At 32.8% G+C, this 57,671-nt stretch carries 55 protein-coding genes and 1 tRNA gene (1 of these 56 only partly in view); 15 read left to right on the forward strand and 41 right to left on the reverse strand.

Annotated elements, in window-relative coordinates:
* The first annotated feature begins 405 nt into the window (after window positions 1–405).
* A complete protein-coding gene (pepE, locus tag JOOMADRAFT_RS06910; RefSeq protein WP_008612198.1) occupies window positions 406–1,107 on the forward strand; it encodes a dipeptidase PepE in 702 nt (233 codons plus the stop codon).
* 21 nt (window positions 1,108–1,128) lie between these two features.
* Here the strand turns inward: pepE and rluF are convergent, their stop codons facing one another.
* Together rluF and JOOMADRAFT_RS06920 are read right to left on the reverse strand one after the other, a co-directional pair.
* Window positions 1,129–1,860: a 23S rRNA pseudouridine(2604) synthase RluF gene (gene rluF / locus JOOMADRAFT_RS06915; protein ID WP_008612199.1), complete on the reverse strand. Its 732-nt coding sequence runs from the start codon at window positions 1,858–1,860 to the stop codon at window positions 1,129–1,131.
* 58 nt (window positions 1,861–1,918) lie between these two features.
* Window positions 1,919–1,991: transfer RNA gene (locus JOOMADRAFT_RS06920), tRNA-Gly, on the reverse strand.
* 199 nt (window positions 1,992–2,190) lie between these two features.
* Here JOOMADRAFT_RS06920 and JOOMADRAFT_RS06925 point away from each other — a divergent pair.
* From JOOMADRAFT_RS06925 to JOOMADRAFT_RS06935, 3 genes are all read left to right on the forward strand, one after another.
* A complete protein-coding gene (locus JOOMADRAFT_RS06925) occupies window positions 2,191–2,478 on the forward strand; it encodes a GNAT family N-acetyltransferase (RefSeq protein ID WP_008612200.1) in 288 nt (95 codons plus the stop codon).
* Between the two features lie 11 nt (window positions 2,479–2,489).
* Window positions 2,490–2,927 carry a GNAT family N-acetyltransferase gene (locus JOOMADRAFT_RS06930; protein ID WP_008612205.1) on the forward strand — a complete coding sequence of 146 codons (438 nt, stop codon included), beginning with the start codon at window positions 2,490–2,492 and terminating at the stop codon, window positions 2,925–2,927.
* A 1,212-nt stretch (window positions 2,928–4,139) separates the two neighbouring features.
* Window positions 4,140–4,781, forward strand: coding sequence for an O-methyltransferase (locus JOOMADRAFT_RS06935; RefSeq protein WP_008612206.1), 642 nt, complete (start codon window positions 4,140–4,142; stop codon window positions 4,779–4,781).
* A 106-nt stretch (window positions 4,782–4,887) separates the two neighbouring features.
* Here the strand turns inward: JOOMADRAFT_RS06935 and JOOMADRAFT_RS06940 are convergent, their stop codons facing one another.
* The 4 genes from JOOMADRAFT_RS06940 to gpmI form a co-directional block, all read right to left on the reverse strand.
* On the reverse strand, window positions 4,888–5,442 hold the full coding sequence (locus tag JOOMADRAFT_RS06940) for a phosphatase PAP2 family protein (protein WP_008612207.1): 555 nt from the start codon (window positions 5,440–5,442) through the stop codon (window positions 4,888–4,890).
* Window positions 5,442–5,714 (reverse strand): Sec-independent protein translocase subunit TatA/TatB, encoded by a 273-nt coding sequence (locus JOOMADRAFT_RS06945; protein WP_008612208.1) that lies wholly within the window; start codon window positions 5,712–5,714, stop codon window positions 5,442–5,444. The genes JOOMADRAFT_RS06940 and JOOMADRAFT_RS06945 overlap by 1 nt, the downstream gene beginning before the upstream one ends.
* A gap of 119 nt (window positions 5,715–5,833) precedes the next feature.
* Window positions 5,834–6,400, reverse strand: coding sequence for a thioredoxin family protein (locus tag JOOMADRAFT_RS06950; RefSeq protein WP_008612209.1), 567 nt, complete (start codon window positions 6,398–6,400; stop codon window positions 5,834–5,836).
* A gap of 108 nt (window positions 6,401–6,508) precedes the next feature.
* Window positions 6,509–8,026 carry a 2,3-bisphosphoglycerate-independent phosphoglycerate mutase gene (gene gpmI / locus JOOMADRAFT_RS06955; RefSeq protein WP_008612210.1) on the reverse strand — a complete coding sequence of 506 codons (1,518 nt, stop codon included), beginning with the start codon at window positions 8,024–8,026 and terminating at the stop codon, window positions 6,509–6,511.
* A gap of 225 nt (window positions 8,027–8,251) precedes the next feature.
* Here gpmI and JOOMADRAFT_RS06960 point away from each other — a divergent pair, with 225 nt between their 5' ends.
* Complete coding sequence (locus tag JOOMADRAFT_RS06960; RefSeq protein ID WP_008612211.1) at window positions 8,252–8,653, forward strand: ankyrin repeat domain-containing protein; 402 nt, start codon at window positions 8,252–8,254, stop codon at window positions 8,651–8,653.
* A gap of 128 nt (window positions 8,654–8,781) precedes the next feature.
* Here the strand turns inward: JOOMADRAFT_RS06960 and JOOMADRAFT_RS20655 are convergent, their stop codons facing one another.
* From JOOMADRAFT_RS20655 to JOOMADRAFT_RS06970, 3 genes are all read right to left on the reverse strand, one after another.
* Window positions 8,782–8,949, reverse strand: a complete 168-nt coding sequence (locus JOOMADRAFT_RS20655) for a DUF6747 family protein (protein WP_008612212.1) — start codon at window positions 8,947–8,949, stop codon at window positions 8,782–8,784.
* Between the two features lie 198 nt (window positions 8,950–9,147).
* Window positions 9,148–9,921: a M48 family metalloprotease gene (locus JOOMADRAFT_RS06965; protein ID WP_008612213.1), complete on the reverse strand. Its 774-nt coding sequence runs from the start codon at window positions 9,919–9,921 to the stop codon at window positions 9,148–9,150.
* Between the two features lie 87 nt (window positions 9,922–10,008).
* Window positions 10,009–10,725 (reverse strand): M15 family metallopeptidase, encoded by a 717-nt coding sequence (locus JOOMADRAFT_RS06970; protein WP_008612214.1) that lies wholly within the window; start codon window positions 10,723–10,725, stop codon window positions 10,009–10,011.
* A gap of 589 nt (window positions 10,726–11,314) precedes the next feature.
* Between JOOMADRAFT_RS06970 and kynU the strand changes: the two genes are divergently transcribed.
* Complete coding sequence (gene kynU / locus JOOMADRAFT_RS06975; RefSeq protein ID WP_040879602.1) at window positions 11,315–12,589, forward strand: kynureninase; 1,275 nt, start codon at window positions 11,315–11,317, stop codon at window positions 12,587–12,589.
* Between the two features lie 197 nt (window positions 12,590–12,786).
* On the opposite strand, the gene JOOMADRAFT_RS06980 is transcribed toward kynU, so the two are convergent.
* From JOOMADRAFT_RS06980 to JOOMADRAFT_RS07005, 6 genes are all read right to left on the reverse strand, one after another.
* Entirely contained in the window at window positions 12,787–13,497 is a 711-nt protein-coding gene (locus JOOMADRAFT_RS06980; protein WP_008612216.1) for a pirin family protein, read from the reverse strand.
* Between the two features lie 1,156 nt (window positions 13,498–14,653).
* Window positions 14,654–15,322 (reverse strand): hypothetical protein, encoded by a 669-nt coding sequence (locus tag JOOMADRAFT_RS06985; protein ID WP_008612217.1) that lies wholly within the window; start codon window positions 15,320–15,322, stop codon window positions 14,654–14,656.
* A gap of 93 nt (window positions 15,323–15,415) precedes the next feature.
* Entirely contained in the window at window positions 15,416–15,991 is a 576-nt protein-coding gene (locus tag JOOMADRAFT_RS06990; protein WP_008612218.1) for a Crp/Fnr family transcriptional regulator, read from the reverse strand.
* A gap of 202 nt (window positions 15,992–16,193) precedes the next feature.
* Entirely contained in the window at window positions 16,194–16,352 is a 159-nt protein-coding gene (locus JOOMADRAFT_RS20150) for a lmo0937 family membrane protein (protein ID WP_008612219.1), read from the reverse strand.
* Between the two features lie 548 nt (window positions 16,353–16,900).
* On the reverse strand, window positions 16,901–17,146 hold the full coding sequence (locus JOOMADRAFT_RS07000; RefSeq protein WP_008612220.1) for a hypothetical protein: 246 nt from the start codon (window positions 17,144–17,146) through the stop codon (window positions 16,901–16,903).
* Between the two features lie 186 nt (window positions 17,147–17,332).
* Complete coding sequence (locus tag JOOMADRAFT_RS07005) at window positions 17,333–18,427, reverse strand: alkene reductase (protein ID WP_008612221.1); 1,095 nt, start codon at window positions 18,425–18,427, stop codon at window positions 17,333–17,335.
* Window positions 18,428–18,701: 274 nt separating this feature from the next.
* Between JOOMADRAFT_RS07005 and JOOMADRAFT_RS07010 the strand changes: the two genes are divergently transcribed.
* The 3 genes from JOOMADRAFT_RS07010 to JOOMADRAFT_RS07020 all read left to right on the forward strand — a co-directional run bounded on the left by JOOMADRAFT_RS07010 (window position 18,702) and on the right by JOOMADRAFT_RS07020 (window position 21,171).
* A complete protein-coding gene (locus tag JOOMADRAFT_RS07010; protein WP_008612222.1) occupies window positions 18,702–20,045 on the forward strand; it encodes an FAD-dependent oxidoreductase in 1,344 nt (447 codons plus the stop codon).
* The gene (locus JOOMADRAFT_RS07015) at window positions 20,045–20,392 is read left to right on the forward strand and encodes a hypothetical protein (protein WP_008612223.1); all 348 of its coding nucleotides are present in this window, start codon (window positions 20,045–20,047) and stop codon (window positions 20,390–20,392) included. The genes JOOMADRAFT_RS07010 and JOOMADRAFT_RS07015 overlap by 1 nt, the downstream gene beginning before the upstream one ends.
* Window positions 20,393–20,523: 131 nt before the next feature.
* The gene (locus JOOMADRAFT_RS07020; RefSeq protein ID WP_008612225.1) at window positions 20,524–21,171 is read left to right on the forward strand and encodes an NAD(P)-dependent oxidoreductase; all 648 of its coding nucleotides are present in this window, start codon (window positions 20,524–20,526) and stop codon (window positions 21,169–21,171) included.
* A 2-nt stretch (window positions 21,172–21,173) separates the two neighbouring features.
* On the opposite strand, the gene JOOMADRAFT_RS07025 is transcribed toward JOOMADRAFT_RS07020, so the two are convergent.
* The 3 genes from JOOMADRAFT_RS07025 to JOOMADRAFT_RS07035 all read right to left on the reverse strand — a co-directional run bounded on the left by JOOMADRAFT_RS07025 (window position 21,174) and on the right by JOOMADRAFT_RS07035 (window position 25,012).
* Complete coding sequence (locus JOOMADRAFT_RS07025) at window positions 21,174–23,012, reverse strand: ABC transporter ATP-binding protein (RefSeq protein ID WP_008612226.1); 1,839 nt, start codon at window positions 23,010–23,012, stop codon at window positions 21,174–21,176.
* 120 nt (window positions 23,013–23,132) lie between these two features.
* A complete protein-coding gene (locus tag JOOMADRAFT_RS07030) occupies window positions 23,133–23,912 on the reverse strand; it encodes a zinc ribbon domain-containing protein (protein ID WP_008612227.1) in 780 nt (259 codons plus the stop codon).
* Window positions 23,913–23,917: 5 nt separating this feature from the next.
* The gene (locus JOOMADRAFT_RS07035; protein WP_008612230.1) at window positions 23,918–25,012 is read right to left on the reverse strand and encodes a Nif3-like dinuclear metal center hexameric protein; all 1,095 of its coding nucleotides are present in this window, start codon (window positions 25,010–25,012) and stop codon (window positions 23,918–23,920) included.
* A 43-nt stretch (window positions 25,013–25,055) separates the two neighbouring features.
* On the opposite strand from JOOMADRAFT_RS07035, the gene lpxK reads away from it, so the two are divergent.
* Window positions 25,056–26,060 carry a tetraacyldisaccharide 4'-kinase gene (lpxK, locus tag JOOMADRAFT_RS07040; RefSeq protein ID WP_008612231.1) on the forward strand — a complete coding sequence of 335 codons (1,005 nt, stop codon included), beginning with the start codon at window positions 25,056–25,058 and terminating at the stop codon, window positions 26,058–26,060.
* On the opposite strand, the gene JOOMADRAFT_RS07045 is transcribed toward lpxK, so the two are convergent.
* From JOOMADRAFT_RS07045 to JOOMADRAFT_RS07090, 10 genes are all read right to left on the reverse strand, one after another.
* The gene (locus JOOMADRAFT_RS07045; protein WP_008612233.1) at window positions 26,057–28,216 is read right to left on the reverse strand and encodes a tetratricopeptide repeat-containing hybrid sensor histidine kinase/response regulator; all 2,160 of its coding nucleotides are present in this window, start codon (window positions 28,214–28,216) and stop codon (window positions 26,057–26,059) included. The two genes, lpxK and JOOMADRAFT_RS07045, sit on opposite strands and share 4 nt — an antisense overlap.
* 70 nt (window positions 28,217–28,286) lie before the next feature.
* Entirely contained in the window at window positions 28,287–29,282 is a 996-nt protein-coding gene (gene gap / locus JOOMADRAFT_RS07050) for a type I glyceraldehyde-3-phosphate dehydrogenase (protein ID WP_008612236.1), read from the reverse strand.
* A gap of 90 nt (window positions 29,283–29,372) precedes the next feature.
* Entirely contained in the window at window positions 29,373–30,251 is an 879-nt protein-coding gene (gene lipA, locus JOOMADRAFT_RS07055; RefSeq protein ID WP_008612238.1) for a lipoyl synthase, read from the reverse strand.
* A gap of 90 nt (window positions 30,252–30,341) precedes the next feature.
* Complete coding sequence (locus JOOMADRAFT_RS07060; protein WP_008612239.1) at window positions 30,342–31,556, reverse strand: Nramp family divalent metal transporter; 1,215 nt, start codon at window positions 31,554–31,556, stop codon at window positions 30,342–30,344.
* A gap of 44 nt (window positions 31,557–31,600) precedes the next feature.
* Window positions 31,601–32,170, reverse strand: a complete 570-nt coding sequence (locus tag JOOMADRAFT_RS07065; protein ID WP_008612240.1) for an RNA polymerase sigma factor — start codon at window positions 32,168–32,170, stop codon at window positions 31,601–31,603.
* Window positions 32,171–32,430: 260 nt separating this feature from the next.
* Window positions 32,431–32,634 (reverse strand): hypothetical protein, encoded by a 204-nt coding sequence (locus JOOMADRAFT_RS07070; protein WP_040879965.1) that lies wholly within the window; start codon window positions 32,632–32,634, stop codon window positions 32,431–32,433.
* Between the two features lie 301 nt (window positions 32,635–32,935).
* Entirely contained in the window at window positions 32,936–33,727 is a 792-nt protein-coding gene (locus JOOMADRAFT_RS07075) for an anti-sigma factor (RefSeq protein WP_008612242.1), read from the reverse strand.
* A gap of 5 nt (window positions 33,728–33,732) precedes the next feature.
* The gene (locus tag JOOMADRAFT_RS07080) at window positions 33,733–34,299 is read right to left on the reverse strand and encodes an RNA polymerase sigma factor (RefSeq protein WP_008612243.1); all 567 of its coding nucleotides are present in this window, start codon (window positions 34,297–34,299) and stop codon (window positions 33,733–33,735) included.
* 125 nt (window positions 34,300–34,424) lie between these two features.
* Window positions 34,425–35,447 (reverse strand): UDP-N-acetylmuramate dehydrogenase, encoded by a 1,023-nt coding sequence (gene murB, locus JOOMADRAFT_RS07085; protein ID WP_008612244.1) that lies wholly within the window; start codon window positions 35,445–35,447, stop codon window positions 34,425–34,427.
* The gene (locus JOOMADRAFT_RS07090) at window positions 35,440–36,630 is read right to left on the reverse strand and encodes a pyridoxal phosphate-dependent aminotransferase (protein ID WP_008612245.1); all 1,191 of its coding nucleotides are present in this window, start codon (window positions 36,628–36,630) and stop codon (window positions 35,440–35,442) included. The genes murB and JOOMADRAFT_RS07090 overlap by 8 nt, the downstream gene beginning before the upstream one ends.
* A 153-nt stretch (window positions 36,631–36,783) precedes the next feature.
* Between JOOMADRAFT_RS07090 and JOOMADRAFT_RS07095 the strand changes: the two genes are divergently transcribed.
* Window positions 36,784–38,121, forward strand: a complete 1,338-nt coding sequence (locus JOOMADRAFT_RS07095) for an aspartyl protease family protein (protein ID WP_008612247.1) — start codon at window positions 36,784–36,786, stop codon at window positions 38,119–38,121.
* Window positions 38,122–38,190: 69 nt separating this feature from the next.
* Here the strand turns inward: JOOMADRAFT_RS07095 and JOOMADRAFT_RS07100 are convergent, their stop codons facing one another.
* Window positions 38,191–38,580 carry a DUF1573 domain-containing protein gene (locus tag JOOMADRAFT_RS07100; RefSeq protein ID WP_040879607.1) on the reverse strand — a complete coding sequence of 130 codons (390 nt, stop codon included), beginning with the start codon at window positions 38,578–38,580 and terminating at the stop codon, window positions 38,191–38,193.
* A gap of 128 nt (window positions 38,581–38,708) precedes the next feature.
* Here JOOMADRAFT_RS07100 and JOOMADRAFT_RS07105 point away from each other — a divergent pair, with 128 nt between their 5' ends.
* Window positions 38,709–41,366 carry a valine--tRNA ligase gene (locus tag JOOMADRAFT_RS07105; RefSeq protein WP_040879968.1) on the forward strand — a complete coding sequence of 886 codons (2,658 nt, stop codon included), beginning with the start codon at window positions 38,709–38,711 and terminating at the stop codon, window positions 41,364–41,366.
* 621 nt (window positions 41,367–41,987) lie between these two features.
* Here JOOMADRAFT_RS07105 and JOOMADRAFT_RS07110 read toward each other — a convergent pair.
* From JOOMADRAFT_RS07110 to rsfS, 6 genes are all read right to left on the reverse strand, one after another.
* Window positions 41,988–42,248, reverse strand: a complete 261-nt coding sequence (locus tag JOOMADRAFT_RS07110) for an acyl-CoA-binding protein (protein WP_008612252.1) — start codon at window positions 42,246–42,248, stop codon at window positions 41,988–41,990.
* A 3-nt stretch (window positions 42,249–42,251) separates the two neighbouring features.
* Window positions 42,252–42,899 carry a phosphatidylserine decarboxylase family protein gene (locus tag JOOMADRAFT_RS07115; protein WP_008612253.1) on the reverse strand — a complete coding sequence of 216 codons (648 nt, stop codon included), beginning with the start codon at window positions 42,897–42,899 and terminating at the stop codon, window positions 42,252–42,254.
* Window positions 42,889–43,704 (reverse strand): phosphatidate cytidylyltransferase, encoded by an 816-nt coding sequence (locus JOOMADRAFT_RS07120; protein ID WP_008612254.1) that lies wholly within the window; start codon window positions 43,702–43,704, stop codon window positions 42,889–42,891. The genes JOOMADRAFT_RS07115 and JOOMADRAFT_RS07120 overlap by 11 nt, the downstream gene beginning before the upstream one ends.
* A 45-nt stretch (window positions 43,705–43,749) precedes the next feature.
* Window positions 43,750–44,358 (reverse strand): LUD domain-containing protein, encoded by a 609-nt coding sequence (locus tag JOOMADRAFT_RS07125; protein WP_008612256.1) that lies wholly within the window; start codon window positions 44,356–44,358, stop codon window positions 43,750–43,752.
* 120 nt (window positions 44,359–44,478) lie between these two features.
* The gene (ftsH, locus tag JOOMADRAFT_RS07130) at window positions 44,479–46,443 is read right to left on the reverse strand and encodes an ATP-dependent zinc metalloprotease FtsH (RefSeq protein WP_008612257.1); all 1,965 of its coding nucleotides are present in this window, start codon (window positions 46,441–46,443) and stop codon (window positions 44,479–44,481) included.
* A 110-nt stretch (window positions 46,444–46,553) separates the two neighbouring features.
* Window positions 46,554–46,919, reverse strand: a complete 366-nt coding sequence (gene rsfS / locus JOOMADRAFT_RS07135) for a ribosome silencing factor (RefSeq protein WP_008612258.1) — start codon at window positions 46,917–46,919, stop codon at window positions 46,554–46,556.
* Between the two features lie 91 nt (window positions 46,920–47,010).
* Between rsfS and JOOMADRAFT_RS07140 the strand changes: the two genes are divergently transcribed.
* The gene (locus JOOMADRAFT_RS07140) at window positions 47,011–47,742 is read left to right on the forward strand and encodes a biotin--[acetyl-CoA-carboxylase] ligase (RefSeq protein ID WP_008612259.1); all 732 of its coding nucleotides are present in this window, start codon (window positions 47,011–47,013) and stop codon (window positions 47,740–47,742) included.
* A 9-nt stretch (window positions 47,743–47,751) separates the two neighbouring features.
* Here the strand turns inward: JOOMADRAFT_RS07140 and JOOMADRAFT_RS07145 are convergent, their stop codons facing one another.
* Window positions 47,752–48,516, reverse strand: a complete 765-nt coding sequence (locus JOOMADRAFT_RS07145) for an ABC transporter ATP-binding protein (RefSeq protein ID WP_008612260.1) — start codon at window positions 48,514–48,516, stop codon at window positions 47,752–47,754.
* Window positions 48,516–49,253, reverse strand: a complete 738-nt coding sequence (locus JOOMADRAFT_RS07150) for an MlaE family ABC transporter permease (RefSeq protein WP_008612261.1) — start codon at window positions 49,251–49,253, stop codon at window positions 48,516–48,518. Before JOOMADRAFT_RS07150 ends, JOOMADRAFT_RS07145 begins: the two co-directional genes overlap by 1 nt.
* Window positions 49,254–49,434: 181 nt before the next feature.
* On the opposite strand from JOOMADRAFT_RS07150, the gene pafA reads away from it, so the two are divergent.
* Window positions 49,435–51,081 (forward strand): alkaline phosphatase PafA, encoded by a 1,647-nt coding sequence (gene pafA / locus JOOMADRAFT_RS07155; protein ID WP_008612262.1) that lies wholly within the window; start codon window positions 49,435–49,437, stop codon window positions 51,079–51,081.
* Window positions 51,082–51,338: 257 nt separating this feature from the next.
* On the opposite strand, the gene JOOMADRAFT_RS07160 is transcribed toward pafA, so the two are convergent.
* The 4 genes from JOOMADRAFT_RS07160 to gcvP form a co-directional block, all read right to left on the reverse strand.
* Complete coding sequence (locus JOOMADRAFT_RS07160; RefSeq protein ID WP_008612263.1) at window positions 51,339–52,190, reverse strand: glycosyltransferase family 2 protein; 852 nt, start codon at window positions 52,188–52,190, stop codon at window positions 51,339–51,341.
* A gap of 13 nt (window positions 52,191–52,203) precedes the next feature.
* Window positions 52,204–52,728 (reverse strand): class I SAM-dependent methyltransferase, encoded by a 525-nt coding sequence (locus tag JOOMADRAFT_RS07165; protein WP_008612264.1) that lies wholly within the window; start codon window positions 52,726–52,728, stop codon window positions 52,204–52,206.
* A gap of 113 nt (window positions 52,729–52,841) precedes the next feature.
* On the reverse strand, window positions 52,842–53,897 hold the full coding sequence (locus JOOMADRAFT_RS07170; RefSeq protein ID WP_008612265.1) for a 3-oxoacyl-ACP synthase III family protein: 1,056 nt from the start codon (window positions 53,895–53,897) through the stop codon (window positions 52,842–52,844).
* A gap of 174 nt (window positions 53,898–54,071) precedes the next feature.
* Entirely contained in the window at window positions 54,072–56,921 is a 2,850-nt protein-coding gene (gcvP, locus tag JOOMADRAFT_RS07175; RefSeq protein WP_008612266.1) for an aminomethyl-transferring glycine dehydrogenase, read from the reverse strand.
* Window positions 56,922–57,059: 138 nt separating this feature from the next.
* On the opposite strand from gcvP, the gene JOOMADRAFT_RS07180 reads away from it, so the two are divergent.
* Window positions 57,060–57,671 carry the 5' portion of a hypothetical protein gene (locus tag JOOMADRAFT_RS07180; RefSeq protein ID WP_008612267.1) on the forward strand. The gene runs 201 nt beyond the window's last position, so 612 of the gene's 813 nt are visible here — the first part of the coding sequence; the start codon lies at window positions 57,060–57,062; the stop codon falls past the right edge of the window.

The raw sequence follows: 57,671 nt of genomic DNA on the forward strand, positions 1-57,671 counted from the left end.
TTACGAAAAATATTGAAGAAAAACATTATGAAACCCTCCTGAAGGGATTTATTATAGTCAAAATATTCACTTCCACAAAAAGGAATGAATAAATTAAAGGCTTTTAAGAAGTAGAGAATTTTCCTTAATTCTATATTAGCCTTAAAGTAACTTTTTAATCATTAATGTCCGAGTAAAAATGCAAGACCGCTTTGCTATAAGAAAAAAGAACAAAGACTAAATCTTAACTATTATAAAATATGCAGTTTAAAGAAACAACATTACTGAAAATCCTCTTTTTATTCATTTTTATTAATAGCAAGGGGTCTATTTTGAGGATCTCATTTAAACCTTGATATAAATGGAAGCCGATAAATTCCGTTAATTTTTATCGGGCAACAATACTTTTAACTTAAATTTATTCAGATGAAAAATCTTTTAATAGCAAGTACATCTACCGTGCACGGGAGTAGCTATTTAGAATATATATTAGATGATTTAGCGGAGTTTTTTAAAGCTTCGGAAGAAATTATCTTTATTCCGTATGCACGCCCTGGCGGGATTTCTCATGATGATTATACAGCAATAGCTCAAAAAGGATTTGATGCTATAGGAAAACAAGTAACTGGAATACATACTTTTTCTGATCCAATAGAAGCCCTGAAAAATGCAAAAGCAGTTTTTACGGGTGGCGGAAATACATTTTTATTAGTTTCTCAACTGTATAAGCTAGATGTAATGCCAACATTAAGAGCGCGTATTTTTGAAGGAATGCATTATTTTGGAACTAGCGCAGGAGCAAATATTACGGGGCTTACCATGCAAACCACCAATGATATGCCTATTATGTATCCACCTAGTTTTAAGACATTGGGTGCCATTCCTTTTAATATTAATCCGCATTATTTAGATCCCGACCCATCGAGTACTCATAAGGGTGAAACACGAGAAACCAGAATAAAAGAGTTTCATACCATAAATACGCAGCCAGTAATTGGTCTTAGAGAAGGGAGTTGGTTAGAAGTAAAAAACGACCGTATTATTTTAAAAGGAAATCTACAAGCTAGAGTTTTTGAACAAAATAAACCTCCTTATGAAATTGAAAGCGGGAGTGAAGTGAGGTTTTAGTAGGGATAAATTATAAATTCATTAATCACCATATGTTTTCTTAGATTCTTCCGTAAGGGTATTGATTTCTTTAAGTTCTTCTTTTGTAAGATAACGCCACTCTCCAACGGGAACGTCTAAGGAAACATTCATAATACGGATACGTTTTAGTGCCGTAACATTGTAGCCTAAGTACTCACACATTCTACGAATTTGGCGATTTAATCCCTGCGTTAATATGATTTTAAAGGTATGCGAATCAATTTTTTCAACTTTACATTTTCGGGTAATCGTATCTAAAATTGGGATTCCATTACTCATCCGCTTTACAAAATCGTCGGTTACAAATTTGTCAACGGTAACTATATATTCTTTTTCGTGTTTGTTACGCCCACGTAAAATTTTATTTACAATATCCCCGTCGTTGGTAAGAAAAATAAGTCCTTCACTAGGTTTATCCAATCTCCCAATTGGAAAAATACGTTTAGGATAATTTATAAAATCAATAATATTATCTTTTTCCACACGTGTGTCTGTAGTACAAACAACCCCGATAGGTTTGTTAAAAGCGAGGTAAACAAAATCTTCTTTGGGTTCTGCAATAAGCTTTCCATCAACTCTAATCTCATCTTCAGCACTTACTTTGGTACCCATTTCTGGAATGGAACCATTTACAGTAATTCGTCTTTGCTGAATGAGTTTATCGGCAGCACGGCGTGAGCAGTAACCTACTTCGCTTAAATATTTATTGATTCTTGTTAATTCCTTTTCCATTTCGCTTCAAAGGTACATATTTCCCATAAAAAAAGCCTAACGTTATGTTAGGCTTTAGAGCGGGAGACGAGGTTCGAACTCGCGACATTCAGCTTGGAAGGCTGACGCTCTACCAACTGAGCTACTCCCGCATTTATTTGTGGGGGCAAATATAAAGAAACTCTTAATTTGTTTCCAAAGAAAATCGTGATTATTTTTTTAATTATCCTTAAATACCTCAAATAAATTTAATCTCCTAAAGTTATTTTGAGGAGGTAAATGAGGTTGTAAATTATAGTTTTTCTATTTAAAGATTTATAGTACTTTTAATTGGTATAAAATTTTTTACAAATGGAATTAGAAATTAAGCATGAAGCGTCTGCAAGTAAAGGACGCTTTTATATGGAGAATAACAATAATACTTTAGCAGAAATGACCTATTCGGTAGCGGGGAGTGATAAAATAATTATCGACCATACCGAGGTGGACGATTCTTTGCGTGGTCAAGGAGCGGGACATAAATTGTTGGAAGCATTGGTAACTTATGTTCGAAGTAATAATGTAAAAGTTATTCCGTTATGCCCATTTGCAAAAGCACAAATTGATAAAAATGAATCCTATCACGATATTCTAGTTTAAATAATAATATTTTGTATACCGTAAAAGAAATTAGTTCGGCAGAGGCACAAGCCGTACGTCATCCTGTTTTAAGAGAAGGGAAGCCATTGGAATCGGCTATTTTTCCTGATGATGATTTAAAAGATACTTTCCATGTGGGCGTTATTTATAAAGGAAAGCCTGTTGGAACAGTTACTTTAATAAAGAAAAATAATGAAAATTTTTCTGCTGAAAATCAATACCAACTTCGGGGAATGGCAGTATTGCAAGCACAGCAAAAAAAAGGTCTTGGTGCACTAATGGTTAAAAAAGCTGAAGCTTTATTGCTTGAAAGAGGGGGCGCTTTTATCTGGTTGAATGCACGAGAAGTAGCGGTGTTGTTTTATGAAAAAATGAGATATGAAATTTATGGAGATTCTTTTGTTGTTCCAGGAATTGGACTACACTATTTAATGAAAAAATCTCTTTAATCCCTTATAGTGGATTTAATTCCCATGATGCCTGTCCTACTTTTATCGAAGGAGTTTGCATTGATATAAGTAATGTTGTTCCTTTTGAGTATGAATCATGATTTTTAGCCACAAATATCACGGATTTATGCATTTCATTCCTTGAAGAGATATTCAGTAGGGCGATACAATGAAAAAAATATTAGTGAATTCGTGGCAATTTTTTATACGTTATAAATTTTAGCCACAAATATCACAGATTTATGCCATTTCATTCTTTGAAGAGATATTCAGTAGGGCAATACAATGAAAAAAATATTAGTGAATCCGTGGCAATTTTTTATACGTTATAAATTTCAGCCACAAATATCACGGATTTATGCCATTTCATTCCTTGAAGAGATATTCAGTAGGGCGATACAATGAAAAAAATATTAGTGAATCTGTGGCAATTTTTTATACGTTATAAATTTTAGCCACAAATATCACGGATTTATGCATTTCATTCTTTGAAGAGATATTCAGTAGGGCGTATACAATGAAAAAATATTAGTGAATCCGTAGCATTTTTTTATACTTTATAAATTTCAGCCACAAATATCACAGATTTATGCCATTTCATTCCTTGAAGAGATATTCAGTAGGGCGATACAATGAAAAAAGTATTAGTGAATCCGTGGCAATTTTTTTTTACGTTATAAATTTTAGCCACTAATACCACAGATTTATGCCATTTCATTCCTTGAAGAGATATTCAGTAGGGCGATACAATGAAAAAAGTATTAGTGAATTCGTGGCAATTTTTTTAAACGTTATAAATTTCAGCCACAAATATCACGGATTTATGCCATTTCATTTCTTGAAGAGATATTCAGTAGGGCGTATACAATGAAAAAATATTAGTGAATTCGTGGCAATTTTTTTAAACGTTATAAATTTCAGCCACAAATATCACGGATTTATGCCATTTCATTCCTTGAAGAGATATTCAGTAGGGCGATACAATGAAAAAAGTATTAGTGAATTCGTGGCAATTTTTTTATGCGTTATAAATTTTAGCTACTAATATCACAGGTTTATGCCATTTCATTCCTTGAAGAGATATTCAGTAGGGCGATACAATGAAAAAAGTATTAGTGAATTCGTGGCTGAAATATTTTCAATACGCTATTGTTTTTAGTTCTATGAGTTGAAACTGAATTAAAAAACCGCTAATTTTGAAAAAAAGAAAGTATGCATTTTTTATCGGACGCTATTGAAGATTATGTAACTAATCATTCTGAAGACGAACCAGCAATTTTAAAAGAGCTGGATAGGGAAACAAATTTAAAAACGCTTCAACCAAGAATGCTAAGTGGTCATTTCCAAGGGCGTATTTTAAGTGTTTTATCAAAAATAATAAATCCTAATACAATTCTAGAGATAGGAACCTTTACAGGTTATTCTGCAATTTGTCTTGCTGAAGGATTGGCTAAAGATGGGATGCTACATACAATAGACATTAATGAGGAACTCTATGTTTTTCAGCAAAAATATTTTGAAAAAAGTGGGTTAAAAGATCAGATAAAGCAATATACTGGAGATGCGTTGGAGATAATTCCGAAGATAGACGCAAAGTTTGACCTTGTTTTTATAGATGCAGACAAACCAAATTATGTAAACTATTTTGATTTGATTATTGATAAAATGAATTCAGGAGGAGTGATTTTATCCGATAATGTTTTATGGAGTGGGAAGGTTGTGGAAAAATTAAAGAAGGGAGATAAAAGTACAGAAGCTTTATTGGAATACAATAAAAAACTTAAAGAAGATCCACGCATAGAAACTGTATTACTTCCTATTCGAGATGGTTTAACAGTAAGCAGGGTTATTTAATCCCTCATTGAGGGTTTAATTTATTCTCTCTGCGAGAGTTTGTTTCAAAGGACCATAATTATTAAGATCTTAAAGTTGTTTCTTCTGAATGCCTTTTGATATTACCTTAAAGTTGTAACACCCATCGCTTGTGGATTTTATTAAAAGTAAGCGCAATTAAAACCCCTACTAAAGCACCAATTAAAATATCTGAAGGGTAATGCACTCCAACATAGATTCTGCTGAAAGAAAATAGAATTGGCCAGATATAAAATGCATAAATCCATTTGAATCTATGCTTTAAGATAAGTACAAAAAATGTGCAAGCGGCAAAAGAATTTGCAGCATGACCAGAAAAGAAACTATACGACCCCGGTTCAATAAGAATTCTAATGAGTTCTGTAAACTCATCATTTCCACTAGGCCTTGTTCTGGCTATAATTATTTTTACTAAATGAGTAAGTGTACTTGTAGTTAAAATGAGTCCGATGCTCAATAATAATGTTTTGAATAACTGTCTTCTTTTGTAGGCAATTATAATCAAAACTAAAATTAGAAGGTAAAGTGGTAGCCAAGTTACGGGCTGGGTAACAGTTCTCCAAAAAGTATCGTAGTTTTCTACTCCAAGATTGTTTAAGAAAATTAACAAATCCCGGTCGTACTCCAGGAGTTTTTCAAACATTAAAGTTTACGTTTTACAGAACCTGAAAAATCTTCTATTTCGTCTCTTACTTGACCGATTTCCTTTTGAATATCTTTAGTAAAACTAGTATCGACTCCATTTTTGTCTGCACTTTTTTGGATCTCAGACTTTACTTCATTTGTAGCATCTTTAAGCTGACGCATACCTTTTCCTAGTCCTCTGGCAATTTCGGGAAGCTTATCGGCACCAAAAATCATCACTACTAAGAATAGGATGAATACAATCTCTGCTCCGCTAATAAATAAAAACATATTCCTTGCTTTTTTAATCCTTCATGGGCTTAGCCCAAGACGGTTGATTGACTTTTTGTCAACACAAATATAATGAAGTTTATTTCCAAATAAGAAAACATTTAACTAATCAAATTAAATTATTCAGCATAGGGATTTTTGTATTCTTTTCCTTCTAGAATATTTAACATATCTTTTTCTAATGTTTCGATAGTATATTCTACAATTCTGTTTATTTCTTTTCCATCTTTATAAAAGATAAAAGTTGGCACATTTGTAATGTTTAAGCCTTCTTCTAAATTTTCAGGAGTGGTTTTCTCTCGAGTCATGGTTATTAAGGTGAGGTTTTTATACGCATAGTCCGCTTCATCCATTATTTTAAAAAAGTGAGGAACCTCTCTTTGACTATCGCTACACCATGTTCCCATAAAAATTTTAATCTCTAGATTTTTTACTAGTGGTTTAAGGGAATTTATAATTTCTGGAGCTGCTTTATATTCATTATAAGTGCTTACAAACCATTCGTTGTGAGGCTCTTTTTCAAGGTCTTCTCTTGTGTGGTACCCTACAAGAATATCGTCTTTGGCTTTCTCAACTTCAGATTTTTTTGTAGTTGTTTCTGTAGGATTTTCTTCAGATTTTTTTGCTTTTGTACCACAGGAAAAAGTGAAAGCAATTACGGATAGCAATAAAATAATTTTTCTCATATATTTTTTGTGTTTATTCTTTTTTAAAGAAAAGGAGGATAAGTATAAAAAAAACAGTCTTTTCAAAGTATAGCTTTTAAGTTTGAAAAGACTGTTTGTGTTGTTGTTTTAAACTAAAGAGTGTCTTGTCATTGCTTCTGGTTGTTCAATTCCCATTAGCTTTAAAATTGTAGGAGCAATATCTCCTAAAACACCATCATTAATTTCTTTTAGTTCTTCATCTACCAAAATTAGTGGTACTGGATTTGTTGTGTGCGCTGTATTTGGACTCCCATCTGGATTGACCATAGTATCACAATTTCCATGATCGGCAATTACAATAGTTGTGTAGCCATTTTCTGTAGCTGTAGTAACAACATCTTTAGCACACTCATCTACAGTTTCACATGCTTTTATTGCTGCTTCCATAATACCAGTATGTCCAACCATATCTGGATTTGCAAAGTTTAAACATACAAAATCTACTTCTCCTTTTTTAAGTTCAGGAACAATGCTATCTCGAATTTCATATGCGCTCATTTCTGGTTTTAAATCGTAAGTAGCAACTTTTGGAGAAGGGCAAAGTAGTCTTTTTTCGTTAGTAAAAGGTTCTTCCCTACCTCCATTGAAAAAGAATGTTACGTGTGGATATTTTTCAGTTTCGGCAATTCTAATTTGGTTTTTACCTGCTTTAGAAATAGTTTCTCCAAGGGTGTCTATAATATTATCTTTATTGTAAACTACATGTACATTTTTAAATGTTTCATCATAATTTGTCATCGTAACAAAGTACACGTCTAACTTGTGCATATTCTGCTCATGAAAATCTTGCTGCGTTAATGCTTGAGATAATTGGCGACCTCTATCTGTTCGGAAATTAAAGAATATTACCACATCTCCTTCTTCTACTTTTGCAATGGCTTTATTATTTGCATCTTGGAGAGATATTGGTTTAATAAACTCATCTGTTACTCCATTGTCGTAACTTTCTTGCATGGCTTCAAGCGCATTTTTGTAAGGAGCACCTTCACCATTTACAATTAAATCGTAAGCTAGTTTAACACGTTCCCAACGTTTATCTCTGTCCATAGCGTAATAACGACCAATAACAGATGCTAACCTAGCGTTAGTTTTAGCGCAGTGCTTTTGGATTTCTTCAATAAACCCTTTTCCGCTTTGTGGGTCAACATCACGTCCGTCTGTAAAAGCATGTACAAAAACATCTTTTAATCCGTAAGCATTGGTAGCATCCAAAAGCCCTTCTAAATGTTTTATGTGCGAGTGTACACCACCATCACTTAAAAGTCCTAAGAAATGAACTTTTTTATTATTTTCTTTAGCATATTTAAACGCCTTTTGTAACTCTTCTTCTTGAGCCAATGTATTTTTTTCAATAGCCATATTGATTTTGGCTAAATCTTGATATACAATTCTACCAGCCCCTAAATTCATGTGGCCAACTTCACTATTTCCCATTTGTCCTTCTGGAAGGCCAACATTCATCCCGTCGGTTAGAAGGTTTGCATTTGGATATTTTTTATATAAAGAATCTATAAAAGGGGTGTTTGCATTTTCGATTGCTGAAATTTTTGGATCAGGAGATTTTCCCCAACCATCCAAAATCATTAGTATAACTTTCTTATTCATGTCTAATTATTGTTTTCATTCAAAGATACTACTATAAAGTTTTTCTTGAAAAAACATCTATTGCTTTCTTTTAAAAGAAATTAAACCGTCAGAAAATAACTTTAAAACAACATTTATGTAACACTTTGTACATAAATAAGTTAAACAAAAGTTAAAGCAGGGATTAGAGTGAAACATTCTTATTTTACACACGTCTCTTTTATATAACCAGTAAATTTTATAATTATGAAAAAGCTAGCATTTTTATCAGCTTTACTCTTAGCAGTAGGAGTAACATTTGCAAACACATCAAAAAACGAAAAAGATCTAGAAACAACTCATCAGGTTTCTGTAATTACAAAATCGCCTAAAGTTTCTCCATTTTGTATGTCTATTGTAAAAGGAGATTTTGACACTGTAAAAAAACTTATCGATTTAGGAGCAGATGTTAACGCCAAATCTAATGGATTAACACCTGCAATGTATGCCGCTAAATTTAATAGAGTGGATATTTTACAGTTGCTTATTACTAGAGAGGCAAATTTAAAGGCAAAATGTTCTGAAAAAGGGTTAACAGCAATGGATTATGCTGAGCTTTCTAATGCTCAGGATGCTAAAGCTGTACTTGAAAAAGCATTGAATTCTTAACATCTAAACTTGATTTGATTTAAGAAATTTAATTTGATTTAGCGATCAAAAAATCCCGCCAATGGCGGGATTTTTTTTAATACTTTCCATGCTAATCTAAATTAACATCCTAAGTTTTTTCCAACAAATTATATCGGAAATCCAGTAAACAATCGGTAAAAGAATGCGTAAATAACTACTAAAAGTATCGCAAAGCAAAACCATGAGAAAACTTTTAAAAATGTAGCAACGTATCCATTCTTTAATTCTGAAAAAGAACTAACATAAAGTTCTTTGAGGAGTAAAAGTGTTGTCATACAAAATATTTAAAACTAATTAATAAATAATTTTAGCTTTAAATAGATTATTGCAAAGTTAGAGTGTAGGGACTAAAGCTGATTTATAGAACTCTTTTTTACGAGTTCATACCCTAAATCTAGAAATAATTTTAACAAGAAAAAAAGTGTTAAAGTGAAGAAACGATAAGAAACCGTATTTTTAGTTAAAACGCAAGTTTATAGCGTTTTATACATGTCTATAGCTTCTTGTATTTTCTGAATTCTATTTTCTGGGTCTGGATGTGTGCTTTGAAATTCAGGAACATTATTTGGTCCGGCTGCGCTTTTTAGAATCTCCATAACTCCAATCATTTCTTCAGGTTTATAACCTGCTTGAATCATAAATTTCACGCCTAAGTTGTCGCTCTCCAATTCATCATCACGTCCGTATTTCATGTTTACTACATTGGCAATAACAGCCGCCATTTGTGTGGCCGACTGACTCTCACTTCCTACAGCAACACCGCTTAAGATTCCTTGTGTAAGCCCTTGTTTAGAAATTCTATCCGCAGAATGTCGTCCTACAACATGTCCAATTTCATGTCCTAAAACTCCTGCAAGCTGATCCTCATTTTCCAATTGAGAAAACAAAGCATAGGTAATAAATACCTGTCCGCCTGGAAGCGCAAAGGCATTAATAGTATTTGGATCGGCTAATAAATGAAAATCAAATTGATACGGACTTTCGGAAGCAACACTATTAGTTACTAATTTTTCCCCAACAGCATCTACCATTGCTTGGTATTTGTTGTCTGGATACAGCCCACCATGTTGTTGTGCCATTTGTGGGGCACTTTGCAAACCAATAGCAATTTCCTCTTCTGGAGTAAGAGAGATATGTTGATCTTTCCCCGTATATGGGTTTTTATCCGAAGAAGCACAATACTTTATTATTGCAAATAATGCAATTGCAAGCCCTATAAAAAGTTTAATTCTACTTTTTCCACGCATGATTTTAATGATAAGTATAGAAGATAGCGATTAAAATTACGAAAAAAAGTCACTTCTAAATAAGTTTTTAAGCGTATTATTAGGATATTATTTTAACGCAGGATTAATGTCCATTACGTTGTTTTTAAGATAGTTATTCATAAAACTTTCCGATAAATACTCACTGCCCAATAAGTTATCCGATTTTAAAATGGCAATAATATCTAAATTTTGATACGCCTCAAGCATCGGTTTAGAAATTGCTTTGTAACTATAATGCCAAGGCTCATATTTAAAACCTTTTCTATTTGGATTGTCTGTATAAACTATATAAAATCCGTAGGTATTTGCATTTTTATCGAGCCATTCTTTCAACTTACAAAAAGGACCAATACCATGGAATTTATCAGGATCCAAAACATCTCCATTTACTTTTTTATTACCGTCTATAATATCAATATCCGTTCCCCAATGATGTCTCGAAGTTCCAGGAATTGTAGAATATTCAATAATTTTACTAATCGCATTCTCAGGAGTTAATCCGCTGTTAATATTACTTTTATATTTGCGTTCATAGATTGCTTTTTGGCGTGCAAAATTTCGGTATCCCGACACAACTCTTAGGTTAATTCCGTCTTTTTGAGCAGCAGTTTTCATTTTTAAAAAAGCATCGTAGGCCTCTTTCTGTAAGCCAATTCCATCTCCAAATAATACTGGATTTCCTTTACCTATTAATAGTTCTTCGCTGTATTTTTCTTGAGCATTTCCTTTGGTAAATAGTAATAAACTAATTAATAGGATATTTAAAATGGAGTTGTTTTTCATTATAAAAATAGTTTTTTGGAGCACTTTTTAATGCCTTATTTATTATTGTTGTTTCCTGCTTTCGCCACTACACGGTAGTTGGCTCAATCAGGGCTAGGAAGTTTCGCTTGGGTTACTTTTGTAAAGATACTAAACCAATTGTGTCCTATTTATTGATGTTGTTCATTTTTTTTATCAATAAAAAATTATTGTTGTGCTATAAAAGTTTACGGAATTTATTGGGCTCCATTTATATCAAGGTTCAAATTGGGTTTTCAAAATAGTCTTCTTGCTATTAATGAGAATGAATAAAAAAGGATTTTAGTAATGTTTTTTCTTATAGAGAAACGGTCTTGTATTTTTACTCGGACATTAATCCCTCATAGAGGGTCTAATTCCCCAGAGCCTGCGCTGAGTTTACCGAAGGTCTCTGCGTTGAAATGAATTAAATTTGTTTCCTTTGAATACCTTGTGGGCTTGCCCCGAGGTAGTTGATTGATAAAAAAATGAACAACATTATTTAGGGTAGAATTAATACAAAACCTAGTTGTGTTCTTTTAAACTTCGTCCTTCCAAATTAAGTCGTTATTTTTGCGAAAACCTCAAGATTATGCAATTTAAAAATACAGCTGAGTTTGCAAAAAAATTGGATGCACAAGATAAATTGGCTTCTTATAAAGACGAATTTATTTTTCCAGTAATTAACGAAAAGGAAGTAATTTATTTTACAGGAAACTCTTTAGGACTTCAGCCAAAAAGAAGTCAGAAATACGTAAACGAAATTATGAACGATTGGGGCGGACTCGCTGTAGAAGGTCATTTTAAAGCAGAAAAACCTTGGTGGGATTATCATGAACGTTTGGCTGCTCCTCTAGCAAAAGTAGTAGGTGCAAAACCAGAAGAAGTAACCGTAATGAATACCCTAACGGTAAATCTTCATTTATTAATGGTTTCTTTTTACAGACCTTCAGCAAAGAGATTTAAAATAATATGTGAAGAAAAAGCCTTTCCATCAGATCAATATATGTTGGCTAGTCAAGTGCGTTTTCATGGTTTTAATCCAGAAGAGGCTATTGTAGAAGTAAAAAAGAGAGACGGAGAAAACCATTGGCATCTTGAAGATATTTTAAAAACAATAGAAGAAGTAGGAGATGAACTTGCGTTAGTGTTAATTGGTGGGGTTAATTATTACAACGGGCAAGTTTTTGACATTAGAACTATTACCGAAGCAGGACAAAAGCAAGGTGCATTTGTAGGTTGGGATTTGGCACATGCAGCAGGAAATATAAAGTTACAATTACATAATTGGGGAGTGGATTTTGCTGCTTGGTGCAGTTATAAATATATGAATAGTGGGCCAGGGAATGCATCTGGAATTTTTGTGAATGAAAAATATTTAGATAGAAAAGACATTCCTCGTTTTGAAGGTTGGTGGGGAACAAAAAAGGAAACACGTTTTTTAATGGAGCCAGAGTTTGAGCCTATGCCAAACGCAGAAGCATGGCAAATTAGTAATGCACCAGTATTAAGTATGGCGCCTTATTTGGCATCACTTTCTTTATTTGATGAGGTAAATATGGATTTGCTTATAGAGAAAAGTAAGTTGCTAACTGCATATTTAGAATTTGTTTTGCATGAAATTGATGTTGAACTTGGAGAAACTACCATTTTTGAAATTATAACTCCTAAAGATCGCGGGTGTCAATTATCGGTGTTTTTACATGGACAAGGGAAGGCGCTCTTTGATTATTTAATGAAAAATGGAGTGATAACCGATTGGAGAGAACCAAATGTAATTAGATTAGCACCAACTCCTTTTTATAATTCGTTTGAAGAAATGTATCGTTTCGGACAAATATTAAAACAAGGGATTTTAGAGAATTAAAAATAAATTTATCTATATAAAAAGAGGTCTAAAAAGCATCTAAACTCTAAATGTCATCCAGCTTGTCGAAGGATTTTTTTTGAGTGTTAGTTGTTTAAACTTCGACAAGCTCAGTTTTACAGCTTCAAGCTTAGTTTTACAACTAAGAATTGCTTTTTAGACCTCTTCTGTTTTGAAGTACTTTTTTTGATAATAGCTTAAGACATTGGAATCTCCATTAAAAGCAATTTTGCATCTGTATTAGCAACAATAGTTAATAATTCTACTTCTTGGATTCCTAAAGCATCTCGTCGGTTTAATTTTTCTTCATTTATAGAAACATCCCCTTCTAGAATAAAAGCATAAACCCCGTTTTTAGGATTGTGTAATTTGTACTCCAATTCTTTTTCAGCATCCATTTCTGTTATATTAAACCAAGCATCTTGGTTTATAGTTACCCCAGCATCATCACTATTAGGAGAAACTATTTGCTGAAATTTATTTTTTCTATCTTCTAGTTTTAAACTTATTTGATCGTAAAAAGGCGTTACATTTCTTTTTTTAGGCATTAACCAAATTTGTAGAAGCTTTACTTCTTTATCACGATTTTTATTATACTCACTATGCACAACTCCAGTTCCAGCCGACATAGATTGTACGTCTCCTTCTCGAATTACTTCTTTATTCCCCATACTATCTTCATGCTCTAAGTCGCCATAAAGAGGAATAGTTATAATCTCCATATTATCGTGAGGGTGTTTACCAAAGCCCATTCCCGGTGCAATAGTATCATCGTTTAAAACACGTAAAACTCCAAAATTCATACGTTGAGGATCAAAGTAATTAGCAAAACTAAAGCTATGGTAAGCATTTAACCAACCATGATTTGCGTGTCCTCTAGTGTTGGCTTTATAAAGTGTAGTTTTCATCTCTTTTTAATTATATTTATATGTTTGGTTAGACGTTAATAAGCGACTTTTCTTACAAGTAGAATATTGTTAGTAAAGTCGCTTATTAGTGTTTAAATTCAATATTAAATGAATTTATTACAATTAATTTCAAGTAATAAAAATGCCTCGCACCCGCTTGGGTGTTTGCTTCTCTAAATACTGAAAAAACATTAGTGAATCCGTGGCAACAATTTTCAGTTTCTGTAGTTTTGGACACCGATACATGGATGGTATTTGTAGCTTCTTAACTCTAAATACTAAGTACTATGTGCTGAAAAATATTAGTGAATTCGTGGCAACAATTTTCAGTTTCTATAGTTTTGAACACCGATACACGGATGGTATTTGTAGCTTCTTAATTCTAAATACTAAGTACTATGTACTGAAAGATATTAGTGAATCCGTGGCAACAATTTTCAGTTTCTATAGTTTTGGACACCGATACACGGATGGTATTTGTAGCTTCTTAACTCTAAATACTAAGTACTATGTGCTGAAAAATATTAGTGAATCCGTGACAACAATTTTCAGTTTCTATAGTTTTGGACACCGATACACGGATGGTATTTGTAGCTTCTTAACTCTAAATACTAAGTACTATGTGCTGAAAAATATTAGTGAATCCGTGGCAACAATTTTCAGTTTCTATAGTTTTGGACACTGATACACGGATGGTATTTGTAGCTTCTTAACCCTAAGTACTATGTACTGAAAAATATTAGTGAATTCGTGGCAACAATTTTCAGTTTCTATAGTTTTGGACACTGATACACGGATGGTATTTGTAGCTTCTTAACTCTAAGTACTATGTACTGAAAAATATTAGTGAATTCGTGGCAACAATTTTCAGTTTCTATAGTTTTGGACACTGATACACGGAATGGTATTTGTAGCTTCTTAACTCTAAGTACTATCTGTGTACTGAAAAACATTAGTGAATTCGTGGCAACAATTTTCAGTTTCTATAGTTTTGGACACTGATACACGGAATGGTATTTGTAGCTTCTTAACTCTAATTACTATCTGTGTACTGAAAAACATTAGTGAATTCGTGGCAAACAAAAAAACTCTTAATACTAAGTACTATATACTAATATTTATTAATTCGGGGCAAACTGAATTTTATTACTCGGGTTTAGTTTTTAGCAACTTTTACTTCAATATTTGTAAAATATAGTTTAAAAACACCATTTTCATTTTGATGCATGGTGGCAATTTTTATCCCATTAAAATCTTTATAATCTTCCCAAGTAGTCATCATACATTTTGAGGTGCTATTATCCTCACGATATACCCATTCTTTTACTTCGTTATTCTTATCTACATAAAAATCGTAGGCATCTCCGGGAGTATATCCTCCTTGATTGGTGTAAGTAATTGTAGTTTTTTGTAAGGAATCTTTACTAATAGGAGCTATTTCCATTATAGGTTCTTCATAATCAATCCCATCATCCCAAACTAGTTTGAAAGGAGCGAGTAACCAATAAACATCGTTAATAAAATTTTTATCGGCTGCTAGTTCAGCATCACTTAAAATCTGACTCCTTTTAAAAGTTAAAGCTTCCCCGTTTTTTATAAGAGTTATTTCATCCGTTTTCGGTTTCCATTCCCAGCTTCTTTCAAAATGGGCGGTATCTCTATCTACATTAAATGTAAATTTTATTTCTTCAACATTCTTCCAGTTTTCAAAGCCATTGGCATAAGCTATTTTTTCTAAAGGATTTAAAGTTTTTGGATTGACTTCTTTTTTCTTACAGCTTAATGCAAGAACTAAAATAGAGAAGAGTAGGAGTATTTGTTTCATAGGGGTTTCAATTTTTATATAAAAATAGGCATTTTTTTTAATCCATTATAGCGTATTTAACTCTTGGATGTTCTGCACTAAAATCATTTAAAGCTATTTTGCTAAATTTCTTCTTAACCTACTCAAACTTTCTGGTTTAATTCCTAAATAGTTTGCAATAAGGTAATTTGGAACTCTTTGTTCAATATTTGGGTAACTTTTTAAAAAATCAAGATACCGTTCTGCACTATTTTTATCTAAAGCTCCAAGGATTCGATCTTGCATTGATAAAAAGGCATTAGTGAGTTTAATTCTAAAAAAACGATTAAACTTTGGCACTTGTACAAATAGTTCTTCTAAATCCGACTTAGTTATTTTTAAAAGCTTGGTGTCTTCAATACATTCTATATAAAGACTAGATTTTTCTTGCCTGTAAAAAGCTTTGAAATCGCTTATCCACCAATCTTCTATAGCAAATTGTATAATGTGTTCTTGACCTTGTTCATCAAGTTCATAAGCTTTTAAACAACCTTCAACTACAAAGTATTGTGCATCTACTGCTTCATTTGCCTCAATTAGATTTTCTTTTTTATTGAGAGACAACGGTGTTAACAAACTGAAAAAAAATGATTTTTCTTCAGCAGTTAAGTTTATATATTCTGATACGTGTTTGTAAATAGATGCTTGCATAAACACAAAAATAGGAGATAACCGTGCAAAATATATTAAAAAGGGAAAAAAGATTAGTAAGAAAATATCTATAAATAAAAAGCCTCTCGATATAAAAACGAGAGGCTTTTTCCCTAAACTAATACCTACTACTATGTAATGATTACTTTATATACGGAGCAAATTTGAGTTTGGATCTTTTAAAAGTAATTTTTTTTATTTTTTATGGTCTTCTTCCAGTTGCAAGTCGGTAAAGTATACCTATAATAGCCAATACCAGCAAGATATGGATTAAACTTCCAACAGCTTCTCCAAAGCCAAAATAGCCAACTAACCATCCAATAATTAAAATAACAACGATTAACCAAATAATATCTCTCATAATTTTTATTTTTTTATTTCACTAATTTCTTACAAATTAGCAAAGGTTGATTTGTAGGTTTAAGTTAATCAAATGATTGCTTCTTGTAAGACGAATTAACATTGTTTAACGCGTAATTTACTGTTATTAAGTTTTTTATAGGGTTTTGTAAAAAGAAAAACCCCTGCTTTAGGCAAGGGTTCATTGAAATATATATAGACGCTTAAAGCGGTATTTTAAATCCTTTATTGAGGGTTTTATTCCCCAAAGCCTGTCCAGAGTTTACCGAAGGGCTCAACGTCGAAATGGGTTAAATTATTTTTTCTTTAAATACCTCGTAGGCTTGCCTCGAGATAGCTGATTTCAACTCATCATATATACGCCCATAAAAACAGTATAGATTTTTTGTTGCTGTTAAAAAAAAGCAAAAAAAAAGTAGAAGTTTTAACTCCTACTTTTTAATAAGTTGCAAATAAAATTACTCGATAATCGAGATTTAAACCTCGTAAACTATTTAAAATGTCTTATTTCTTTTCTTCTAATAACATTTCATAGTACTTCGAAGTAGTTTATTCATCGGGTGTAAGCTTGTTAACCCGTTCTTGGTACTCATTCATAGCTTCTCTAACCATGTCTACATTGTCGGAAGCTCTTTGATGTGCATCTTCCATTACTTTTTCAAGTTTTGGATCTGGATGCTGAAATAAATCTGTTATTACATGATTAATTTTATCAATGCTACTTTCTTGGGTGTTTTTAATATCTTCCAATTTTGAAAGTATTTTTCGCATTCTCTCCAATTTATTTTCACTCATAATTTAATGTTTTAAACTACTATAAGATACGGATTATTTTTAAAACATTAATTATCAGTTTATTTTAATTCCTCATTGAGGGTTTAATTCCCAGAGCCTGTCCAGAGTTTACCGAAGGGCTCTGCATCGAAATGGATTTAATTTGTTTCTTTTGAATACCTCGTAGGCTTGCCTCGAGGTAGTTGATTATTTATAAGTTGGATAATCTGTATAACCTTTTGCTCCTGGAGTGTAAAAAGTATCTTGATCCCAATCTGCAATTGGAGCGTTTAAAGCAAAACGTTCTGGTAAATCTGGATTTGATATAAATGGTTTTCCATAGGCAACTAAATCTGCATTTCCTTCTTCTAATACTTTATTCCCTCGCTCTTGATTAAAGTTAGTATTAATCATTAACGTTCCGTTGTATAATGGACGGTAATGTTTAGCAATTTCAGAAACTAAAAAAGGAATTTCAGAAACATCGGTAAAGGGTTCCGATAAATGTAAATAAGCCAAATTGTAATCATTCAACTTCTCTACAATATAGTCAAAAGTTGGAATGGTTTCTTCATCTGCAGTCATTCCAAAGACTCCATTTAAGGATGGATTTAATCGTATTCCTATTCTATTTTCTGGGAAAACCGTCTTTATTTCTTCTAAAACTTCAAAAAAGAATCTTGTTTTATTTACTATGTTTCCACCATAGTCATCAGTTCTTTTATTAGAACTGTTATTAAAAAACTGATGGAATAAATAGCCATTTGACGAATGAATCTCCACCCCATCAAAACCTGCTTCTTTAGCATTTATAGCTGCTTGTTTGAAATCGGCAATTGTTTTTTCAATATCTTCTTGCGTCATTTCTTTTGGAGCAACGGTATCTTTAAATCCTTCTGGAGTATACACTTTATCATTTGGATTTACAGCGCTTGGCGCTAAAGGAAGCGCTCCATTATGAAAATAAGGATGAGACATCCTACCTACATGCCATAGCTGGGCATATATTTTTCCGTCTTTATTATGAACTGCTTTTGTAACTTTTTTCCAACCTTCTACTTGTGCTTTTGAGTGGATGCCAGGCGTATTTATATAACCAACAGCTTCTTTAGATACTTGAGTTCCTTCAGAAATTATTAATCCTGCGCTTGCTCTTTGCTCATAATAGGTAGCCATTAAATCTGTTGGAGCATTTTCAGAGTTGTCTGCCCTGGAGCGCGTCATTGGCGCCATTATAATTTTATTTTTTAAAGTAAAAGCTCCTAAATTATAACTTTCTAATAAAGGCTGATTTGTTTTCATAGGTTTATATTTTTTTATTTTTATAATTGAAATTTGAATCCCTCATTGAGAGTTTTATTCCCTAGAGCCTGTCCTGAGTTTACCGAAGGGCTCTACGTCGAATTGTCTTTTATTTCTTCTAATTAATACTTCATAAGCTTATTATGAGGTAACTAATTTCAAATATAAGTACAGATAGCACTTGTTGTTATTGACATAGGTTAATAAAACGGTATAATTTGTTAACTTTGTGAAGAATCCCGCATAAGCGGGACTTTTTATATTTTATATCCACATGCAAACGCCAAAAAAGATTGCGATTACCGGAAGCGGACTCGTAGGAAGTTTATTAGCTATTTATTTACAAAAAAAAGGACATCAGGTTGACGTGTTTGATAGACGACCAGATATTAGAACGATGGAGTTTTCTGGGAGGTCTATTAACTTGGCTATGTCTACGCGTGGATGGAAAGCGTTAGAAACCATAGGAATTGATGCTCCCATCAAAGAAATAGCTATTCCAATGGATAAAAGAGCAATTCATACGCCTAATAAACCAGTGTATTTTCAATATTATGGAAAAGAAGGCGAAGCTATTTATTCTATTTCTAGAGGGATATTAAATAAAAAAATGATTGATTTAGCTGAAGAGGCTGGTGTAAATTTTGTTTTTAATTCTAAAGTGTGGGATGTTTCTCTTTCCGACGCTATTATTTATACCGGAGAAACAGAAAAAGGGGAGTGGGAAGCACATCCATATGATATAGTTTTTGGAGCTGATGGTGCTTTTTCTAGAATCCGACATAAAATGCAACGGCGTAGTATGTTTAATTACAGTCAGCATTTTTTAAAAACAGGGTATAAAGAGTTGAGTATTCCTGCAAATCCAGATGGAACTCATAAATTAAATGATAATTCTCTTCATATCTGGCCCAGAGGCGAGTTTATGCTTATAGCGCTCCCCAATTTGGATGGAAGTTTTACGTGTACATTATTTATGCCAATTGAGGGAGAAATTTCTTTTGAAGGATTAGATACCGAAGAAAAGTTAGAAGCTTTTTTTATAAAGCATTTTGAAGATGCTGTGGATGTAATTCCAGATTTAATAAAAGATTTTTTTAAAAACCCAACAAGCTCTTTGGTAACTATTAAGTGTGAGCCTTGGAGTTATTGGGATAAAGTAGCCTTAATTGGAGATGCAGCTCATGCTATTGTACCGTTTTATGGACAAGGAATGAATGCTGGTTTTGAAGATATTACTGTTTTAAATGAACTTATTGAAAAGTATGGGGATGATTGGCATACTATTTTTAATGAATATGAAGCTTCTCGAAAACCCAATACTGATGCAATTGCAGAATTGAGTTATAGGAATTTTGTAGAAATGAGTTCTAAAACTGCTGATGAAAACTTCTTGTTGAGAAAGAAAATAGAAAAGCATTTTTCTGATAAGCATCCAGAAAAATGGATGCCTTTGTACAGTAGGGTTACTTTTTCTGAACATCCTTATTCTGAAGCGCTTCGTGTGGGAGATTTTCAGAAGGAAATTATGGATGAAATTATGAAAATGGAAAACATCAAAGAAAAATGGGATAGTGAAGAGATAGAGAATGCTATCTTAGAAAAATTATCAAAATAATGAGTCTTATAAACTACAACAATAGGGTTTTTAAAGCCATTTCAAATTCTGAAAACGGACAAACATCCAAAGAAACTATTTTTTATTACAAACAAGAAGGAAATATTCTAACAGCTACATATAGTGGAGGAGTAATTTTAAAAGGGCATTTAATTGGTCTCGTAAATGAAGCTGGAGTGATAGATATGCGTTATCATCAAATTGATATCAATGGAGATATAAAAACTGGTAAATGTATCTCAACACCAGAGGTTTTAGAAAATGGACGTATAAAGCTTCATGAAAGTTGGGAATGGACTTCTGATGATTTTTCTAAAGGAACATCTGTAATTGAGGAGGTAATTTAAGGATTTTAAAACCGTTAAATTCTATTTAATTAGCCTTGAAAACTCTAATATTTTCAATACATTTAATAAGAGATATTAATTATTTAAGAATAATAGAAATTAACGTATCTTGATATTTTAATTTTAAAACTATGGAAATTCTCGTAATTGGTGCTACAGGAAGAACAGGTCGGCATATTGTAAAGTTGGCAGTTAATGAAGGGCATCGTGTAACTGTTTTTGTTCGTTCTCCAGAAAAACTGGATAGACCTCAAACAGGAGTGAAAGTAGTTCATGGAGATGCTCTAGATGAGGTTGCTATAAAAAACCTTATTTGTAATAATAATTTTGAGGCAGTGGTTATAGCTGTTGGAGCGGATAGTCTCAAGTGCTCGTCGGTACGTACTGAAAGTACTAAAAATATAATAGCAGCTTTAGAGGCTCGAAATAGTAAAGCCCGTGTGTGGATAATGAGTTCTGCGGGGGTTAACGAGAGTATAGATCAATTAGGTTTTCTAAGTAAAGCGTTTGCAAAAACAATATTGAAAGGGCATATTTTAGACCATTCTAATCAGGAAAAATTAGTGAGAGGAAGTGCCTTACCTTATACAATAATTAGACCTATGGGGCTGAAAGATGAAACTTTTGAAACCCCTAATTATATTGTTTTAGAGAAAGGAAGAGTTCCTACAAATCATATTTCTAGACTTGATGTTGCTCATTTTATTATTGATAATATAAATAATCCAGCATATTTAGGAAAAGCAGTTACTCTCTGTGATGCTCCAGAAAAAGTATAGTCTTATTGATATCCTGAAGCTTGTAATGAGAAAAGCTCGGCGTATAAACTCTCGTTATTCATTAAAGCTTCATGTGTTCCAATTTCATGAACCTTCCCATCTTTCAAAACTAAAATAGTATCTGCCATTCTTACGGTACTAAATCGGTGGGAGATAATAATGCTTGTTTTTCCTTTTGTGAGTCCTATAAAGCGTTCAAATACATCAAACTCTGCTTTTGCATCGAGGGCAGAGGTAGGTTCGTCTAAAATTAAAACATCGGCGTCTTTCATATAAGCTCTAGCGAGTGCTATTTTTTGCCATTGTCCACCAGATAATTCTTGCCCTTTATTAAATCGTTTTCCTAATTGCTGATTGTATCCTTTTTTGAGTTCACTAACTACCTCCGAAGCTAAGCTTTGTACCGCAGCTTTTTCTATACGGTCTTGATTTTCAATTTCATCAATTTTCCCTACTGCAATATTTTCTTTAACGGTAAATTCATACTTAAAGAAATCTTGAAATATTACTCCAAATATTTTTTGATACTCGTCTTTATTAAATCTTTTTATGTCAATACCATCTAAATAAATTGTTCCAGATGTTGGCTCATAAAAGCGTAAAAATAATTTTATTAAAGTAGTTTTTCCCGCTCCATTTTGTCCCACAAAAGCCATTTTTTCACCTGCCTTTAGTTTAAATGAAATTCCTTTTAAAACATATTCTTTATTTCCAGGGTATTTAAAGCTTACATCTTCTAAAACAAAACCTTCTTTAATAGTGGAAGGAATCGGAATTTCATTAGAAGTATCTTCTTTTACTTCTATATCGATAAAATCAAAATAGTCTTTTAAGTATAAAGCACTTTGAGAAATTCTGGTAAAGCGAGTGAAAAATCCTTGTAAGTTATTTCGTAATCTATTAAAAGATCCACTTAAAAAAGTAAGTTCTCCAATAGATATATTTCCAGTTAAAACCCTATAAATAATAAGAATGTATGCAGAATAGTAGGAGAGAACCCCTAATAGATTAAATAGTGCTCCATAGGTACTTCTTTTAACAGCCAACTTCTTATTAAGCTCGTAATACTCGTCGGATAAAACTTTAAATCTGTTGGCTACATAGTCTGTTAAACCAAAAAGCTTGATTTCTTTTGCAGTTTTGTCATTAGCTCCTACAAAACGTAAATAATCTAATTCTCGGCGTTCGGAAGTCCAACTTCTAGCCAGGGAATAGCTTTGAGAGCTAAATTTTATTTCATTAATAAAAGAAGGGATAATACTCAAAATAAGAATGGCAATAAGAATAGGCTCAAAATAAATAAGTCCCGCAATTAAAGAAATCATACTAATAACACTTTGTACTTGTGTTAGTATGTTGGACATGAGGTTAACGCGACTTGTAGTTTGGGTGCGGGCACGCTCCAGTTTGTCATAAAAATCGGGATCTTCAAGCTGACTAATGCCTATTTCGTTGGTTTTTTTGATAATGGTTACCGAAGACTTATTGGCATATAAATCGCCTAACAAACTATCTGTTAAAGTTATTAGCCTGCTTATTAAATCGGATATTAAAGCCACAAATAATTCTAAAGCAACATATTTCCATAGGAGCGAATAGTCTTTTTCTGGCGTATTTATTTGTAAGATAATCTCATCAATGATAAGTTTTCCCACCCAAAGTAAAATAACAGGAGCAAAGGCATTAAGGAGTCTTGCAAATGTATTTATGGAATACATAACCCTACTTGTTTTCCATATTTCTGATGAAAAACGAGGAATGTACTTAAAAGCATTAAAAGAATCTCTAATGGAGGTTTTTTCCTTTTTTTTATCTTTTAAAGATTCTAGTTTTCTAGGCAATTTTAAATTGTTTAAATATTATGAAATCTACTAAAGAGATAGTTAGTTTAAATATACAAAAGTTGAAGGATAAAAAAAGCCTCGCAAATTTGCGAGGCTTAAATTATATATCTTAGTGTTTTAAATAGAAGCAAAAAGATCTTCCATTTTTTGTTTTTCTTCTTCGGCAAGTGTTGGGTCTACCAAAATTCTACCACTGTGCTCATCTGTAATAATTTTTTTACGAGATGCAATTTCCATTTGTACTTGTGGTGGAATTGTAAAGAAAGAACCTCCAGAAGCACCACGTTCAATAGCTACAACAGCTAACCCGTTTTTAACACTTCCACGGATTCTTTTGTAAGCAGAAAGTAGTCTTTCTTCAATAAGGTCTTCATAAGAGAGACTCTTATCCATTAAAGTTTTTTCTTCTTTTTCAGTTTCCTTCAAGATATCATCAAGCTCTCCTTTTTTGTGCTTTAAGTGACTTTCTCTTTCAGATAAACGCTCTTTAGATTGATTAATCACCTCTTTTTTCTGCTCAATTTGAGCTTTGAATTCTTTGATGTGTTTTTCAGCCAATTCAATTTCTAATTCCTGAAATTCAATTTCTTTAGATAAAGAGTTGAACTCTCTATTATTACGAACATTCTTTTGTTGCTCGGTATATTTTTTAATAGAAGATTTAGACTCCTCAATAAGGTTTTTCTTATTGGCAATCTCTTGAGTGATTTCTTCAAGATTCCCGTTGAGTTTATCTAAACGTGTTCTTAAACCTTCTACTTCATCCTCTAAATCTTCAACCTCTAAAGGTAATTCACCACGAACATTTCTTATTTCATCGATTCTAGAATCGATAAGTTGCAAATCGTATAAGGTTCTTAACTTTTCTTCTACTGTTGCTTCTATTTTCTTTGCCATATTTTTTATAAATACTTGACGGGATTTGTATTACAAACTGATAAAACGACTGCAAAATTAGTGAATTTTTTTGTAAGATACTCAACTAAAAGATTTTTTGTGAACTGTTCGGTTTCATAATGACCAATATCGGCTATAATTATCTTGTTTTCAGCCTTGTAAAAGTCGTGATATTTTACATCGCCTGTAATGTAAATATCAGCTCCAGCCATGACGGCATTGGGAATTGCAAATGCTCCACTACCACCCAAAACAGCTACTTTTTTTATTTTCTTATCAATTAGTTTCGAATGCCTTACACACCCCGTTTGCATACGTTCTTTTACGAATTTAAGAAATTCTATTGGATTTTGTGCAGTTTCCAACTCTCCAATCATCCCAATACCAATGTGTTGGTTTGTATTTTCAAGGGTTGTAACTTCATAAGCTACCTCTTCATAAGGATGATTTGCAAATAGTGTATTTAAAATTTTACTTTCTAAATGCTTTGGAAATGTAATTCCAATTTGAGTTTCTTCTTCAAAATGTGTAATTCCCTTTTCTCCAATTACTGGATTTGAAGCTTCATTTCCTTTAAAACTCCCTTTGCCTTGAATATTAAAACTACAATGGTCGTAATTTCCAATAGAACCTCCGCCTACATTAAAAAGAGCTTCTCGTAATTTGTCTGCACTATTTGTTGGAACAAATGTAATTAGTTTCTTAATAGTGCTTTTCTGCGGAATTAAAACTTTTTTATTTTTCAGTCCTAGTACATCACAAATCTTTGCGTTTACACCAACAAAACTATTGTCTAATGCAGTATGTGGGGAATAAATGGAAATATTATTTTTAATAGCTTTTAATACCACGCGCTCTACATAATTCTTTCCCGTTATTTTTTTTAATCCGCTAAAAATAATTGGATGAAAACTAACAATAAGATTACAATTTTTCTCAATAGCCTCATCAACAACTTCTTCAAGTGTGTCTAAACACACTAAAACACCTGTTGTTTTTTCGGTTTTATCGCCTATAAGCAAACCTACATTGTCAAAATCTTCAGCATAAGGAAGTGGCGCAATTTCTTCTATGGCATTAATTACATCTTGAATAAGCATACAGTCATTTTTTTTCAAAGATAAAATATTCTAATTTCGCTTTATGCGAAGATGGAGAAAATTGCTCTTACCGGTTTCATGGATATATGGAGCTATCATTTTTTTAAGGAACTACTTATTTGATATTCAGTTTTTCAAATCGGTAAGTTACGATTTTCCTGTTATTTGTATCGGGAATGTTAGTGTTGGGGGGACTGGAAAAACTCCAATGACAGAATATATTGCTACACTTCTTCGTAAAAAATATAAAACAGCCATTTTAAGTAGGGGTTATAAACGTGCTTCTAAAGGTTTTGTTTTAGCAAATGAAAATATTTCTGTTGAAAAAATTGGAGACGAACCTTTTCAATATTTTAAGAAATTGAAAGGGGTTGCTGTTGCTGTAGATGAAGATAGACGCCATGGAATTTCTGAATTAAAGGAAGTTTTACATCCTGATGTTATACTTTTAGATGATGCTTTTCAACACCGAAAAGTGAAGGCTGGATTAAATATTCTTTTAACCATGCATAACGATTTGTATACTAACGATTTTTTGCTCCCAGCTGGGAATCTCCGAGATTTGAAATCGCAGGCTAAAAGAGCGGACGTTATTCTAGTAACTAAATGTCCGTTAGATTTTTCTTCGGAAAATCAACAACAAATAATTCAGCAATTAAAGGTACAACCTAACCAGAAAGTATTTTTTACGGGGATTAATTATAAAAATGAAGTATTTTCTAATACAAGTTCACTTTTAGTTGATACGCTTAAAGAGAAGGAAATTACAGTAGTTACAGGAATTGCACATCCAGAACCTTTTTTGAAGTATTTGTCTGAAAAAGGATTAAGTTTTAAACATTATAAATATCCAGATCATCACAATTTCTCAGCTTCTGAAATTGAAGGTTTAAAAGAAAAGGACTTCGTCTTAACTACAGAAAAAGATTTTGTAAGATTGGAAAAACAGCTGGATAATGTTTATTATATGCCAATTGAAACTACATTTTTAAATAATAAAGAAATGTTTGATGCTCTTGTTTTGGACTTTGTAGCTATAAATTCTTAAACTTGATTAGTGGTTTTTAAAATTGAAGTGCCAATAATTTTATAGAATAAATCTGGTTTAAAAGGTTTTGTAATAATATCATTACAGCCATAACTAAAGAAATCGTCTGTACTTTCATCAATAGTTAATGCCGTTAACGCAATAATAGGGATATTTTTATCGAATTTTCTAATTTCTTCGGTAGCTTTTAATCCGCTAATTCCTGGCATATGGATGTCCATTAAAATAAGATCATATGTGTTTTCTTTAGCTAATTTAATAGCATCATATCCATTGTCTGCAACATCACAGTTAATACCTTTCTTGGCTAGCATTTTTTTAGTAATAACTTGATTGATTTTATTGTCTTCAACTATCAAAAAATATAAATCTTTTAAAATAGCTTCTTCAAGATCTTCAGATCCTACCTCTATAATTTCGGAAGGATCTGGGGTGGTAAATTCAAGACTAAAATAAAATGAACTTCCCATTCCAATTTCACTTTTCACATTTATGTCGCTATTGAATAAGCTTAATAAACTTCTTACAATGGTTAATCCTAATCCTGTACCTCCATATTTTCTATTAATCTGAATAGAACCTTGAGAAAAACTTTCAAAAATATTTTGCTGCATCTCTTCAGAAATGCCTATTCCTTCATCATTTACTTCAAAATGAATTTTATATCTTCCCTTGTCAGAATTTAGAAGTTTAGCATTTACAATAACTTTTCCGTTTTCAGTAAATTTTAAAGCATTTCCAACTAAATTGATTAAGATTTGAGAAAGTTTAAGCGGATCTCCAATAAGTTTTTTAGGAATGTTCTCGTCAATATTTAGGATAATTACATTCTTGTTCTCTTTGGCGGTTTGCCTTAGGGAATAAATAACATCTTCGAGGGTTTTATTAAAATCGAAAATTATTTTTTCGGCAACTAGCTTATTAGCGTCTATTTTATTAATTTGTAAGATGTCATTAATAAAATCCAAGAGGTATTCTCCAGAAAACTTCAACGATTTTAGATGTTCTTTTTGACTTGCTTTTGGGTCTTCTTCTAATAGTAAATGTGTCAATCCAGTTACGGCATAGAGAGGGGTGCGCAATTCGTGACTAACAGTAGATAAGAATTGACCTTTAGCTCGCATGGCCTTTTCGGCATCTTCTTTTGCTATTTGTAACTCTTTATTTTTTTTCAGTAATAAATCGTTTGTTTTAAATTTTATTTGATTGTTTCTGTATAATGAAATTGTTAAAAGAGAAATAATAATTAACAATGCAGAACTTAAAACAGAGGTGAGTTTGGAGATGTTTACTTTTTGTTGTTGTTCAATTTCATCTTGACTCATTCTTGCAATTACATTGTTTAGAAATTGCGCTTCGTTAGTATGAGCAGCTTCATTTTGCTTTCTTAAAATATCTGCCCCGAAATATTTTTCTTTTATGCTGTCTGCTTTTTTGTAATATAAAAGAGCCGCATAATAATCTTCTTTTTTATTAGCAATCTGATACTTTAATAAATTAGTACCCAGTAGAATTCTTGGAAATTTTTGGCGAGCAGCAATTCTTAGAACATTATCTAGTAAAATCCCCGCACTTTCGTAGTTACTGTCCTTCGCATAAATATTTGCTAAAACTAATTGTGAAGCAGCAGAGAGGTAATGTTTTTCGTATTTATGATCTGGAGGAATCATTTTTTGAAAAATGGACTTTGCCTTGTTGTATTCTCCTAATTCATTGTGGGTAAGCCCTTCGTAAAAAAGCACACTATTTAATAAACTTTTATCGTTATAGTCAACAGCTTCTAAAGCTTCGTTTATGAGTGTATATGCTTTAGTCTTATCTTGATCCTTCGCAGCTAAATAGGCTTCTAAAATTGCAGTAAGCGCTCTACCGTCATTATATTTATATAAACTGAGAACTTCTCTAGCTTCTTTTAAATAAATTCCTGGATTTATAGGTTTCTTGTATTGAATGTTTAATCTAGCAGAAAGATTGTAGAAATCTACAATAGATTCAATATTATCAGAGCTAGCAGCTAGCTGAAGTCCTTTTTCTATATCTGATAGAGCCTTTTCATAATCGCCATTATTTTTATACTCATATACTCTTTTTGTGATAGATTCAAGACTATCTTTAAAGGCAATATTAGTCTGTGCACCTATAGAAATAGATGACATTAAAAAAAAGATTATGAGGGCTACAAAGCGCATAATTACAATTAGTGCTATGCAGTAAATATAATTATTTCTATTTAATAAGCTGAATTAAATCGACAATCCGACTGCTATATCCGTATTCGTTATCATACCACCCAATGATTTTTACCATTTTTCCGATAACCGATGTCATTTGCGAATCGAAAGTGCAAGAGTATGGACTGTTTATAATATCTACAGACACAATAGGGTCTTCTGTGTAGTCTAAAATATTTTTTAAACTGCTATTGGAAGCATCTTTAAAAGCATTATTTACTGCTTCAATGGAAGTTTCTTTTTTAACATTAAAGGTAATATCTGTTAAAGAACCGTCTGGTACGGGAACTCTTATTCCACAACCTCCTATAGTATCACTAAGTTCTGGAAAAATACTTGTTAAGGCTTTAGCCGCGCCTGTTGTTGTAGGAACAATAGATTGACCTGCAGCACGCGCACGCCGTAAATCACGATGGGGTTGATCGTGCAGGCTTTGATCGGATGTGTAGGAATGTACGGTAGTAATATATGCTTGCTCAATGCCACAAAGTTCTTTTATAACTTTAATCATTGGCGCTGCATTATTGGTGGTGCAAGAGGCGTTGGAGATAATATCTTCTGTGCCATCCAAAATGTTTTCATTCACTCCTAGCACTACCATTTTTATAGAATCGTCACTTGGAGGAACGGCTAAAATTACCTTTTTAGCTCCTCCAATAATATGATGCTGTAATTGTTCTCTAGATTTAAATTTTCCAGTAGCTTCAATAACAAAATCAACATTAAAAGGTTTCCAATTAATTGCAGTTAAAGTATTGCAATTTAATAGGGGAAAAGATTTTCCGTCTACAATTATGTGGTCTCTATTGTGTTGAATGTCTTTTTTTAAAACACCATGAATACTATCATATTTAAGTAAATGACTTAATGTATGCGTGTCTGCTAAATCATTTATAGCTACAACTTCTATTTCAGAATTTTCTAAAAGTAATCTGAAAACAGTGCGGCCAATTCTTCCGAAACCGTTTATGGCGATTCTAATTTTTTTCAAGATAATTTATTCAATCCCACTAAGGTGGGTTTATCCCTACTATTGATGAGGGTGTGATTAAAAAAGCCGCCTTTTAAAGCGGCGTCATTTTTATAATATGTGTTTATGTGCTTTGTAAGAAGATCTTACCAAAGCTCCACTTTCTACATGTCTAAATCCTAGGTCTAATCCTATTTCTTCATATTTTTTAAATTGATCTGGAGTAACAAACTGTTTTACAGGTAAGTGTTTTTTTGAAGGCTGTAAATATTGTCCAATAGTTACTACATCTACATCAGCTTTTCTAAGATCGTGTAGGGTTTCAATAACTTCTTCTTCTTTTTCGCCTAAACCAAGCATAATACCCGATTTGGTTCTATTAATTCCTTGATCTTTTAAATATTTTAAAACAGCCAAGCTACGGTCGTATTTTGCTTGAATTCTAACCTCACGTGTTAGTCTTCTTACAGTTTCCATGTTGTGAGAAACCACTTCAGGAGAAACTTCAACAATACGATCTATATTTCTTTCTACTCCTTGGAAATCTGGAATTAGTGTCTCTAATGTGGTAGTAGGATTCATTCTACGGATAGATTTTACAGTTTCTGCCCATATAATAGATCCCATATCTTTTAAGTCGTCTCTATCTACAGAAGTAATTACAGCATGTTTAATGCTCATAATTTTTATAGAACGTGCTACTTTTTCTGGTTCTTCCCAATCTACAGTTTCTGGTCGTCCAGTTTTTACACCACAAAACCCACAAGAACGTGTACAAACATTCCCTAAGATCATAAAAGTAGCAGTACCTTCTCCCCAGCATTCCCCCATATTTGGGCAACTACCAGAAGTACAAATAGTATGAAGGTTGTACTTGTCTACTAAACCTCTTAATTCTGTATATTTTTTTCCGGTCGGCAGTTTTACTCGTAACCATTTAGGTTTCCCTTTTCTAGGTGGAGCAATGCTACTTGCAGTATCTACACTCATATCGAAATTTTAGACTACAAAGATACAAAGTTAAGTTTGAAAATTAAGTTAATCTGTCATCAACTAATAGGATAAGATTTTCTACTTTTTTTAAAGTGATAAAAGATACCAAATCGAAAATCCTATTAAAAAAATAATCCCAGCCCAACTTAAAACATGCATCGACTTACTGGGTCTCCATTTTTTAGGCATATGTTTAGAAGTAACTAATTTATAGTTTATAATGGCGTAAAAAGGAGCGGTAACAAACGATAAAATAGTAGCAATATCAATAAGCATTTTCATTTCTGATAAAAGAAAAAGTAAAATGCAAATTGTTCCAAGAGCCAAAATTATTATCCAACTTGCAAAGTGGTACTTTCCATCAATATTAAATAGTAGCGTAGTGCTTTTTGCCATAGCTCTTGGAGAAGCATCCAACGTGGTTAAGGTTGTGCTAAACATTGCGGTAAATGCAGCAATGGCAATAATATAATAAGTATATGTTCCTAGGGTTTCTGTGTACATGTTTATAAACTGAAATGCAAATTGTGTTGCACCACTATTAAAGCTTTCATTGGCGCTATGCATTACTAAAGCACCAAGACTTAAAAAGAAAATTCCTAAAATAATGGTGCTGAGGTACCCAATATTAAAATCGGTTATAGAGCGTTTAGTTTTGTATGTTTTTTCCATTTTCTTTTTTTCTAGCGCCCATAAGGAATGCCAAACAGAAACATCTAGAGGAGCGGGCATCCAGCCCATAAATGCAATAATGAAGGCAAGGCCTGCAGTTTCTGTAGGAATAACTTGAGAAAAACTAAGGTGTGCTGTAGACTTTGATGAGGCTATAAAAATGGCAATTACAGTACAAATGGTTAGGGTTGTAATAATAATTTTCATCAAATTATCTAATAACTTATATTTTCCAAGCATTAAAATAACCATACATATAAGAGTAATAATAATACTCCATATAATTGGGTTGGTAGTAATTCCGAATAAATTAGACGCCAATCCAGCGGTAACAATGGTTACTGCCGTTTGAATGGTAAACATAGTAGTGAAATTCAGGATAAAATAAAGAAGCAAAACTCCCTTTCCTAATTTTCTGTAGCCATCTAAAAGACTCTCTCCAGTGGCCATGGCATACCGAGGCCCGTATTGAAAAAATGGATATTTAAATAAATGAACTAATAGTAATGCCCAAAGTAGACCATAGCCATAATCGGCTCCTGCTCTGGTAGATTGGACTAAATGGGACACCCCAATTGCTGCACCAGCAAATAAAAGTCCGGGGCCTAATTTTTTAATAAAGCGTATCACTTTTAAGTTAGTCTAGTTAATTAGGCAGTGAAAGTATAAAAAAATTATTTCTTTTTCTGATGAATAATTTCAGCAAGTAATTTTTTTGCTCTGAGGAGTTTAACCTTTACATTATTAAGAGGCTCGTCTAATTCTTGAGCAATTTCGGTGTATGATAATTCTTGGAAGTATCTTAAATTGATAACCTGTTGATAATGTGGTTTTAATTTTTTTATATGCTGAAGTAAAGTAGCGAGGTTTTGTTCGGTAATTAAATTGTCTTCCGCAGTAGGAGTGTCATCTGCTAGATTGTAGATGCTACTTTCTTCTTGTAGAATTGTTTTATGATTCAGTTCTGATTTCTTCTTGCGAATAAGATCAATATGAATGTTTTTGGAAATGGTAATTAACCATGTTTTAAATTCAAAATCGCTATTGTAAGTGTCTATTTTATCAAACGCTTTTGAGAAGGTGCGAATTGTAATATCTTCCGCTTCATTTTCATTTCTAGTTCGTAATAATTGAAAGCTATACACATCAACCCAAAAATTATCAAGAAGAAAGCTGAACGACTTTTGGTCTCCTTCTTTTGCGCGAAGAATAGATTCTTGAATGTGTTGTGCGGTTACTGGCAATATAATTTTTGTTTTTTTATTTACTCGATAATCGAGATTTGAATCCCTTATTGAGGGTTTTATTCCCCAAAGCCTGTCCAGTGTTTACCGAAGGGCTCTATGTAGGTAGGGATTAAATTATTTTCTTTTGAATACCTCATGGGCTTCCCTCGAGATAGTTTCCTAAAGATAATAAATAGAAAATAGTATAAAGAATTTAAATGTAGATTCTTACACTTTTAGTAGTTTCTATTTATTAAGAAAGAAAATATCAAAAAAAATTAATTATGCTGAGGTTCTGCTTTGCAGTCTTGCTCATCTGGCATCTTACCACAAAAACTACAAGCTTCTCCTTCTTTGTTTAAAAAAGGCGACTGGCTAGCGCATGTTCCAGCAAATTTACCGTCTTTTTTACCCCATATTTTTATAGCAATTCCAGCGAATGCTAAACCTAATAATACTATGCTAATTAATAAAAGTTTCATTTTTGACGCTTTCTTTTTATTGTTTAGACGTAAAAGACTCGAAAAAATTTCATAATGACCTTTTAAATCCTTCATAGAGGGTTTAAGTTCCCAAAGCCCGCTCTGATTTTCTCCGAAGGGCTCTGCACCAAATGAGTCAATTTATTTCTTTTGAATACCTCGTGGACTTGCCTCGAGGCTGTTAATTTGGTGCAAAGTTACAAAACATCAAAATAAATAGTTACAAAGCTTTCATAAAAAATAAAGCCTCAGCAGTTACGCTGAGGCTTTAAATAAATTTAGTTAGCTTGATTTGTAATCTTTATTTTTCTTCTTCTTCAATTTTTATATTGGCAACTTCACTATCAATAGAAGCAAAGTCATTATTACCTTTAGACTCAATAGTTATTTTGTAATTAGTAGCATTGTCTTGAAAAGGGAGTGCCATTAATTTTCGGTCTGCTTTTTCCAAAACTCCTAAGCTTACCATTTCTCCATTTACTTCAGCCCACATTTTAAACTCTTTGTCTTCTGGAAGGTCGGGCATGGAAACAACGTTTATAGCAGAAATTCTTTCTTTAGAATTGATGTATGCTACAGATCTTAAATTTTTTGCTCTTTCATTTCCGTGGATAACATATTTACGAGTTTCAGGATCATTTAAAACGGCGTATTTACTTTTTATGTTTTCTAATTTAGAATTTGTTGTAACAATGTCTTTCTTTAAATTCTCAATTTGGCTAGCTACTGTATTTTTTTCATTGGAAAGCAATTTGTTTTGCTTCCAAAGGGTAATTGTTGTAGCTCCAAAAAGGAAGGTAGTAATACATGCAGCAATAAAATACCATGGAATGGATTTTTTAGTTGAATTATCACTCTCTATGTCACTTTTAATTTCATCTAAAACAGCCTCTTTTATGTTTAAAGGAGCTTGTTTTGCATGTGCTTTAGCGTATAATTCTAAATTATCTTGTAATGTATTGTATTCCTTTTCTACTTCTGGGTAAGTATCTAAATAGTGTTCTACACGAACTTCTTCTTCATAACTTGTTTCGCCAACTAAATAGCGTTCCAACAAGTCGCTTTCTAAAAATATTTTTACTTCGTTTTTCATGGCTTTCACTTAATTATCAAATAAAACAAAATTGACAACATAGCAGGGTCATATATACGTCTTAGTTCTCTAAGACCAATTTTAAGTCTAGACTTTATAGTCCCTAAAGGAATGTCTAATGCTTCACTGGCTTCTTGTTGAGTCATGCCTTGGAAAAATAAGGCTTCCATAACTATTTGATATTTGTCGTCAAGTGAGCCTAAATGCTTCTTTATATCAATGTGCTCAGGGTTTACACTATCAACTCCTAAATTATATACGTCTGAAACTTCGATTTGGATCTCTTGATCGCGTTTTAAATTCAAACTTCTTATTTTATCAATGGCTGTATTTCGAGTAATGCGAAACATCCACGTAAAAAGCTTAGACTTTTTTGCATCGTAAGTGTCTATTTTCTTCCAAATCTTCATTAAACTTATTTGCAAAACGTCCTTGGCAAGATCTTCGTCTTTAGTTATTTTTAAAGCAACACCAAAGAGCGTGTCTCCATAATATTCATATAAAAGGGACATTCCTTTTTCCTCTTTTTTTTCAAGGAGGGTTATAATATTTTTTTCAAGAAGTTGACTCATGCGATTTTATGCTTATAACATATAAATAGAAATTGCCATTGAAGTTTTATAAATTTCGATGGGGTGACCAAATTTATTAATTTAAACGATAAAAAGTACGTGTACGTATATTTTTCTATTTACGTTTAATAAATATTTACTTCTGGTTCTATATTGATATTGAATTTTTCTTTAACCGATTGTTGGATGCTAAGCGCTAGTTCCCATAGTTCTTTTCCGCTTGCATTTCCGTAATTAACTATCACCAAGGCTTGGTTTTTATGGACTCCAGCATCTCCAAATCTTTTTCCTTTAAATCCACATTGTTCTATTAACCAACCTGCTGGAATTTTAATTTCGTTAGCTGAAACTACATAATGGGGCATCATTGGATTGGTTGCCAATAAATTTTCAAATTGTGACTTATTAATTATTGGATTTTTAAAGAAACTACCACTATTTCCTAATTCTTTTGGGTCTGGAAGTTTACTTTTTCTAATACTTATAACCGCATTAGAGATGTCTGTAATTGTTGGATGTGTTACTTTCTTATTTTTTAATTCTGCCTCAATAGCACCATAAGAAATATTGAGTTTATGGTCTGTATTGGTAAGCTTAAAAGTAACCGAAGTTATAATATATTCCCCCTTATTTCTCTTGAAGTAAGAATCTCGATATCCAAAATTGCATTCCTCTTTAAAAAATGGTTTAACTTCCAAGGTTTTAGTATTTAAAGCCTCACAAGAATAAAATACATCTTTTAATTCTACTCCATAAGCCCCAATATTTTGAATAGGAGCTGTACCTACATTACCAGGAATTAATGATAAATTCTCTACGCCACCCAAATTTTGACTGAGTGCCCAGAGTACAAATTCATGCCAGTTTTCTCCAGCTTTAACCTTAACAAGGGTAGTATTACCACTTTCAGAAATAATTTCTTTCCCTTTAAGATTAATGTTTACCACTAAATCATCAACATCTTTTGTAAGAAGCATATTACTGCCTCCTCCAAGAATAAACTTAGTTGGGTATTCTTTTAATAAGAACACCTCTTTAAGTTCTTTCAAAGAGGAAACAGCAATAAAATTTTTTGCCTTTACATCAATTCCAAAAGTATTGTATGGTTTTAATGAGATGTTATGAAGAATGGCATCTTGTTTATGCATTGTATTTTTTTAGAGCTTCTTTTAAAATAGTAACTGCTTTTACAAGGTTTTCTTTCTTTAAAACATAAGCAATTCTAACTTGGTCGTACCCAATTCCAGGAGTTGAATAAAAACCTGCAGCAGGAGCAACCATAACAGTTTCGCCATTTAGTTCAAATTCCTCTAAAAGCCATTGTGCAAATTCATCAGTGTTTTTTACTGGTAATTTGGCTATACAGTAAAATGCACCTTGAGGTTTTGCTACTGTTACACCTTCTATTTTATGTAATTCAGAAATTAATAAATCTCTTCTTTCAACATATTCTTCAATAACTTCGTCAAAATAACTTTGAGGAGTTTCTAGCGCTGCTTCACTAGCTATTAAAGCAAAAGAAGGCGGAGATAATCTAGCCTGAGCAAATTTTAATGCAGTATTTATTACTTCTTTATTTCTTGTAATTAAACATCCTATTCTAGCGCCACACATGCTGTAGCGTTTAGATACAGAATCAATAACAATAGCATTATTTTCTAATCCTTCTTCTTGTAGGATTGAGTAATGCTCTGCACCATCATATGCAAACTCACGGTATACTTCATCGGCAATTAAAAATAAATCGTGTTTTCTTACAATAGAAGCTAATTTTTTAATTTCTTCTTTAGAGTACATATATCCTGTTGGATTTCCAGGATTACAAATTAAAATAGCCTTTGTTTTAGGAGTAATTAATTTTTCAAAATCCTCAATTGGAGGAAGCGCAAAATTATTGTCAATTTTAGAAACTACCGGAACTACTTTTACTCCAGATGCAGTTGCAAAACCATTATAGTTTGCATAAAAAGGTTCAGGAATAATAATTTCATCATCGGTATCTGTAATAGAGCCCATGCTAAACATTAGTGCTTCTGAACCTCCAGTAGTAATAATAATTTCTTTCGGGTCAACATTTATATCACGTCCAGCGTAATATTTAGCTAATTTAGTTCTATACTCCTCAGAACCTTCACTTCTGCTATATTCTAGTATCTCTAGCGTATTATTTTTAACAGCATCAAGAGCTACTTGAGGTGTTTTAATATCGGGCTGACCAATATTTAAATGAAATACATTGATTCCTCTCTTCTTAGCATCTTCAGCATAAGGAACTAACTTTCTTATAGGGGATTCAGGCATTTTTCGGCCTTTGTCAGAAATTATAGGCATAACTCAAATTTTATATCGTGCAAATTTGCAAAATATATTTTATAAATCGTTACATATACAACGTTCTTCTTGATATTACAAAATGTTAAATTATGATTAAAACTGAAGTTTTTTTAGTAATTTTAAAGGAACGAGCAAGTAAAGCTTGTCGTTATGGCTACTTTAAAGAAACATATTGTATGTGGATTACTGTTTGCTGTTTGCTTTTTTTCTTATGCACAAGGAGGATTTAGTTTAAGAGAAGATGAGAAATTTGAAAAAGTCAAATTTGATTTTGTAAATAACCTAATTGTGTTACCAGTAAAAGTAAATGGTGTGGAATTGTCATTTATTTTAGACACAGGAGTTAATAAACCTATCCTTTTTAATATCACAGATAGTGATTCCGTAGAAATTAAAAATACCAAAGAAATTATTCTTCGAGGTCTGGGAGGCGGACAGCCTATAAAAGCATTGCATTCTAAAGGAAATGTTTTTAAACTTGGAGACGTCTATAATTATAATCAAGATTTTTATTTAATTACCGATAGCGGACTAAACTTTTCTCCTCAAATGGGGTATAAAGTACATGGAATTATTGGGTACGATTTACTGAAAAACTTTGTGGTTGAAGTAGATTATAGTGCAAAGAAAATGAAGTTTTATAATCCTGATTCCTATAATTATAAAAGGTGTAATAAGTGCGAAACTTTACCTTTAACACTTGAAGGGAGTAAAGCCTATGTGTATGCCAATGTTAAGCAATATACTGCTATAGACGAGAAAAAAGTAAAACTGTTAATAGATAGCGGAAGTTCTGATGCGCTATGGCTTTTTGAGAATACTGAGGGTGAGATTTCTGGACCTCTTAAGTTTTTTGATGATTTTTTAGGATATGGATTAAGTGGTAAGGTACATGGGAAACGTGCTAGAGTACAGCGGTTTACATTAGGAGAATTTGAATTAAAAGAAGCTAAAGTGGCATACCCTGATGCTGTTTCTATACAATATATAACTTCTATGCGCGATAGAAATGGCTCCATAGGTTCAGAGATATTAAGGAGATTTGATCTGGTTTTTGATTATACAAATGAGCAAATTACTTTTAAACGAAATGGAAATTTTAAAGATCCTTTTAAATATAATATGAGCGGAATTGAACTTCAGCATAACGGACTAAGAATGGTTAAAGCATTAGTAAGAAATGAAGAAGGATATGCTAAAAATGAAAGTAACAATCAAGGGGTTAAAATATACCTTCAAAAACAATATAATTTTGAATTACATCCTGCGCTTGAAATAGCCGAAATTAGAGATGGTAGTCCAGCAGCCATAGTAGGTTTGAGAGAAGGGGATGTTATTTTACAGGTTAATAAAAAGAATGTGCACAATTATTCTTTGCAACAAGTGAGCGAAATGATGAATGAAAGGGTTGGTAAAACTGTTTATGTAACGGTTGAGAGGAGTGGTTCTACCTTAAAATTTAATTTTAAACTTCAAAAAGTATTATAAATTCAACTTAATTAAAATAAAAAAAGCGATTCCCAAACGGGAATCGCTTTCTATTTTCATTTAAAAAATTTATTTTCCTGTACTATTTGCAACTACAGTTCCTTTAATTTTTAAAGCCACTGTAGGGGTTTCAGCATTGGATTGAACAGTAATAGTTTTTCTAATTGGTCCAACACGGTTAGTATCATATTTAACCTCAATAACTCCAGTGTCTCCAGGAGCTATAGGGTCTTTTGGTTTTTTTGGAATAGTACAGCCACAACTTGAACGTACATTAGAAATAACTAAAGGAACAGCCCCCGTGTTTGTAAATTCAAATACACGAACTCCATCACTTCCTTTTGTAATCTCACCATAGTCAATCACATCGTTCTTAAATTCTATTTTTGCAGTTTTGTCTTGAGCGGTGGCAGTAAAACCAATTACTCCAACAAATAAAAGCATTAGTAATTTTTTCATTGTTTTCAGATTTAAGTGAATATCAAATTTACTTACTTTTAACCACCCCGCAAAATTTATCGATTATCTTTTATAATCTTGCGGATATAGCTACTTTTGCAGTCTTAATCCAAAAAGTGTTCCAAAATATGAATATTCCATCAAAGTATGATGCCAAATCGGTTGAGAGTAAGTGGTATGACTACTGGACGAAAAATGAATTTTTTCGCTCAGAGCCAGATGAAAGAGAGCCATATACCATTGTAATTCCGCCACCAAACGTCACAGGAGTATTGCATATGGGACATATGTTGAATAACACTATTCAGGATGTGTTGATTAGAAAAGCACGTTTAAAAGGCTTAAACGCTTGCTGGGTGCCAGGTACAGACCATGCATCAATTGCTACGGAAGCTAAAGTAGTAGCAAAATTGAAGGAGCAAGGAATTAATAAATCCGATCTAACTCGAGAAGAATTTCTAAAACATGCTTGGGATTGGACAGATGAGTATGGAGGTGTAATTTTAGATCAGCTTAAGAAACTTGGATGTTCATGCGATTGGGATCGTACAAAATTTACAATGGATGACGATATGTCGGCTTCTGTAATTAAAGTTTTTGTCGATTTATTTGAAAAAGGAATGATTTACCGTGGATATCGTATGGTAAATTGGGATCCAGAGGCTAAAACTACACTTTCTGATGAAGAGGTTATTTATGAAGAACGCCAAGGACTCCTTTATTATTTAAAATATACTATTGTAGATGGAGATGGTTCTCTTCCTTCGGAGGGGGTGGGGGAGGTTGTAACAATTGCAACTACGCGTCCAGAAACTATTTTGGGAGATACTGCTATTTGTATTAACCCTAAGGATGAGCGCTATTCACATTTAAAAGGTAAAAAGGCAATTGTGCCTTTAACCAACCGTGTAATTCCTATTATTGAAGATGAATATGTTGATATTGAATTCGGAACAGGATGTTTAAAAGTAACTCCTGCTCATGATGAAAATGATAAGAATTTAGGTGAAAAACACAAATTGGAAGTAATCGATATTTTTAATGACGATGCTACTTTAAATAGTAATGGACTTCATTACGAAGGAAAAGATCGATTTGTGGTTCGAAAAGAAATTTCAAAAGAATTAGAAGAAAAAGGATTTTTAGTAAAAACTGAAAATCATATGAATAAAGTAGGGACTTCGGAACGTACAAAAGCGGTAATTGAACCTCGTTTGTCCGATCAGTGGTTTTTAAAAATGGAAGATTTGGTAAAACCTGCTTTGGATGCAGTTTTAACTGATAAAGAAATTCAACTTTTTCCTTCAAAATTTGAAAATACCTACCGTCATTGGTTAGAAAATATCCGAGACTGGAATATTTCTCGTCAGCTTTGGTGGGGGCATCAAATACCAGCATATTATTTTGGTGATGGGGAAAACGATTTTGTAGTTGCAGAAAGTATTGAAGAGGCACTAACAAAAGCTAAAGAAAAATCGGGGAACACAAATTTAACGGTAGCCAATTTGAAGCAAGACGAAGACTCGTTAGATACTTGGTTTTCTTCATGGTTATGGCCAATTAGTGTTTTTAACGGAATTATGGAGCCTGAAAATAAAGAAATTGAATATTATTACCCAACCAACGATTTGGTAACTGGACCAGATATTCTATTCTTTTGGGTTGCAAGAATGATTTTTGCTGGTTACGAATTCCGCGATCAAAAACCATTTACCAATGTATATTTAACTGGATTGGTAAGAGATAAACAGCGTCGAAAAATGTCGAAGTCTTTAGGGAATTCGCCAGATGCTTTAAAATTAATTGAAGAGTTTGGTGCAGATGGAGTTCGAGTTGGATTGTTGTTGAGCTCTGCTGCTGGAAACGACTTATTGTTTGATGAAAGCTTATGCCAGCAAGGAAAAAACTTTGCCAATAAAATATGGAATGCCTTCCGTTTGGTTAAAGGTTGGGAAGTTGCCGATATTGAGCAGCCAGCATATGCTTCAACTGCAATTAATTGGTACAAAAATAAATTTCAGCATACATTAATAAATATTGAAGAACAGTTTTCTAAATATAGAATATCTGATGCTTTAATGGCAACATATAAGCTTGTTTGGGACGATTTCTGCTCTTGGTTACTAGAAATGGTGAAACCAGCATATCAACAGCCTATAGATGCAAAAACTTATAAAGAGATAATTGCTTTATTTGAAGAAAATTTAAAACTCTTACATCCATTTATGCCATTCTTATCTGAAGAAATATGGCAACTTATGGCAGAGCGTTCTCCTAAGGAAGCATTGATTGTAGCAAAATGGCCTGAAGTTTCTAAAGCAGATGAAAAGATAATTGCTGATTTTGAATTTGCTGCTGAAGTGATTTCGGGAATAAGAACCATTAGAAAAGAAAAAAATATTGCTTTTAAGAATGAGATTTCTTTATCTGTAATGAATAATGATGGGGTTTTAAAAACATTCGATTCTATTATTAAGAAGTTAGGAAATATAGAGGAACTTTCTTACGTAACAGAAAAAGTGGACGGAGCTTTATCTTTTAGAGTAAAATCTAATGAGTATTTTATTCCAGTAAGCGGTGCTATTGATGTGGAAGAAGAGATAAAGAAAATAGAGGAGGAGCTAAAATATACAGAAGGTTTCTTAAAATCTGTTCAGAAAAAATTATCTAACGAACGTTTTGTAGGAAGTGCTCCAGAAAAAGTAGTAGCGATAGAAAAGCAAAAAGAAGCAGATGCGCTTGCTAAAATTGAAACGCTAAAAGAAAGTTTAAAGAGTTTGAAGTAGAAAAGTATTTCAATCCCTCATTGAGGGTTTTATTATCCGAAGCCTGCCTTGAGTTTACCGAAGGGTTCTACGTCGAAATGGGTTAAATTATTTTCCTTTGAATACCTCGTAGGCTTGCCTCGAGGTAGTTGATTTTATAATAGTAAAAAGCCTCAGAATTATTTTATTGTTGTCCGATAAAAAAAGTTAAGATGAGTTCATTAAGAAAAAACGAATAAAAAGAGGAGTTTAGTAATGTTACTTCCAGGGCAAACTCATACTTTTTCTTTGTTTCGTTTCTTTTGGGCGAGCAAAAGAAATGAAAAGCATAAAGTTGTTGATGGTTGGATTGATATTAGAGCTAGCAAATAATCAATATAGTTCTAAACTAAAGCCTTTTATTTCTACTTATTTTTATGTGAAAGCAATTTTTAAGTTCATTGAAAATAAAAAAAAAGTGTCAAAATTTGAAATTTAAGATTGATTCAAATGGATGTTTACTGAATTTCACTTTGTTTTGCAAAGTGTGAGTTTGCCCTGTTTAACTTATTCGCTCATTAACTTTTTACTTTATAAACTTTTATCTTTGTACTGTTTTATTACAGCGAAGCGGTCTTGTATTTTAACTCAGACATTAATGTTTCAATACTTAAAATATTCTTTTACTAAAGCAACATAATGTTCTTTGGCTTGGTCTTCGGTGAGTCCTCGGGCTTGAAAAAGTGCGTTTGCTTTGAAAGCATTTATTATAGATCTCCTACTACTTGGGGGTTCGCTATTTTGAGTAGCTTTTTTGTAATAGGCATATAGGCGCAACAAAAAATCGGCTGGAAATAAATTTTCATAGCTGTTTACTCGTTCTACAGCCTCTTCAAATTCTTTATGTAGTTCTTCAGAAGTCATTTGTTAATTTGCAATTATATCAACACCACCTTTAACTTTTTGGTTTAAAGCTACTTTAATGTCAGTGCCCAAGGGTAAAAATAAATCTACTCTAGAACCAAATTTTATAAATCCTGCATCGGTTCCTTGAACCACTTCGTCTCCTTCTTTTGCATAATTTACAATACGTTTAGCAAGCGCTCCAGCAATTTGTCTGTAAAGAACTTCTCCATACGAAGCATTCTTAACAACTACAGTAGTTCTTTCATTTTCTTCGGATGCTTTGGGGTGCCATGCAACCAAAAACTTTCCAGGATGGTATTTGCTATATTTTACAATTCCACTTAATGCGTAGCGAGTTACATGAACATTAATAGGGGACATAAATATGGAAACTTGAATTCGTTTGTCCTTAAAATATTCTTTTTCAAATACCTCTTCAATCACCACCACTTTTCCATCTACAGGTGCGATGATATTTTCATCTGTAATTTGTGTTGTGCGTTTAGGATTCCTAAAAAATTGAAGGATCAAAACTAAAATGAAAAGAAAAACAACTTGAATAAGAGTTTTTAGCCAATAAATGTCAATATAAAATTGAGCTATAATAATGGCTGCTGCAACAAGAATAAAGGTAATCGCAATGATTTTATGACCCTCTTTATGAAACATAATGAAAAATTTGAAGTGTTAAATATGCAAATGGAGCAGCAAATATTAAGCTGTCAAGTCTGTCTAATAATCCGCCATGTCCAGGTAAAATAGCGCCGCTATCTTTTACGCCAGCCAAACGTTTAAATTTGGATTCTACTAAGTCTCCAATAGATCCAGTTACCACCACAACAATGGCTAAGATTAACCATTGTTGTAAATTAAGTTCCTCGCTGTAGCAATATAAAACATATGCTGCAACTAAGGCAAATAGTAATCCGCCAACAAAACCTTCGATAGTTTTTTTAGGGGAAACACTTGGGAAAAGCTTATTTCTTCCGATACTCTTGCCTACTAAATAAGCAAAAGAATCGTTTACCCATATCAATATAAAAATACCAATTATTAAAGACTTAGCAAAATGCTGAGCTTGGTATGGAATCATGGTTAAAAAGATACATCCTCCACCTATATAACAAAGAGTGATAATAAATTTTTGGGTATTTGAATAATCTAATTTTCGTTTAGAGTAAAGTCGTCCAATTAAAACAATATTAACTGCAATGCAAATAACGAGAAGTATGATTCTAAGTATTTCTTGTTGATCTATTTCGCCTAAGAGATATATAAAAACCCACCAAAAAGCTAAAAAAGCTAGAAAGATATAATAACCACTTAGTCTAATAATTTTTTTGAATTCATAAATACAAGTAATTCCAAAAATTAGAAAGAGGAAATCAAAAGCATCATTACTAAGAAATACTGCTGCTAATAGTAAAAAAACATAGAGAATACCTGTTAAGGCACGTTTAAGAAGTTCTTTCACACAGTTAGGTTTAAGTTGTTTATATTGTTGCTCTTTTAATAAGGATTATAAATCCTCAAGAAGCAGCAAATATAAGTTTTTTGAACTACTTCCGTAAGTAAGAAAATCATTTTCTTCTTTTATGCTAAAGTGCTTAATAGTAGTTATGTTTGTGGGAATCTGATTTTTATTTTTATTCTTAATACCTCTTAATCCTTCTCCAATTGTGTCTACAAGCTGACTTGTAGTGGCGAAGATTATAAAATTATCAGGTAAATCGTTTAATTTACTTTCTTTTATTTGATTAGAAGAGATAAGAATTGCACCGTTGTCTGCGACTAAATTCTCACAAGGAGATAATAGTAGTGTTGCATTCTGACACGTATTGCTTTTGCTGAAATTATATTTTTGAAATGTAGTGCTTAATTTAGAATCAATGCAACAAACTTGTTCTTGTGTCCAATTATTTTCAGAAAGGATGCTATTAAAACAATCGTAAATTTCTTCAATAGAGTCACAATACAAGAATTTACCACCATTTTTTTTGAAATTGATTGTAAATTTTTCGTCTGTTGGAAGCTTTATTTCTGGCATAAACTTTCCTCTTTGATCAGTTCCTGTACCAGAAGCTTCCTGTTTTTGTTTTGATCCGAAAAGTTTTTTAAATAAGCTCATTCTTAATTTAATGGGGGAGTTATTTTATTGTTTATGCTATTAATATATAAAAGTATGAAATTATTAACTATAACGTAGAAAACGGGGGTAAATTTTATAAACTACCCCCGTTTGTATAAATTAATTTTCTAGTAACTTTTTTTCTGGACCTTCTTCAAGGTCTCTTCCAAAAGGTCTTTTTCCGAAAATTCGTTCTAAATCGTCTTTAAAAATCACTTCTTTCTCAAGCAAATGTTCTGCAAGCTCTGTTAATTTATCTTTATTTTCTTCTAAAAGTTTTACAGCTCTTACGTATTGAGCTTCAATAATTTTAGAGATTTCTTTGTCGATAAGTTGAGCAGTTTCCTCACTATAAGGTTTTGAGAAATTATAGTCTGTTTGTCCGCTTGAATCATAATAAGTTAAATTTCCTATTTTTTCATTCAATCCGTAAATAGTAACCATAGCTCTAGCTTGCTTAGTTACCTTCTCAAGGTCGCTAAGAGCGCCTGTAGAAATTCTGTCGAACATTACTTTTTCTGCAGCTCTTCCTCCTAAAGCGGCACACATTTCGTCTGCCATTTGTTCAGGATGAACAATTAAGCGCTCTTCTGGTAAATACCATGCGGCACCTAAGCTTTGTCCTCTAGGAACAATAGTAACTTTTACAAGGGGAGCGGCGTGTTCTAACATCCAACTAACTGTTGCGTGTCCAGCTTCGTGGAATGCAATAGTTTTTTTCTCGGTTGGAGTAATAATTTTATTTTTCTTTTCTAAACCTCCTACAATTCTATCTACTGCATCTAAGAAAGATTGTTTGTCTACTGCTTTTTTACCATTTCTAGCAGCAATTAGAGCAGCTTCATTACAAACATTTGCAATATCAGCTCCTGAGAAGCCAGGAGTTTGTTTAGCTAAAAACTCTGGATCTAAAGCTTCAGAAGTTTTAATAGGTCGTAAATGAACTTCAAAAATCTCTTTACGCTCACGTACGTCTGGTAGGTCTACATATATTTGGCGGTCAAAACGACCAGCTCTCATTAATGCTTTATCTAAAATATCTGCACGGTTGGTAGCGGCCAAAACAATTACATTAGTATTGGTTCCAAAACCATCCATTTCGGTTAGCAATTGATTTAGAGTGTTTTCACGCTCATCATTACTACCAGTCATATTATTTTTTCCTCTAGCTCTTCCGATTGCATCAATCTCATCAATAAAGATAATTGCCGGAGATTTATCTTTAGCTTGTTTAAATAAATCACGAACTCTAGAAGCCCCAACTCCTACAAACATTTCCACAAAATCCGAACCAGATAAAGAGAAAAAAGGAACCTTTGCTTCTCCAGCTACTGCTTTTGCTAATAAGGTTTTACCTGTACCAGGAGAACCTACTAATAAAGCACCTTTTGGGATTTTACCCCCTAGCGAAGTATATTTTTCAGGGTTTTTAAGGAAATCTACAATTTCTTGCACTTCCTCTTTTGCACCTTCCAATCCAGCTACGTCTTTAAACGTTACTTTCATATCTGTTTTTTCGTCAAACAAGCGTGCTTTAGATTTTCCAATATTAAATATTTGTCCGCCAGCACCACCTGCGCCTCCACCAGACATTCTTCTCATAAGGAATAACCAGATACCAATTATTAGTACAAATGGCAATAACGAAAGTAGTAAATCGCCAAAAGCGTTAGATTCTGTATCATATCCTACGGATGTTGATAAATTATCTTCGGTGATGGTTTTTTTAATATCATTTTCAAAATTCTGAAGATCTCCATAGTTTAATATGTATTGAGGAACTTGAGAAGTAGAGGGGATGATAGATTTATCCGCTGTTTTTTTATGAATCTCTTTATCTTGAGCTTCTTTTGTTAGATAGACTCTTGCCTGTCTAATGTTTGTAATAATTTCAACTTTACTAACATCTCCATCTTTAAGGAATTCTTGCAATTTTGCAGGAGTAATATCTGGGGGTGTTTGCCAGCTACTACCTCCAGAGAAAAACTGTAGACCGATGATGAAAACTAAAATAGCTCCGTAAATCCAGTACGAACTGAATTTAGGTTTTTTAGGGCTTGAATTGTTGTTATTTTCTTTTGCCATTAATTTTTTCTTATTCAACCCAAATATGGGTATTATATTTCGTTAATAACGAAAAATGTTTACTTTTAATTCACCTTAATAATTGTGAAAACTCTAGAAAGCTAAATTGCTTAGTTTGAGATTGCGGTTACTTTTGCGTCTCCCCATAATCCTTCGATATCGTAATATTCTCTTACATGTTTTTGGAAAACATGCACCACTACATTTACATAGTCCATAAGCACCCATTCGGCATTGTCTGTACCTTCTATGTGCCAAGGCTTGTCTTTAATTTCGCGACTAACAATTTTTTGTATGGAATTTACGATGGCATTTACTTGAGTGTTCGAAGTACCATTACAGATTATAAAGTAATCACAAACCGTATTCTCAATATCTCTTAGGTCTAAAATATTTACGTCATTACCCTTAACCTCTTCAATTCCTTTTAAGATAAATGTTATTAATTGATCTGTGCTACTATTCGTTTTTGCCATTAAAAATTTTTATTTTCACAAAGTTATTATTTTTTTAGTTTTTGAACTATTCAAATTAACATAACATTACATATTTAATGTAGTTATTTCTATGAATTTAATCAAACTTGATGCCATCGATTCTACAAATTCTTTTTTAAGACGCTTAGCAGCGCATAAAGAATTGGAAGATTACACTATTGTTACTACCGAAAAACAAAATGAAGGAAGGGGTCAAATGGGGACGCAATGGGTGTCCGAACCGGGGAAAAACCTTACTTTTAGTGTATATAAGAAAATTAATTGCTTGCAAAAAGAGGAGCAATTTTACCTGAGTATGGCTATCTCTTTAGCTATTTATGATGCATTAACTTATTTTGGAATTCCACATTTAAAAATAAAATGGCCTAACGACATTTTGTCAGCAAATAGTAAAATATGCGGTATTTTAATTGAAAGTATCATTAAAAAGGGAGAAATGAGTGCTTCCATTATTGGTATTGGTCTTAATTTGAATCAAACAAACTTTGATGGGGTAACCAATGCTTCTTCTTTAAAATGCTTAACTGGGGTGTTTTATAATAAGGAAGAGGTATTGTTAAAAATAATAGAGCATATTAAAAAATATGAAGAGTGGGTTATTAACCGACAGTTATTTAAAATAAAAGAAACCTTTGAGAGTCAGCTTTTTCGTAAAGATAAACCTTCTACGTTTAAACTTAAAAATGGAGATTTAATAATGGGGTTTATAAAAGGAGTAGCCAATAATGGTTGTTTAATAGTATTATTGGAAGATGAAGTTTTAAAAGAATTTGATTTAAAAGAGTTGAAGTTGCTTTATTAAAAGAAGTTTTTAGTTGTCTTTGATGTAAATTTCTCTCACTTTTTTAAATAAATCAGAGGAATATACAAAACTAGTAACCGCTTCATTATCGGTTCTAAATATTTCTTTATTGGTTCCTTCCCATTCTTTTAACCCATCTTTTAGGAATACAATTTTTTCGCCAATTTCCATAACAGAATTCATATCATGCGTATTAATTACTGTTGTGATATCAAATTCTTGAGTAATTTCTTGAATTAATTGGTCAATAATAATAGCTGTTTTCGGATCTAAACCAGAATTGGGTTCATCACAAAAAAGATATTTCGGGCGATTTACAATTGCGCGAGCAATAGCAACACGTTTCTGCATTCCACCAGAGATTTCAGAAGGTAATTTTTTGTGTGCATCTATTAATCGTACTCTTTCTAAGACTTCGTCAACACGATCTTTCATTTCATTTCTTGGAAACTTTGAAAACATTCTAAGTGGAAACATTACATTTTCTTCCACCGTCATCGAATCAAAAAGTGCACTTCCTTGAAATACCATGCCCATTTCTTGTCTAAGATCTGTTTTTTGGTCGTCGTCCAATTCAGAATAAATACGGTCATTATAAATAATATTACCTTGATTTGGTTGATGAAGCCCTAATAAACATTTCAAAAAAACAGTTTTTCCAGATCCACTTTGCCCGATAATAAGATTTGTTTTTCCCTTATCAAAGCATGTGGAAATCCCTTTTAATACTTCAGTGTCCCCAAAAGATTTATGTACATTCTCTACTTTTATCATTATCCAAGCAACATTTGAGTTAATAAATAATTCGCAATAATAATGGCTACACTGGTCCACACAAAAGAGGAGGTACTCGCTTTCCCTACTTCTAAAGCTCCTCCTTTCATGTAATAACCATAAAACGAAGGGATTGTAGCGAGGATAAAGGCAAAAACAATAGTTTTAATAAAAGCATAAACTACATGGAAAGTATCAAAATCTACTTGTAGACCTCTTATAAATTCGGCACTCGTACTATATCCTCCAAAAACTACGGCCATCCAACCTCCTAAAATTCCCATATACATTGCAATTGCAATTACAAATGGATAGAGTAGCAGTGCTATAATTTTAGGAAACACCAAATAGTTTAAAGAGTTTACCCCCATAACTTCTAGGGCATCAATTTGTTCTGTAACACGCATAGTTCCAATACTGGAAGTAATATAAGAACCTACTTTTCCTGCCATAATTATAGAGGTAAAGGTAGGTGCAAACTCTAGAATAACCGATTGCCGAGTTGTAAAACCAATAAGATATTTCGGAATTAAAGGGTTGTCTATATTTAAAGCTGTTTGTATTGCAACAACACCTCCAATGAAGAACGAAATAAAAATTATAATACCTAAAGACCCGTAAATTAAATCGTCAATCTCTTTATAAATAAGTCTTTTAAGGATGTTCCACTTTGTAGGTCTGCTAAAAACTTCTTTTAGCATTATAAAATACCGACCAATATTTTCAAGGTATATCATGTATCAATTATCGAACAGCTAAAGTAAAAAAATAAAATCACATCTCTTTTAACCTACATTTAAAGTTCTAAAAAAATTAAATGAGTAATTTTGGCAAAATAGATATTTTATGCAAAGTTGCAAAACTTTAAAAAGGCAATAAAATATGCTATTAAATTAAAGATATAATTTATATAGACACATGAAAAACACCTATTTATTCGGGTTACTATTTTTTAGTTTCGTTACGTTACAAGCACAAAAAAAATCAGAAGATCAACCTTTTACAAAGCCAAAAGTGGTTGTAGGAATTGTTGTTGATCAAATGCGTTATGATTATTTAAATCGTTTTTGGGATAAATATCAGGATGGCGGTTTTAAAAGAATGATAAATGAAGGATTTAATTGTAAGAATAATCATTTTAATTACATTCCTACTAAAACTGCGGCAGGACATGCCTCTGTTTATACAGGGTCAACACCAAAAACACATGGAATTATAGGGAACGATTGGTATGATAAAAACGAAGACAGGTCGGTTTACTGTACGGAAGATGCTACCGTAAATTCTTTAGGAACAGTTACCGATGCTGGTAAAATGTCTCCGCGTAGAATGTTGTCTAGCACCATGACAGACCAATTGAAGTTAGCAACTGCTTCTAAAGGAAAAGTTATAGGAGTTTCTTTAAAAGATAGAGGTTCTATACTACCTGCTGGTCATGCTGCGGATGCTGCTTATTGGTTTCAAGGAAAAGAGGAAGGACATTGGGTAACTAGTACTTATTATATGGAGGAGCTCCCAAAATGGGTTGAGAAATTTAATAAGTCTAAGGCTGCCGAGAACTATAAAAAAGCTTGGAAGCCACTTTACGATATAGATACTTATACCGAAAGCATTGAGGACAACAATATATATGAAGGTGCTTTTTCAGGAGAAAAAACGCCCACTTTTCCACATGATTTACCAAAGATTTGGAATGAAAATGGAAAATTTGACTTGTTAAAAGGTGTTCCTTTCGGGAATTCTTTAACAGTAGATTTTGCAGAAGCAGCAATTGAAGGGGAAGATATAGGGAAAGATAATATTACAGATTTTATTGCAATAAGTTTCTCTGCTACCGATTATGTAGGGCACCGTTTTGGGGTAAGCGCTAAAGAAACTGAAGATACATATTTGAGATTGGATCAAGATTTAGCACGTCTTTTTACTTATTTGGATAAAGAAGTAGGGAAAGGCGAGTATACCGTATTTCTAACAGCAGATCATGCGGCTGTAGAAGTACCAAGTTATTTGGAAAGTATGGAAATTCCAGGAGGGTATTTTAGTAAAAAGGAGTTTTTCGATCCGCTTAACGCTTTTCTAAAAGCAAAATTTGGAAGTGATGAATTGATAAAGAATTTCTCTAATGAACAGTTGTTTTTAGATCAAGATGTTGTTAAAGCACTAGGTGTTAGCGCTACAGAAATTGAAGAAGCAATTGTTAACGAGGTTAAGAATTACGAGAATGTAGCAGAAGCATATACAGGGACTGCCATGAGAAATCAAGAATTTACCAAAGGTTTGGCAAGTAATTTACAAATGGGTTACAATTTTAATAGATCTGGAGATGTATTACTTGTTTTAAGTCCGGGGTATATTCCTTCGTCTTCCCGTACAGGAACTACACACGGGTCGGGTTATGCCTACGATACGCACACTCCATTGTTGTTTTTTGGTAAAGGAATTAACCATGGTGAAACAGTAAAACGCACTGAAATTCCAGATATAGCAAATACTATTTGTTCGTTATTGGGAATTGCATTTCCAAGTGGAAAAAGTGGAGAACCAATTCAAGAAGTTATAAAATAGTTTTTAGGAGCTATTTCCCGCTTTTTGCTATATCTTTTTTATGAAAAATAAAAAAGGATGTCGCTTCAATCGGGGCTAAAGTATAGAAACTCCAAGGGTTTAAAATGCCTTTGGAGTTTTTTTAATCCTTTATAAAGAGGCTGATTTCCTAAAGCCTGTTCTGAGTTTATCAAAGGGCTCTGTGTCGAAATGAATTAAAATTGTTTCTTTTGAATATTTCGAGGTTTACTCCGAGGTAGTTATTTCTTAATGAGAATTTAAAAAAGTTTTTTCTTAATGTTTTTTATGCGGTAATCTCTTATAAAAGCACCTTCTTTTTCAGAAACAATAAAAGGAGTTTTGTTCTTTTTCGCATCAAAAAAGCCCTTCATATTGTCAATAAAAGTTTGTGACTTTTTTTGCTTGAGAGCCATTTTTAAGGAAGCTATTGCGGTAATAAAAAAACCATAGCGCATGGTATACATGGCTTTTCCTTGTAGCAATTTTGCTTTTTTATTGTAAGATTTCCCTGTAGGACGTAGGTGTTTTACTTTTAAATTACTATCTGTAAAAATAGCAAACCCATGGTGTTTTGCTAGCAATTCATCTACAGTATCCCAGCCCATTGCGCATTTTAAATATCCTATAGCATTAAAACAAGAGTTTGTATACGCTTTAAAAGCTCCCCGAACATGATTTTTATCCATAGGGTGGTTTAATTTCCATGCTCCATTATCATCCTTTTCATACACAAATCCTCCAGCAATTCCTATGTTTTCTTGTTCTCTGAATATGGTAGCTATTCTTTCAAAATAATTCTCTGGTAGAATAAGGTCGGCGTCCAATTTTACTATAAAATCATAAGATTCATCCAATAACAAAAAACCTTTATTAAAAGCATTAATAACTTTGCTTCCAGGCATGTGTTCGGAAGTAGAGGTGGTGTTTAATTTTTCAATAAAAGGATATTCCGTAGCAAAAGAATTGATAATAGCTTCGGTGTTATCTGTAGAATTATCATTCACTACAATAACTTTTTTAGGAAGTAGGGTTTGTGTTACCAAACTATTTAAAGTGAGCTTTATAAACGCTTCTTCATTGTGCGCAGGGATAACAACGTAATAATCCATAGAAAGATTTTAGTTATTTTTTTCTTTCAGCATATACAATATAATACCTATTTGTAAAGTAGCGTAGTAAGGGTCTAAACCCTATTTTTTTTACGGGATTAGTCCATTTATCTCGTTTTTTAATCTCCCACCCTGCTTTTTCTAAAAGCCAATCAAACTGCCAGTCTTCAAATTCATGGTAATGTCTATCCCACATATCGGTTTTACTGCGGTAAGCAGGAGAAAACCATAAACGTAAGGGAACGGATGCTACTAATTTAGCTGCTTTTATATTCTTTAAAACATTGTATGGAGCAATTAAATGCTCAAAAATTTCGAAGGCAGTTACCACTTCTGCATCGCTATTTATTACATTAGTAAAATCTGTATCTAAATCCTCTCCCTTTGTGTTTTTTATAACGTAACCCCGTTGTTGCATTAAATCGCTAAACGGATTAGCAACCCCTAAGTCGAGAATACTAGCAGGTTTAGGAACGGAGGATTCTAAAAATTCTATAGTTTTTTTATAGCGTTTATTCGGGAAATTATTTTCGTACATTCTATTGCTTTGCTTTAGGTTTTTAGACATAATCACCTATACTCCTGCAAATATAGTAATCCGTTTTAATACATCTATTGTTTGGTAATTTATAACTAAAGGCGATTAGTTACTTAAATTTTATAGGTAATGGCATTGATATTCATTCCTGCTCCAACACTGGCAAACATTACAATATCCCCAGTATTAACTTCTTGATTTTCTATCATTCCCTTTTTTACAGAATCGAATAAGGTAGGAATTGTAGCTACAGAACTATTTCCTAGTTCATGGATATTCATGGGCATTATGCCTTCAGGAATCGATTTGTTATAGAGTCTGTAAAAACGTTTTAAGATAGCTTCATCCATTTTTTCATTTGCCTGATGAATAAATATTTTCTTAACGTCTTCAATAGCTGTGTTGCTTTGGTCTAAACAATCTTTCATTGCTTGAGGAACGTGAGTTACGGCAAATTCATAAATTTTTCTACCATACATTTTTATATATTTTGTACTATCGGCAGTTTGATTGTATGATTTTCCGAAGAATAAATAATCAGCTTCATTATAGGCATAGGTGGCAGAAAGGTGGGAGAGAATTCCGGTGTTATTAGGAGTGGCTTCTAGAATGGTAGCTCCAGCACCATCAGAATAAATCATAGAATCCCGGTCGTGTATATCAATTACTCTAGAGAGTGTTTCTGCTCCAATAACCAGACATTTTTTTGCCATTCCTGCTTTTATAAATGCTTGCGCTTGTACTACGCCTTCAATCCAGCCAGGGCAACCAAAAAGTACATCATAGGCTACGCATCTAGGGTTTTTTATCTTTAGGGATTGCTTTACTCGAGATGCAATACTTGGTACAGCATCGCTTTGTGTAGTGCCATGCTTTATATCTCCAAAATTATGAGCTACAATAATATAATCAATCGTTTCTTTATCGGTTTTAGCATCTTCGATAGCCTTTTCAGCAGCAAAAAATGCAATATCGGAGGTTGTATAATTGTCTTTTACATACCTTCTATTCTCAATACCTGTAATGGCTTTGAATTTTTCAATAATCACTTCATTTGAATAATTAATAGGACTTCCATCGGTATTTAAAAATTCAAATTTTGAAAACGAGCTATTTGTCGTCACTTGGGTAGGAATATAACATCCAGTTCCAGTAATCTTTACATTCATTGAGAATCAGTTTTATCAAATATACAATGTATTAACATAAGATACTATGCATGCATAATTTATTTTACGATGTTCATTAGACTTAAAGGTATTGAAATATTGTTTTTTATAACAAAAAAAAGCCTTTCAAATAAATGAAAGGCCTTCTGAATGTATAATGTTTATGGGCTTTTTCTATGCCTCAATATAATCTTCAATAGGAGCACATGTACACATTAAATTACGATCTCCATAGGCTTCATCAACACGTCTAACGGTTGGCCAGAATTTATTATCGGTAATATAATCTATTGGAAATGCTGCTTCTTCTCTTGAATAAGGGAAATCCCATTCTGAGGCAGTTAGCATTTTTAATGTGTGCGGTGCATTTTTTAAAACGTTATTTGTTTCTCCTTCTTCTAGTGCTTCAATTTCTTTTGTAATAGAAATTAAGGCGTCACAAAAACGATCTAATTCTGCTAGGTTCTCACTTTCTGTAGGCTCAATCATCATTGTTCCTGCTACAGGGAATGATACTGTAGGTGCGTGGAAGCCATAATCAATAAGTCTCTTTGCAATATCAGTTACTTCTACTCCTTTTGCTTTAAAAGGGCGACAATCGATAATCATTTCGTGTGCTGCTCTCCCTTTTTCTCCCGTATAAAGTACATCAAAAGAACCGCTTAATCGATTCTTAATATAGTTTGCATTTAAAATTGCCATACTAGTAGCTTGTTTTAAACCTTTAGCTCCTAACATTTTTATATATCCGTAGGAAATTAAACAAACTAATGAGCTTCCCCATGGGGCTGCTGAAATTGCATCAATAGCATTTTCTCCGCCAGTTTTGATTACTGGATTTGAAGGTAAAAACTGAACTAAATGTTCTGCAACACAAATAGGACCAACTCCAGGACCACCACCACCGTGAGGAATGGCAAATGTTTTATGAAGATTTAAGTGGCATACATCTGCACCAATTGTTGCAGGGTTTGTTAAACCTACTTGTGCATTCATGTTGGCACCATCCATATATACTTGTCCGCCGTTATCGTGGATAAGTTGTGTTATTTCTTTAATAGAGGATTCAAAAACTCCGTGCGTAGAAGGGTATGTTACCATTAAAGCAGCAAGCTCTTCTTTATGCTTTTCAGCTTTTTCACGTAAATCTTCAATATCAATATTTCCTTTTTCATCTGTTTTAGTTACTACTACTTTCATTCCTGCTAAAACTGCAGATGCCGGATTAGTACCGTGTGCAGATGCTGGAATTAAACAGATGTTTCTATGCTCTTGGTTACGCGATTTATGATAAGCCCGAATTACTAAAAGTCCGGCATATTCCCCTTGAGCTCCAGAATTAGGTTGTAGTGAAGTTCCTGCAAAACCTGTTATTACATTTAATTGCTCTTCTAGAGTTTTTAAAACTTCTTGATAACCTTGCGCTTGCTCTATAGGTACAAAAGGATGGATATTTCCCCACTCATCCCAACTTATAGGAAGCATTTCTGAAGCAGCATTTAGCTTCATGGTACAAGAACCTAAGGAAATCATAGAGTGATTTAAAGCTAAATCTTTACGCTCTAATTTTTTAATGTAACGCATCAAAGCAGTTTCTGAATGATACGAGTTAAATACTTCATTCTCTAAAAACGGAGAAACACGAGTACTTCCGTTAAGAATGCTAGAGTTTTCAACTAAATTATCAATCTTAACAGTATTTTTTCCTGCTGCATCAGCAAAAATTTGAACTATTCTATTTAAATCGTTAAGCGTAGTAGCTTCGTTTAATGAAATAGCAACTTTATCGCCATCAACATATAAAAAGTTTACGTTTTCTAATTCAGCAATTGGTTTTACATGATGCCCATCTGCTTTTATTAAAATAGTATCAAAGTACGATTCGTTTAATTGCTCATATCCTAAACTTGATAAAGCGTTAGAGAGTGTAATAGTTGAATTATGGACTTTATCTGCAATATATTTTAATCCTTTTGGTCCGTGGTAAACAGCATACATTCCAGCCATAACAGCTAGTAAAACTTGTGCTGTACAAATGTTGGATGTTGCTTTGTCTCTTTTAATATGTTGCTCTCTAGTTTGGAGCGCCATACGTAAAGCACGGTTTCCATCGGTATCTTTAGTAACTCCAATAATTCTACCTGGAATGTTACGTTTGTATGCTTCTTTTGTTGCAAAAAAAGCAGCGTGTGGACCACCATAGCCTAACGGAATACCAAAACGTTGCGTTGTTCCAACAACAACTTCTGCTCCTAATTCTCCTGGAGGGGTTAAGTTTACCAAACTTAAAATATCTGCTGCAAAGGCTACTTTTATGTTATTGTTATTTGCTTTTGAAACAAATTCGGAATAATTAAAAACAGCTCCATGTTTTCCTGGGTATTGTAAAAAAGCTCCAAAAAATTCTTCTGAAAAATCAAAAGAAGTATGGTTGCCAACAACTAATTCTATTTCTAATGGCGTGGCATGAGATTTTAAAACAGAAAGCGTTTGAGGTAAAATTTCATCAGAAACAAAGAACTTATTTATTTCCTTTTTTTTCTGATCTCTACTTCTCGCACCAAATAACATCGACATGGCTTCTGCTGCAGCCGTTCCTTCATCTAATAAAGAAGCATTTGCTAATTCCATTCCAGTAAGATCGCATATCATAGTTTGGAAGTTTAATAAGGCTTCCAATCTACCTTGAGCAATTTCTGCTTGGTAAGGTGTGTATGCAGTATACCAGCCTGGATTTTCAAGAATATTTCTCTTGATAACAGATGGCGTAATTGACTCATGGTAACCAAGACCAATGTATGTTTTAAATACTTTATTTTTAGTTGCCAGTTGTTTTAGATGCGCTAAATACTCATACTCTGTCATTGCTTCCGGAAGGTTTAAGTCCGACTTTAATCGGATACCATCTGGAAATGTCTCATACAGGAGCTCATCCATATTTTTAACACCAACTGTTTTGAACATAGTGTTTAAATCATCTTCTTGGGGGCCAATATGGCGGGTAACAAAAGAATCTGTTTTCATTATAACCGTCTAAAAATGTTTTAATTTGCGCAAAAGTACATATTATATTGGTTTAAAAAAGTACTTTTAAAACGGCTTTAACGAAAGTTTATAAACAGACTGTTAACTAAACCCTTTTTATATAGTTATTTTGTTGATATGAAACTACTTAAACAGGTTTTTGATTTTTATTTGGACTCAAGTATTCATGTGGCTTTGGCGGTTTATGCATTAGCTAGAATAACAATGTATAATTTTAATATACCTTATGACGAGGTTATAGCTTTAGCACTTTTTTTTGGTACCATTGTAGAGTATAGTTTTATAAAGTATAGTCCGCTTGCAAAACATTATGTTTTTGTGGCCGAAAAATACATTAGAACTATTCAAATATTTAGTGGTGTTTGTTTTTTAGTAGCAATGTATTATGTTTTTCAGTTGAATTATAAAACACTCATTGCTGCTTCTGTGTTGGTGATTTTAGCTTTTTTATATGTGGTTCCAGCAATTTCAAGGGAAAGAAATTTTAGAAGTTTAAAAGGGGCGAAAATTTATATTGTAGGGATTACATGGTCTGTATCTACAGTTGTTTTACCTCTTTTAAATAATGAAGTAGCTATTTCTACGGATGCGTATTTAGAGTTGCTTCAGCGTTTTGTATTTATTATAGTGCTAATGATTCCTTTTGAGATTAGAGATTTAAAAACCGATGAAGATTGGTTGAGAACCCTCCCTCAGGTATTGGGCGTTAAGGGGGTTAAAATTTTAGGA

The sequence above is a fragment of the Galbibacter orientalis DSM 19592 genome (genome assembly GCF_000260115.1).
GTDB classification, from domain to species: domain Bacteria; phylum Bacteroidota; class Bacteroidia; order Flavobacteriales; family Flavobacteriaceae; genus Galbibacter; species Galbibacter orientalis.

Bases quoted from the DNA above. Each gene is read 5' to 3' on its own strand.
- pepE (WP_008612198.1), top strand. From the start codon at position 406: ATGAAAAATCTTTTAATAGCAAGTACATCTACCGTGCACGGGAGTAGC.
- rluF (WP_008612199.1), bottom strand. From the start codon at position 1,860: ATGGAAAAGGAATTAACAAGAATCAATAAATATTTAAGCGAAGTAGGT.
- JOOMADRAFT_RS06925 (WP_008612200.1), top strand. From the start codon at position 2,191: ATGGAATTAGAAATTAAGCATGAAGCGTCTGCAAGTAAAGGACGCTTT.
- JOOMADRAFT_RS06935 (WP_008612206.1), top strand. From the start codon at position 4,140: ATGCATTTTTTATCGGACGCTATTGAAGATTATGTAACTAATCATTCT.
- JOOMADRAFT_RS06940 (WP_008612207.1), bottom strand. From the start codon at position 5,442: ATGTTTGAAAAACTCCTGGAGTACGACCGGGATTTGTTAATTTTCTTA.
- JOOMADRAFT_RS06945 (WP_008612208.1), bottom strand. From the start codon at position 5,714: ATGTTTTTATTTATTAGCGGAGCAGAGATTGTATTCATCCTATTCTTA.
- JOOMADRAFT_RS06950 (WP_008612209.1), bottom strand. From the start codon at position 6,400: ATGAGAAAAATTATTTTATTGCTATCCGTAATTGCTTTCACTTTTTCC.
- gpmI (WP_008612210.1), bottom strand. From the start codon at position 8,026: ATGAATAAGAAAGTTATACTAATGATTTTGGATGGTTGGGGAAAATCT.
- JOOMADRAFT_RS06960 (WP_008612211.1), top strand. From the start codon at position 8,252: ATGAAAAAGCTAGCATTTTTATCAGCTTTACTCTTAGCAGTAGGAGTA.
- JOOMADRAFT_RS20655 (WP_008612212.1), bottom strand. From the start codon at position 8,949: ATGACAACACTTTTACTCCTCAAAGAACTTTATGTTAGTTCTTTTTCA.
- JOOMADRAFT_RS06965 (WP_008612213.1), bottom strand. From the start codon at position 9,921: ATGCGTGGAAAAAGTAGAATTAAACTTTTTATAGGGCTTGCAATTGCA.
- JOOMADRAFT_RS06970 (WP_008612214.1), bottom strand. From the start codon at position 10,725: ATGAAAAACAACTCCATTTTAAATATCCTATTAATTAGTTTATTACTA.
- kynU (WP_040879602.1), top strand. From the start codon at position 11,315: ATGCAATTTAAAAATACAGCTGAGTTTGCAAAAAAATTGGATGCACAA.
- JOOMADRAFT_RS06980 (WP_008612216.1), bottom strand. From the start codon at position 13,497: ATGAAAACTACACTTTATAAAGCCAACACTAGAGGACACGCAAATCAT.
- JOOMADRAFT_RS06985 (WP_008612217.1), bottom strand. From the start codon at position 15,322: ATGAAACAAATACTCCTACTCTTCTCTATTTTAGTTCTTGCATTAAGC.
- JOOMADRAFT_RS06990 (WP_008612218.1), bottom strand. From the start codon at position 15,991: ATGCAAGCATCTATTTACAAACACGTATCAGAATATATAAACTTAACT.
- JOOMADRAFT_RS20150 (WP_008612219.1), bottom strand. From the start codon at position 16,352: ATGAGAGATATTATTTGGTTAATCGTTGTTATTTTAATTATTGGATGG.
- JOOMADRAFT_RS07000 (WP_008612220.1), bottom strand. From the start codon at position 17,146: ATGAGTGAAAATAAATTGGAGAGAATGCGAAAAATACTTTCAAAATTG.
- JOOMADRAFT_RS07005 (WP_008612221.1), bottom strand. From the start codon at position 18,427: ATGAAAACAAATCAGCCTTTATTAGAAAGTTATAATTTAGGAGCTTTT.
- JOOMADRAFT_RS07010 (WP_008612222.1), top strand. From the start codon at position 18,702: ATGCAAACGCCAAAAAAGATTGCGATTACCGGAAGCGGACTCGTAGGA.
- JOOMADRAFT_RS07015 (WP_008612223.1), top strand. From the start codon at position 20,045: ATGAGTCTTATAAACTACAACAATAGGGTTTTTAAAGCCATTTCAAAT.
- JOOMADRAFT_RS07020 (WP_008612225.1), top strand. From the start codon at position 20,524: ATGGAAATTCTCGTAATTGGTGCTACAGGAAGAACAGGTCGGCATATT.
- JOOMADRAFT_RS07030 (WP_008612227.1), bottom strand. From the start codon at position 23,912: ATGGCAAAGAAAATAGAAGCAACAGTAGAAGAAAAGTTAAGAACCTTA.
- JOOMADRAFT_RS07035 (WP_008612230.1), bottom strand. From the start codon at position 25,012: ATGCTTATTCAAGATGTAATTAATGCCATAGAAGAAATTGCGCCACTT.
- lpxK (WP_008612231.1), top strand. From the start codon at position 25,056: ATGCGAAGATGGAGAAAATTGCTCTTACCGGTTTCATGGATATATGGA.
- JOOMADRAFT_RS07045 (WP_008612233.1), bottom strand. From the start codon at position 28,216: ATGTCATCTATTTCTATAGGTGCACAGACTAATATTGCCTTTAAAGAT.
- lipA (WP_008612238.1), bottom strand. From the start codon at position 30,251: ATGAGTGTAGATACTGCAAGTAGCATTGCTCCACCTAGAAAAGGGAAA.
- JOOMADRAFT_RS07070 (WP_040879965.1), bottom strand. From the start codon at position 32,634: ATGAAACTTTTATTAATTAGCATAGTATTATTAGGTTTAGCATTCGCT.
- JOOMADRAFT_RS07075 (WP_008612242.1), bottom strand. From the start codon at position 33,727: ATGAAAAACGAAGTAAAAATATTTTTAGAAAGCGACTTGTTGGAACGC.
- JOOMADRAFT_RS07080 (WP_008612243.1), bottom strand. From the start codon at position 34,299: ATGAGTCAACTTCTTGAAAAAAATATTATAACCCTCCTTGAAAAAAAA.
- murB (WP_008612244.1), bottom strand. From the start codon at position 35,447: ATGCATAAACAAGATGCCATTCTTCATAACATCTCATTAAAACCATAC.
- JOOMADRAFT_RS07090 (WP_008612245.1), bottom strand. From the start codon at position 36,630: ATGCCTATAATTTCTGACAAAGGCCGAAAAATGCCTGAATCCCCTATA.
- JOOMADRAFT_RS07095 (WP_008612247.1), top strand. From the start codon at position 36,784: ATGGCTACTTTAAAGAAACATATTGTATGTGGATTACTGTTTGCTGTT.
- JOOMADRAFT_RS07100 (WP_040879607.1), bottom strand. From the start codon at position 38,580: ATGAAAAAATTACTAATGCTTTTATTTGTTGGAGTAATTGGTTTTACT.
- JOOMADRAFT_RS07105 (WP_040879968.1), top strand. From the start codon at position 38,709: ATGAATATTCCATCAAAGTATGATGCCAAATCGGTTGAGAGTAAGTGG.
- JOOMADRAFT_RS07110 (WP_008612252.1), bottom strand. From the start codon at position 42,248: ATGACTTCTGAAGAACTACATAAAGAATTTGAAGAGGCTGTAGAACGA.
- JOOMADRAFT_RS07115 (WP_008612253.1), bottom strand. From the start codon at position 42,899: ATGTTTCATAAAGAGGGTCATAAAATCATTGCGATTACCTTTATTCTT.
- JOOMADRAFT_RS07125 (WP_008612256.1), bottom strand. From the start codon at position 44,358: ATGAGCTTATTTAAAAAACTTTTCGGATCAAAACAAAAACAGGAAGCT.
- ftsH (WP_008612257.1), bottom strand. From the start codon at position 46,443: ATGGCAAAAGAAAATAACAACAATTCAAGCCCTAAAAAACCTAAATTC.
- rsfS (WP_008612258.1), bottom strand. From the start codon at position 46,919: ATGGCAAAAACGAATAGTAGCACAGATCAATTAATAACATTTATCTTA.
- JOOMADRAFT_RS07140 (WP_008612259.1), top strand. From the start codon at position 47,011: ATGAATTTAATCAAACTTGATGCCATCGATTCTACAAATTCTTTTTTA.
- JOOMADRAFT_RS07145 (WP_008612260.1), bottom strand. From the start codon at position 48,516: ATGATAAAAGTAGAGAATGTACATAAATCTTTTGGGGACACTGAAGTA.
- JOOMADRAFT_RS07150 (WP_008612261.1), bottom strand. From the start codon at position 49,253: ATGATATACCTTGAAAATATTGGTCGGTATTTTATAATGCTAAAAGAA.
- pafA (WP_008612262.1), top strand. From the start codon at position 49,435: ATGAAAAACACCTATTTATTCGGGTTACTATTTTTTAGTTTCGTTACG.
- JOOMADRAFT_RS07160 (WP_008612263.1), bottom strand. From the start codon at position 52,190: ATGGATTATTACGTTGTTATCCCTGCGCACAATGAAGAAGCGTTTATA.
- JOOMADRAFT_RS07165 (WP_008612264.1), bottom strand. From the start codon at position 52,728: ATGTACGAAAATAATTTCCCGAATAAACGCTATAAAAAAACTATAGAA.
- JOOMADRAFT_RS07170 (WP_008612265.1), bottom strand. From the start codon at position 53,897: ATGAATGTAAAGATTACTGGAACTGGATGTTATATTCCTACCCAAGTG.
- gcvP (WP_008612266.1), bottom strand. From the start codon at position 56,921: ATGAAAACAGATTCTTTTGTTACCCGCCATATTGGCCCCCAAGAAGAT.